The organism is Chloracidobacterium sp. (assembly GCA_025057975.1).
GTDB lineage: Bacteria > Acidobacteriota > Blastocatellia > Chloracidobacteriales > Chloracidobacteriaceae > Chloracidobacterium.
On sequence record JANWUV010000004.1, the window covers coordinates 57,205 to 114,875 of the forward strand.

50 protein-coding genes and 1 tRNA gene (2 of these 51 only partly in view) are annotated in these 57,671 nt (G+C 61.6%); 26 read left to right on the forward strand and 25 right to left on the reverse strand.

Annotated elements, in window-relative coordinates:
• The 8 genes from plsY to NZ585_04535 form a co-directional block, all read left to right on the forward strand.
• Positions 1 to 490, forward strand: partial view of a glycerol-3-phosphate 1-O-acyltransferase PlsY gene (gene plsY, locus NZ585_04500; GenBank protein MCS7079297.1) — the 3' portion only. 164 nt of this gene lie to the left of the window's left edge; only the last 490 of its 654 coding nucleotides appear in the window; the start codon falls outside the window, past its left edge; it ends in the stop codon at positions 488 to 490.
• A 4-nt stretch (positions 491 to 494) separates the two neighbouring features.
• Positions 495 to 1,706: a response regulator gene (locus tag NZ585_04505; protein ID MCS7079298.1), complete on the forward strand. Its 1,212-nt coding sequence runs from the start codon at positions 495 to 497 to the stop codon at positions 1,704 to 1,706.
• Between the two features lie 205 nt (positions 1,707 to 1,911).
• Positions 1,912 to 3,231 carry an O-acetylhomoserine aminocarboxypropyltransferase/cysteine synthase gene (locus tag NZ585_04510; GenBank protein MCS7079299.1) on the forward strand — a complete coding sequence of 440 codons (1,320 nt, stop codon included), beginning with the start codon at positions 1,912 to 1,914 and terminating at the stop codon, positions 3,229 to 3,231.
• 153 nt (positions 3,232 to 3,384) lie between these two features.
• Positions 3,385 to 4,449, forward strand: a complete 1,065-nt coding sequence (locus NZ585_04515) for a homoserine O-acetyltransferase (GenBank protein MCS7079300.1) — start codon at positions 3,385 to 3,387, stop codon at positions 4,447 to 4,449.
• Positions 4,446 to 5,858 (forward strand): aspartate kinase, encoded by a 1,413-nt coding sequence (locus NZ585_04520; GenBank protein MCS7079301.1) that lies wholly within the window; start codon positions 4,446 to 4,448, stop codon positions 5,856 to 5,858. The genes NZ585_04515 and NZ585_04520 overlap by 4 nt, the downstream gene beginning before the upstream one ends.
• 109 nt (positions 5,859 to 5,967) lie before the next feature.
• The gene (locus tag NZ585_04525) at positions 5,968 to 6,444 is read left to right on the forward strand and encodes a hypothetical protein (GenBank protein ID MCS7079302.1); all 477 of its coding nucleotides are present in this window, start codon (positions 5,968 to 5,970) and stop codon (positions 6,442 to 6,444) included.
• Between the two features lie 3 nt (positions 6,445 to 6,447).
• On the forward strand, positions 6,448 to 6,699 hold the full coding sequence (locus NZ585_04530; protein MCS7079303.1) for a hypothetical protein: 252 nt from the start codon (positions 6,448 to 6,450) through the stop codon (positions 6,697 to 6,699).
• Positions 6,696 to 7,499 carry a carotenoid biosynthesis protein gene (locus NZ585_04535; GenBank protein MCS7079304.1) on the forward strand — a complete coding sequence of 268 codons (804 nt, stop codon included), beginning with the start codon at positions 6,696 to 6,698 and terminating at the stop codon, positions 7,497 to 7,499. The genes NZ585_04530 and NZ585_04535 overlap by 4 nt, the downstream gene beginning before the upstream one ends.
• 99 nt (positions 7,500 to 7,598) lie before the next feature.
• On the opposite strand, the gene NZ585_04540 is transcribed toward NZ585_04535, so the two are convergent.
• Positions 7,599 to 7,671 (reverse strand) — tRNA-Phe (locus NZ585_04540).
• A 46-nt stretch (positions 7,672 to 7,717) separates the two neighbouring features.
• Positions 7,718 to 8,896, reverse strand: coding sequence for a branched-chain amino acid ABC transporter permease (locus NZ585_04545; GenBank protein MCS7079305.1), 1,179 nt, complete (start codon positions 8,894 to 8,896; stop codon positions 7,718 to 7,720).
• Between the two features lie 175 nt (positions 8,897 to 9,071).
• Between NZ585_04545 and NZ585_04550 the strand changes: the two genes are divergently transcribed.
• Positions 9,072 to 10,529, forward strand: coding sequence for an amino acid permease (locus NZ585_04550; GenBank protein ID MCS7079306.1), 1,458 nt, complete (start codon positions 9,072 to 9,074; stop codon positions 10,527 to 10,529).
• A gap of 170 nt (positions 10,530 to 10,699) precedes the next feature.
• On the opposite strand, the gene NZ585_04555 is transcribed toward NZ585_04550, so the two are convergent.
• Positions 10,700 to 12,013: a nucleotide sugar dehydrogenase gene (locus tag NZ585_04555; GenBank protein ID MCS7079307.1), complete on the reverse strand. Its 1,314-nt coding sequence runs from the start codon at positions 12,011 to 12,013 to the stop codon at positions 10,700 to 10,702.
• Between NZ585_04555 and NZ585_04560 the strand changes: the two genes are divergently transcribed.
• The 17 genes from NZ585_04560 (at position 11,989) to NZ585_04640 (ending at position 30,286) form a co-directional block, all read left to right on the forward strand.
• Positions 11,989 to 13,677, forward strand: coding sequence for a HAMP domain-containing histidine kinase (locus tag NZ585_04560; GenBank protein ID MCS7079308.1), 1,689 nt, complete (start codon positions 11,989 to 11,991; stop codon positions 13,675 to 13,677). The genes NZ585_04555 and NZ585_04560 overlap by 25 nt on opposite strands.
• On the forward strand, positions 13,674 to 15,038 hold the full coding sequence (locus NZ585_04565) for a sigma-54 dependent transcriptional regulator (GenBank protein MCS7079309.1): 1,365 nt from the start codon (positions 13,674 to 13,676) through the stop codon (positions 15,036 to 15,038). Before NZ585_04560 ends, NZ585_04565 begins: the two co-directional genes overlap by 4 nt.
• Positions 15,039 to 15,592: 554 nt before the next feature.
• Positions 15,593 to 16,099 (forward strand): arginine repressor, encoded by a 507-nt coding sequence (locus tag NZ585_04570; GenBank protein MCS7079310.1) that lies wholly within the window; start codon positions 15,593 to 15,595, stop codon positions 16,097 to 16,099.
• Entirely contained in the window at positions 16,096 to 17,292 is a 1,197-nt protein-coding gene (locus NZ585_04575) for an argininosuccinate synthase (protein MCS7079311.1), read from the forward strand. Before NZ585_04570 ends, NZ585_04575 begins: the two co-directional genes overlap by 4 nt.
• A 121-nt stretch (positions 17,293 to 17,413) precedes the next feature.
• Positions 17,414 to 17,680 (forward strand): hypothetical protein, encoded by a 267-nt coding sequence (locus NZ585_04580; protein ID MCS7079312.1) that lies wholly within the window; start codon positions 17,414 to 17,416, stop codon positions 17,678 to 17,680.
• The gene (argH, locus tag NZ585_04585) at positions 17,677 to 19,062 is read left to right on the forward strand and encodes an argininosuccinate lyase (protein ID MCS7079313.1); all 1,386 of its coding nucleotides are present in this window, start codon (positions 17,677 to 17,679) and stop codon (positions 19,060 to 19,062) included. Before NZ585_04580 ends, argH begins: the two co-directional genes overlap by 4 nt.
• The gene (locus tag NZ585_04590; protein ID MCS7079314.1) at positions 19,059 to 20,105 is read left to right on the forward strand and encodes a hypothetical protein; all 1,047 of its coding nucleotides are present in this window, start codon (positions 19,059 to 19,061) and stop codon (positions 20,103 to 20,105) included. The genes argH and NZ585_04590 overlap by 4 nt, the downstream gene beginning before the upstream one ends.
• A 7-nt stretch (positions 20,106 to 20,112) precedes the next feature.
• On the forward strand, positions 20,113 to 21,150 hold the full coding sequence (gene argC, locus NZ585_04595) for an N-acetyl-gamma-glutamyl-phosphate reductase (protein MCS7079315.1): 1,038 nt from the start codon (positions 20,113 to 20,115) through the stop codon (positions 21,148 to 21,150).
• Positions 21,147 to 22,094 (forward strand): N-acetylornithine carbamoyltransferase, encoded by a 948-nt coding sequence (locus tag NZ585_04600; GenBank protein ID MCS7079316.1) that lies wholly within the window; start codon positions 21,147 to 21,149, stop codon positions 22,092 to 22,094. Before argC ends, NZ585_04600 begins: the two co-directional genes overlap by 4 nt.
• A 6-nt stretch (positions 22,095 to 22,100) precedes the next feature.
• On the forward strand, positions 22,101 to 23,009 hold the full coding sequence (gene argB / locus NZ585_04605; GenBank protein MCS7079317.1) for an acetylglutamate kinase: 909 nt from the start codon (positions 22,101 to 22,103) through the stop codon (positions 23,007 to 23,009).
• Positions 23,006 to 23,701: an FkbM family methyltransferase gene (locus NZ585_04610; GenBank protein ID MCS7079318.1), complete on the forward strand. Its 696-nt coding sequence runs from the start codon at positions 23,006 to 23,008 to the stop codon at positions 23,699 to 23,701. The genes argB and NZ585_04610 overlap by 4 nt, the downstream gene beginning before the upstream one ends.
• 22 nt (positions 23,702 to 23,723) lie before the next feature.
• Positions 23,724 to 24,941, forward strand: a complete 1,218-nt coding sequence (locus NZ585_04615) for a glycosyltransferase family 4 protein (GenBank protein MCS7079319.1) — start codon at positions 23,724 to 23,726, stop codon at positions 24,939 to 24,941.
• 12 nt (positions 24,942 to 24,953) lie between these two features.
• Positions 24,954 to 26,264, forward strand: a complete 1,311-nt coding sequence (locus tag NZ585_04620) for a hypothetical protein (protein ID MCS7079320.1) — start codon at positions 24,954 to 24,956, stop codon at positions 26,262 to 26,264.
• Positions 26,265 to 26,291: 27 nt separating this feature from the next.
• A complete protein-coding gene (locus NZ585_04625; protein MCS7079321.1) occupies positions 26,292 to 27,227 on the forward strand; it encodes an NAD-dependent epimerase/dehydratase family protein in 936 nt (311 codons plus the stop codon).
• A 13-nt stretch (positions 27,228 to 27,240) separates the two neighbouring features.
• Positions 27,241 to 28,404, forward strand: coding sequence for a glycosyltransferase (locus NZ585_04630; protein ID MCS7079322.1), 1,164 nt, complete (start codon positions 27,241 to 27,243; stop codon positions 28,402 to 28,404).
• Positions 28,401 to 28,988, forward strand: coding sequence for a WcaF family extracellular polysaccharide biosynthesis acetyltransferase (locus NZ585_04635; protein MCS7079323.1), 588 nt, complete (start codon positions 28,401 to 28,403; stop codon positions 28,986 to 28,988). The genes NZ585_04630 and NZ585_04635 overlap by 4 nt, the downstream gene beginning before the upstream one ends.
• Complete coding sequence (locus tag NZ585_04640; protein MCS7079324.1) at positions 28,985 to 30,286, forward strand: glycosyltransferase family 4 protein; 1,302 nt, start codon at positions 28,985 to 28,987, stop codon at positions 30,284 to 30,286. Before NZ585_04635 ends, NZ585_04640 begins: the two co-directional genes overlap by 4 nt.
• Before the next feature lie 70 nt (positions 30,287 to 30,356).
• Here NZ585_04640 and NZ585_04645 read toward each other — a convergent pair whose 3' ends face one another.
• From NZ585_04645 to NZ585_04750, 22 genes are all read right to left on the reverse strand, one after another.
• Complete coding sequence (locus tag NZ585_04645; protein MCS7079325.1) at positions 30,357 to 33,755, reverse strand: TonB-dependent receptor; 3,399 nt, start codon at positions 33,753 to 33,755, stop codon at positions 30,357 to 30,359.
• Between the two features lie 275 nt (positions 33,756 to 34,030).
• Positions 34,031 to 34,843, reverse strand: coding sequence for a PhzF family phenazine biosynthesis protein (locus NZ585_04650; GenBank protein MCS7079326.1), 813 nt, complete (start codon positions 34,841 to 34,843; stop codon positions 34,031 to 34,033).
• Between the two features lie 53 nt (positions 34,844 to 34,896).
• Positions 34,897 to 35,805: a heme o synthase gene (gene cyoE, locus NZ585_04655; protein MCS7079327.1), complete on the reverse strand. Its 909-nt coding sequence runs from the start codon at positions 35,803 to 35,805 to the stop codon at positions 34,897 to 34,899.
• 26 nt (positions 35,806 to 35,831) lie between these two features.
• Positions 35,832 to 36,215, reverse strand: coding sequence for a cytochrome C oxidase subunit IV family protein (locus NZ585_04660; GenBank protein ID MCS7079328.1), 384 nt, complete (start codon positions 36,213 to 36,215; stop codon positions 35,832 to 35,834).
• A gap of 14 nt (positions 36,216 to 36,229) precedes the next feature.
• Complete coding sequence (locus tag NZ585_04665; GenBank protein ID MCS7079329.1) at positions 36,230 to 36,907, reverse strand: cytochrome c oxidase subunit 3 family protein; 678 nt, start codon at positions 36,905 to 36,907, stop codon at positions 36,230 to 36,232.
• Complete coding sequence (locus tag NZ585_04670) at positions 36,900 to 38,594, reverse strand: cbb3-type cytochrome c oxidase subunit I (GenBank protein MCS7079330.1); 1,695 nt, start codon at positions 38,592 to 38,594, stop codon at positions 36,900 to 36,902. Before NZ585_04670 ends, NZ585_04665 begins: the two co-directional genes overlap by 8 nt.
• A gap of 41 nt (positions 38,595 to 38,635) precedes the next feature.
• Complete coding sequence (gene coxB / locus NZ585_04675) at positions 38,636 to 39,790, reverse strand: cytochrome c oxidase subunit II (protein MCS7079331.1); 1,155 nt, start codon at positions 39,788 to 39,790, stop codon at positions 38,636 to 38,638.
• Positions 39,791 to 39,800: 10 nt separating this feature from the next.
• Positions 39,801 to 40,691, reverse strand: coding sequence for an SCO family protein (locus NZ585_04680; GenBank protein ID MCS7079332.1), 891 nt, complete (start codon positions 40,689 to 40,691; stop codon positions 39,801 to 39,803).
• Positions 40,692 to 40,707: 16 nt separating this feature from the next.
• Positions 40,708 to 41,331 (reverse strand): hypothetical protein, encoded by a 624-nt coding sequence (locus NZ585_04685; GenBank protein MCS7079333.1) that lies wholly within the window; start codon positions 41,329 to 41,331, stop codon positions 40,708 to 40,710.
• The gene (locus tag NZ585_04690) at positions 41,318 to 42,553 is read right to left on the reverse strand and encodes a hypothetical protein (protein MCS7079334.1); all 1,236 of its coding nucleotides are present in this window, start codon (positions 42,551 to 42,553) and stop codon (positions 41,318 to 41,320) included. The genes NZ585_04685 and NZ585_04690 overlap by 14 nt, the downstream gene beginning before the upstream one ends.
• Complete coding sequence (locus tag NZ585_04695; protein MCS7079335.1) at positions 42,553 to 43,218, reverse strand: cytochrome c; 666 nt, start codon at positions 43,216 to 43,218, stop codon at positions 42,553 to 42,555. The genes NZ585_04690 and NZ585_04695 overlap by 1 nt, the downstream gene beginning before the upstream one ends.
• Positions 43,202 to 43,750: a DUF3341 domain-containing protein gene (locus NZ585_04700; protein ID MCS7079336.1), complete on the reverse strand. Its 549-nt coding sequence runs from the start codon at positions 43,748 to 43,750 to the stop codon at positions 43,202 to 43,204. Before NZ585_04700 ends, NZ585_04695 begins: the two co-directional genes overlap by 17 nt.
• On the reverse strand, positions 43,747 to 45,153 hold the full coding sequence (gene nrfD / locus NZ585_04705; GenBank protein ID MCS7079337.1) for a polysulfide reductase NrfD: 1,407 nt from the start codon (positions 45,151 to 45,153) through the stop codon (positions 43,747 to 43,749). Before nrfD ends, NZ585_04700 begins: the two co-directional genes overlap by 4 nt.
• 24 nt (positions 45,154 to 45,177) lie before the next feature.
• The gene (locus tag NZ585_04710; GenBank protein MCS7079338.1) at positions 45,178 to 48,378 is read right to left on the reverse strand and encodes a TAT-variant-translocated molybdopterin oxidoreductase; all 3,201 of its coding nucleotides are present in this window, start codon (positions 48,376 to 48,378) and stop codon (positions 45,178 to 45,180) included.
• A gap of 11 nt (positions 48,379 to 48,389) precedes the next feature.
• Positions 48,390 to 49,058: a cytochrome c family protein gene (locus NZ585_04715; protein MCS7079339.1), complete on the reverse strand. Its 669-nt coding sequence runs from the start codon at positions 49,056 to 49,058 to the stop codon at positions 48,390 to 48,392.
• A gap of 535 nt (positions 49,059 to 49,593) precedes the next feature.
• Positions 49,594 to 50,739, reverse strand: coding sequence for an N-acetyl-alpha-D-glucosaminyl L-malate synthase BshA (bshA, locus tag NZ585_04720; protein ID MCS7079340.1), 1,146 nt, complete (start codon positions 50,737 to 50,739; stop codon positions 49,594 to 49,596).
• A 28-nt stretch (positions 50,740 to 50,767) separates the two neighbouring features.
• Positions 50,768 to 52,345: a hypothetical protein gene (locus NZ585_04725; GenBank protein ID MCS7079341.1), complete on the reverse strand. Its 1,578-nt coding sequence runs from the start codon at positions 52,343 to 52,345 to the stop codon at positions 50,768 to 50,770.
• A 22-nt stretch (positions 52,346 to 52,367) separates the two neighbouring features.
• A complete protein-coding gene (locus NZ585_04730; protein ID MCS7079342.1) occupies positions 52,368 to 53,753 on the reverse strand; it encodes a hypothetical protein in 1,386 nt (461 codons plus the stop codon).
• A 53-nt stretch (positions 53,754 to 53,806) separates the two neighbouring features.
• The gene (locus NZ585_04735) at positions 53,807 to 55,603 is read right to left on the reverse strand and encodes a heme-binding protein (protein MCS7079343.1); all 1,797 of its coding nucleotides are present in this window, start codon (positions 55,601 to 55,603) and stop codon (positions 53,807 to 53,809) included.
• Between the two features lie 189 nt (positions 55,604 to 55,792).
• Positions 55,793 to 56,968 carry a bacteriohopanetetrol glucosamine biosynthesis glycosyltransferase HpnI gene (hpnI, locus tag NZ585_04740; GenBank protein ID MCS7079344.1) on the reverse strand — a complete coding sequence of 392 codons (1,176 nt, stop codon included), beginning with the start codon at positions 56,966 to 56,968 and terminating at the stop codon, positions 55,793 to 55,795.
• Positions 56,969 to 57,044: 76 nt separating this feature from the next.
• Entirely contained in the window at positions 57,045 to 57,425 is a 381-nt protein-coding gene (locus NZ585_04745) for an EamA family transporter (GenBank protein MCS7079345.1), read from the reverse strand.
• On the reverse strand, positions 57,422 to 57,671 hold the 3' portion of the coding sequence (locus NZ585_04750; protein MCS7079346.1) for a DMT family transporter. It continues 167 nt past the right edge of the window; 250 of the gene's 417 nt are visible here — the last part of the coding sequence; its start codon lies beyond the right edge, outside the window; its stop codon occupies positions 57,422 to 57,424. Before NZ585_04750 ends, NZ585_04745 begins: the two co-directional genes overlap by 4 nt.

Genomic DNA, 57,671 nt, shown 5'->3' on the forward strand with positions numbered 1-57,671 from the left:
GGCGACCTACGCGCTGGATGTCGCTAAGGGCAGTGCGGCGTTGTGGACGGCTGCCCACCTGCTGGAACCGGCGTCGCGCCAGGCGCTGGGCGCAGCGGGCTTAGCCGCCGTCGTCGGTCATATATTCCCTGTGTACCTTGGGTTTCGCGGCGGCAAGGGCGTCGCCGTCGGCGTCGGGGTCTTTCTTGTGCTATCGCCGCTCGCCACGCTGACAGCGCTGGTTGTCTGGGGCGTAACGTTTGTCCTGACGCGCACCGTGTCGCTCGGTTCGTTGCTCGGTGTGCTAACGTTGCCGCTTGGCGTTTGGGTGTGGGACGGCCAGTGGCTGGGTTATCCCCGTCAAGTTTGGCTGCCGACGCTTGTCTGGGCCGTTGTCATCGGTCTGGTCATTATTGCGCGCCACAGCGGCAACTTGCGGCGGTTATACCACGGAACGGAAGCTGCTTTTGGCCGGCCGCGTTTGCACCTGACGCCGCCGCGCGATTCGTGAGCCTATGTCAAATACCGTACTCATCGTGGACGACGAAGCGACGTTTCGTCTGGTGTTCAAGAAAATCTTGGCCAAAGCCGGTTACAACGTTCTGGAAGCCGCCGACGGCGAGGCCGGGCTGTGTCAAGCCGACGCGGTCTTGCCGGGCGTGATTTTGCTCGACTGGATCATGCCCGGCCTTGACGGCCCGGAAGTCTGTCGCCGCATTCGTGCCAACGCCAAGCTCAGCGAAAGCCAGATCATTATGCTGTCGTCGCGCAGCGAACTTGACGATCGCGTCCAAGGGCTGGAAGCCGGCGCGGATGATTATCTGGTCAAACCCTGTGAAACGAAGGAACTGCTGGCGCGGGTCCGCAGTGCGATGCGCATCCACGAACTCAAGCATCAACTTCGTGAGAAGGCGATGCAGCTTCAGGAGACCGTCGCCAAGCTCGAAGAACTGGCGCACCAGCGCGAGGAGTTTACGGCCGTCCTTGTCCACGACATCCGCTCGCCGCTGGCAACTGTCTATGGCGCGTTGGAACTGACCGAACTGCGCGCTGAAGAAGCTGGGATTCTAGACGACAATCTGCGTTCCATTTTTCAGCACGGCTACCGCACTCTTGACCACATCACAAAACTCGTCAACGAAGTTCTAGACTTTTCCAAAGTGGAAGCTGGCGGCGCGACGCTCGACCTTGACTGGGTTCCTATCGCCGAGCTTGTTCAGGACGCCGCCGCGCAAATTTCACTCAGCGCTGAACGCAAGGGTCTTAAGCTGCGCGTGGACTGTCCGCCGGATTTACCCAAACTGTTGCTAGACCGGGACAAGATGCTGCGCGCCGTCGGCAATCTGCTCTCCAACGCCGTTAAGTTCACTCCCGAAGGCGGCACGGTGACCTTGCGCGCTGAGCGCTTTGAAGGCACGGGTCTCAATGCCGGCAAGGCCTTTGTCGCCATTCACGTTGAAGACACCGGCCCCGGCATTCCCGCAAAGGATTTACCGTACATTTTCAATCCCTACTACCAAGCCCGGCGACGCACGCGCCAGTTGGGGACGGGACTGGGCCTCGCCATTGTGCAGCGCATCACCGCCGCGCACGGCGGTCAAGCGACTGTGCAGAGCACGGAAGGCGTCGGTACGGCGTTCACCCTCACGCTGCCGGTAACACTGGCTTGCGCGTTAGAGGAGCGTCCTCAGCCGCCTGTGCGTGGCGACGACACGGCGGCCGATTGACAACATCCTCCGTTATCGTCAATGATTCGTCCGTCATAACGGATGCTTTGACAACCTGACGTGGCGATTTAGGCGACTTGCTCCACGCTAAAAACTGCTAAAGCGCCGGTGGATTCCGACCGTGAACGCCCCGTACGCTTTGGGCAAAGCGTACGGGGCGAACGACTTTGACGCTACGTCAGGCCACTTCACGGAGGACGCCCCGATGTCGAACTATCACTTCGATACGCTGGCTATTCACGGCGGCTACGCGCCGGAAGCGACGACCAAGGCCCGCGCGCTGCCCATCTACCAGACGACTTCCTACCAGTTTGACGACGCCGACCACGCTGCGCGTCTGTTCGCCCTCAAAGAGTTTGGGAACATCTACACGCGGCTGATGAACCCGACAACCGATGTGTTTGAGAAGCGGATTGCGGCGCTGGAAGGCGGTGTAGGGGCGCTGGCGACGGCATCGGGTCAGGCGGCGGAGACGCTGACAATTACGACCATTGCCAGCGCCGGCGACAACATCATTTCGACGAATTCACTCTACGGCGGCACCTACAACCTTTTTCGCTACACGCTGCCCAAGCTGGGCATTACTGTAAAGTTTGTGGACGCCGACGACTTCACCGGCCTTGAGGGGCTAATAGACGAACGCACCAAAGCCATCTACTCCGAAACGCTGGGCAATCCGAACCTGCTTGTAACTGACATTGAGCGGTTGGCTGAGATTGCCCATCGGCACGGAATACCACTCATCATTGACAACACGGCCGCGTCGCCGGCGCTATGCCGCCCAATTGCGCACGGCGCGAACATTGTCATTGAAAGCGCCACGAAGTTCATCGGCGGCCATGGCACAAGCATCGGCGGCGTTATTGTTGACGGCGGTAACTTCGACTGGAAGGCGTCCGGTCGCTTTCCCGACTTCACGACGCCTGATCCGTCTTACCACGGTATTGTTTATACGGAAGCCTTCGGCAATCTGGCGTTCATCATCAAGGCGCGGGTACAGGGCTTGCGCGATATGGGCGCAGCCATGTCGCCGTTTAACGCTTTTCTGCTCGCGCAGGGCACGGAGACGCTCTCGCTGCGGATGGCGCGGCATTCCGAAAACGCCCTCGCCGTAGCAAAGTTCCTCAAGGACCATCCGCAGGTGGCCTGGGTCAACTATCCGGGGCTGGCGGAAGGCGAGCAGAAGGCGCGGGTTGAAAAGTACCTCCCGAAGGGCGCCGGCGCCCTTGTGACCTTCGGCATCCGTGGCGGCTACGAAGCCGGCAAGCGGTTCATCAACTCGGTCAAGCTGTTCAGCCTACTGGCCAACATCGGTGACGCTAAATCACTGGTCATCCATCCGGCTTCGACCACGCACTCACAGCTTTCAGAAGAGGAACAGCGGGCGACGGGTGTTACGCCGGAGATGATTCGGCTTTCCATTGGCATTGAAGACATCCGCGACATCATTGCCGATCTCGAAAACGGCCTGCGTAGTGCAGTAGTTGCGGAAACGGCGTCCACGGCGCAGGCGGCTACGGCATGAGTCTCTCCAAGCTTCGTCGGCGGAGGCGCTCCACATGACGGTTCGGGCTGAGAGATATCCGTCCCAGCGCCTCACGTCGGCGATTGTTTTTCGGTGTCCGGCCGGCGCAGATGTTTTGCCTCAGCGTCCGGCTAGATGAAACCGGCGCTTGCCATGGCGGCCCTAGAACCCACCATCGAACGGGATGTGACGCTTGAAGAACGTCCGTTCCGACTGGAAACAGGCGGCGAACTGCCGGAAGCCACCCTGCGGTGCGCCGTGTACGGCCGCCTGGAAGCTGCGCCGGGCGGCGTCATTCTAGTCTGTCACGCCTTGACCGGTTCAGCGCGGATCGCCGATTGGTGGCCAGCCCTTGTTGGGCCGGGGCGGCCGTTAGACCCGACGCGCTATGCGATTGTCGGCGTCAACGTACTGGGTTCGTGCTACGGCTCGACTGGCCCGCGCACTGTCAATCCGGTGACAGGGCGACCCTATGGCGCGCGCTTTCCGCTGGTCACGATGGGCGACATGGTGCGCGCCCAACGGCTGGCTTTGCGGGCGTTGGGCGTCACGCGGTTGACGGCCGTGATTGGCGGCTCGATCGGCGGCATGCAGGCGTTGCGTTGGGCGACGGACTTTCCCGACGATCTTGACCTGTGCCTTGCCATCGGCGCGACCCCCTTACCCGCGATGGGCCTGGCGCTCAATCACCTTCAGCGCCAAGCCATCATGCAGGACCCGGCTTGGCGGGACGGGGACGGCTGCGCCCAACCGACGGCCGGCCTCGCGCTGGCGCGCGCCATCGCTATGTGCAGTTACAAGTCGGCGGCGCTGTTTGATGAGCGATTCGGTCGGCGTCCAAATCGGTCGGGCGAGGACCCACGGGCGACGTTGCATGGGCGCTACGATGTGGCGGGCTACCTAGATCACCAAGGCGAAAAGTTTGTCCGTCGCTTTGACGCCAACAGCTACTTGGTTTTGAGCAAAGCGATGGATACGTTTGACCTAACCGACGCTGAGTTAGCGCGCATTCGGGCGCACGTATGGCTTGTCGGCTTGTCATCCGACTGGCTGTTTCCGGCGGCGGACGTGCGCGCCCTCGCGGCGCGCATGCGGGCGGTCAATGTCGCTGTCGAGTATGCTGAAATCATCACTAGCCACGGCCATGACGGTTTTTTGGCTGAACCCGATGCCGTCGCCCCCCTCTTACAGGCATCGCTTGAGAAGCTGCACGCATGAATCCCAACCATCATCCAGTTTCCACAGCGCCGTCGGACGCCGACCTGCGTCCGACAGTGATGAAGTTTGGCGGTACGTCGGTGCAGGACGCGGACGCCTTTGCGCGCGTCGCCGCCATTGTGCGCCGCGAACAAGCCCGACGGCCGGTCGTCGTTGTATCGGCGCCGGCCGGCGTAACGGACGCCTTGCTGAAGGCGGTCAAACTGGCGCTCGAACAAGATACGACGACGGCGCTGGACTCCCTTGAGCCGCAGTTTGCGCGGTACAGCGACATCGCGGAGCGGCTGACCAGCGGCGCACCGTATGGTGATTTCGTTGAGGTTCTCTACGCCGCCCGCGAGCGTATGGCGCAGGCGTTTGAGATTATGCGCGCTTATCCGGGCGTTGTCCCGCCGTTACGCGATGAAGTCGTGTCGTACGGTGAACGGTTGTCGGCGACGTTGTTGGCCGCTGTCATCGCCGCCGCCGGCGCGGCATGTCAGGCGGTGGACGCCCGGACGTGCATCGTGACGGATGATGTCTATGGGCGCGCGCGACCGCGTTGGGAGGATACCATTGCACGGACGCGCGCGACGCTCCGGCCGGTGTTGGCGGAAGGCGTTATTCCGGTGTTGGGCGGTTTTATCGGCGCGACGCTCGACGGCGCAACAACGACCCTGGGACGGGGCGGCTCGGACTACTCGGCGACCTTGATCGGCGCGGCGCTTGAGGCGCGTGAGGTTCAAATCTGGACCGACGTGGCCGGCATTTACTCGGCCGACCCGCGCCTTGCGCCCGACGCGCGCCGGTTGGACCATTTGGCTTACGGGGAAGCGACGGATTTGGCGCTGTACGGCGCGAAGGTGCTCCATCCGCGGACGATTGAGCCAGTGGAGCGGCTTCGGATTCCGGTGAGCATCCGCAACTCGTACGACCCGGAGGCGGGCTATTCAATGATTACGCCGGATTCCGGCGCGCCGGCTGGAGCGATTCTGGCGGTGACGCATCGCACCGGTATGGCGGCCGTCCATGTTCGTTTGGCGGGCGCACAACTGGCGGCGGGAGCGCTGGAAGAACTGGCTCGGACGCTCAACGCTCATGGCGTGTTGGTGGAGCATTTGGCCGCGTCGCGGATGGGGCTGACGGCGACGGTGGAAGACGGCGACGCCTTGGACGCCGCCTGCCGTGACTTACGCGGTATGGGCGAAGTTCAGGTCAGACCGCAGCGAGCCTTGCTCTGCGTGGTGGGAAACTTCGGAGATGACGCCACGGAACTGCATCCGACGCTAAGTGAAATCCTTGCCGATTTTCGGGTGACGCCGCTACTGCCGCATCCGTCGGCGCACTCGCGGTTGTTTCTAATGGCCGAAGCCGACGCCCCGACGGCGGTACGGCGGCTGCACGCACGGCTTATTGAAAATTCCCCCTAAGCGTGTAGAGTTCGCCGCATGGTTATTTTGGTCGAAGCGACGCGCCGGCAAAGCTGAACCTTGCCGAACGGCGATAAAGCCGCCGCCTATGTGAGGAGAACTATGACCGATGGCTGAACTTTCTGACGCCAGTCTCCTTGTCCGGTCGTTTATGCGAGCGTATCGCTACACGGTGTCGAGTTGGCGGCCGGCACATCTAAGCAAGCCGCTGACCGCGTGCAAGGTCGGTCTGGTGACGACGGCGGCCTTTCACCTGCCGACGCAGCCTACCTTTGATCTCAGATTGGCGGGCGATCCGTCGTTTCGGGTGATTCCAACGGATGTCGATTTGGCGACGCTTAGGGTGGGGCATGTGAGTCCGTCGTTTGACCATACGGGCATTGAACGCGATCCGAACTTGGCGCTGCCGATCACGCGCTTTCAGGAGCTCGTCGCCGAGGGGGTAGTGGGGCGGTTGAATGAGCGGGCGTGGTCGTTCTGCGGCTCGATTCCCAAGCCCGGCGAACTCATCAATCGAACCGCCCCGGAAGCGGCGCGTCAGGCGCGGGCGGACGGGGTGGAGGTCGCCCTGCTGACGCCTGTCTGACCGATGTGCAATCAGTCGGTCGGACTGATTCAAGCTGCCTTTGAGAATGAAGGGATCGTGACGGTTTCGATTTCGCTGTACCGTTTTGTGACGGAGAAAGTGCGCCCGCCGCGTGCGCTCTGGGTACCGTTTCCCCTGGGGTATCCCTTGGGTGAGCCGCATAACGCGGCGCTTCAGCGGCGGGTGATTCTGGCGGCGCTGGATTTGTTGACGACGGAGGAGCCGTTGCCGGTCATCCGTGATTTTCAGCCATGACCGACGTGCCGCGCCTGCTGGTGGGGACGGTGGCGATGCGTCCCTACGTGTTTGTGTTTTTGCTGGCCTATCTGTTTTTGGCGGTGTCGCGGATGGGCTGGGTGCGGGCGCTGGTCTGGACGGTGCTAGCGTATTTGCTGGCTTTTGCCTGTGAGTGGAGTTCCATCCACAACGGATTCCCCTTCGGGTTGTATCGCTACTTTGATGACACGCGCGACCGTGAATTGTGGGTCGCCGGCGTGCCGTTTTTCGATTCGCTGTCCTTTGCGTTTCTGTCGTTTGTGAGTTTTGAAGCGGCGGTCATTCTGCGGACGCCGTGGGTTTCATGGCACACGACGGTTGGGGACGCAGCCGCGCGGCGCTCATGGTTGACGGTGGTTTACGCCGGTCTGCTGATGATGTTTCTGGACGTGGTGATTGACCCAGTGACGTTGCAGGGGGAGCGGTGGTTTCTGGGCAAGCTGTACGACTACCCGCACGGCGGCTCCCACTTTGGCGTAACGATTGAGAACTACCTAGGGTGGTTTGTGGTGGCAGTGTTGATTACGACGAGCTTCCGGTTGTTGGAGGAGACGGTGTTGCGGACGGTTTCGCAGCGTGGGGCGTTCGATTTTCCGTTGAAGCACGCCGCGCCGCTAGGGGTGTATTTTGGGATTTTGGGCTTCAACATCGCCGTGACATTTTGGATTGGCGAAACGACGATGGGGTGGGCGAGTACGTTCATCGCCCTGCTGCTTGGCTGGATGTTTGTCCAGCACGTGGCGTCACCCTATCGGCGCGGGGAAGGGGAACGAGGTTGAACCGTCTTGTGGGGCGGGGAGGCGAGTCGAATTACACCGGATTGACCCACAACCAAGCAAAGCGTTGTTCGGTGCGCCCGTAAGTACTTAGTGGTGAAGTGGCTAGGGAGGGAATCGAACCCCCGACACACGGATTTTCAGTCCGTTGCTCTACCAACTGAGCTACCTAGCCCCAAGCGAGAGTGGGCAAGCCTAAGCTTTTCGCGTCGTGTTGTCAATTAGCGCTGGGTTGATTCAACGGGTGTATGTCGGCCTTCATTCGTCGCCCTCAGCTCACGGCCGTCCGCGCCTCCGCTGAAAAGCCGCATTAGCCACGGCCACTCACGCCGTCCGTAGAGACCCTGCGGCCGCGCAATCATTAGCCCTACCAGCAGGAGCGAATAAAACACCATCCGGTAATCGGGCAAATTCGCTAGAAACGGCGCAGCAGCCGTCACCGACGGCGGCAACAGGCGAGTCAGGTCGCGCAACGCCTCCGGTAAAATGGTCAAAACGCTCGCCCCGACAATGGCGCCCGAAATGCTCCCCAAGCCGCCTAGCACGATCATCGTTACGATTTCCACCGACCGCAAAAACGTAAATGAACTTGGGTTGAGATAATTGTCATAGTGCGCGTACAGCCCGCCGGCTACGCCGGTCAACGCCGCACTCACGACGAACGCCGTTGTTTTGGCGCGCGTCGTGTCAATCCCCATCGCCGCCGCCGCGATTTCATTTTCGCGCACGGCCGCCAGACTGCGCCCAAAGCTTGAATAGGCTAGGCGTCCTACCACCAGCACCGTCCCTGTCGCCGCCAGCGCAACCCAGAAAAACATCGTGTCTTCCAAAAACAGCGCGAACCGCTGGTCGGGGAGTCGCCCTGGTACGTCCGGCCCCTGCGCAATGTTGGTGAAGCCCAGTGCGCCGCCGGTCGGCTCAATGTTGAGCAGCACGACGCGAATGATCTCACCGAACCCCAGCGTGACAATCGCCAAGTAGTCACCCCGCAGCCGCAGCGTCGGCAAACCGACCAGCCATCCTGCGACGCCACTGACGGCCGCTCCGACTACAAGCGAGACCAGCAGCCGCACGGCGTGTACCGGCCAGGCGGGCAAGGTGTCCAGTAAAGCGACAAAGGGTGCGCCTCCGAAGTGCGTCACGGCTCCAGCCGCATACGCCCCAAGAGCCATAAATCCGGCATGCCCAATCGAAAACTGGCCGGCGCACCCATTGACCAGCGTCAAACTCACCGCCAACACGATGGAAATGCCCACCAACGTGACAACGCGTAGGTAATAAGCCGACAGCCCATAGCCCAACAGGCCGTGGACGAAAACATGGTTGAGCAGAAACCAGCCCATCGTGACGACAACGACGCCAAGCCATGAACGAGCAGGATGTGGTCGTTGGTCATTCACAGCGAATCTCCTTCGGCATCCCAACCAACGTTTTGCAAGCCAGTGCGCATTCGCGCTATGTTTGACGCCACCGGCAAGGCAAGCGATCTAGGGGGTACGCCCAAACGCAACCTGCAGGCGTGTGCGCCGGTGCGCCAAGGCCTGAATCTCACCCAGAGTAACCGAGGAACGCAGCGTGGCAAATCAACTCTTCGTGGTCAAATCCATTGACGAACTCCAAGCTGAGTCGTCCGTTGAGGAAGGCTCGCTCAAACGAACCCTCGGCCCCGTCAACCTAACGACTCTCGGCATCGGGGCTATTATCGGCGCCGGCCTGTTTTCCATTACTGGCCTCGCCGCCGCTAACAACGCCGGCCCTGCTGTCACGATTTCCTTCGTCATCGCCGCCGTCGGCTGTCTTTTCGCCGGACTCTGCTACGCCGAATTCGCCGCGATGATCCCTGTCGCCGGCAGCGCCTACACCTACTCCTATGCCACTATGGGCGAACTTGTCGCATGGACCATCGGCTGGGACCTTGTCCTAGAGTATGCCGTCGGCGCGGCGACCGTCTCGATTAGCTGGTCGCGGTACTTGGTTAAGTTTCTGGAGTACTACAACATTGTCCTGCCGCCGCATTTGACCATGTCACCGTTTGATTCCATCACCACCGCCAGTGGCGCGACCATCTACGGCGTCATCAACTTGCCGGCAGTGTTCATCGTGGTGACGATGTCGCTGATTTTGATGAAGGGCACGCGGGAATCGGCGCTGGTCAACAACCTCATCGTCGCGCTCAAGGTCGGCATCGTCCTGGCGTTTATCGCCTTGGGGTGGGCGTTTATCAACCCGAAGAACTACGAACCCTACATTCCACCCAACACTGGCACGTTCGGCGAGTTCGGCTGGAGCGGGATTGTTCGCGCCGCTGGCATCATCTTCTTCGCCTACATTGGTTTTGACGCGGTTTCCACCGCCGCGCAGGAGGCGCGCAACCCGCAGCGGGATATGCCGATTGGCATCCTTGGTTCGCTGGGAATTTGCACGGTGCTATACATCCTCTTTGCGCATGTGATGACCGGCTTGGCGCACTACACCGAGTTTCGGGGCGTCGAGGGTATCGCGCCGGTCGCCACCGCCATTGCGCATACGCCCTACAAGTGGCTCAACCAAGGCATCATACTGGCGATTTTAGCCGGCTACGCTTCGGTGATTCTTGTCATGCTGCTGGGGCAGTCGCGCGTTTTCTTCTCCATGTCGCATGATGGTCTGCTGCCAAAGATTTTCTCTGAAGTACACCCGCGCTTCCGTACGCCGTGGAAGTCCAACGCCCTATTCGCCGTCTTCGTGAGCTTGTTCGCCGCGTTTGTGCCAGCACGCGTCGTAGGTGAAATGACCAGCATCGGGACGCTGTTTGCGTTCATTTTGGTGTGCGTCGGCGTCATCGTGCTGCGCTACACGCAGCCGGAGCGGAAGCGGCCGTTCAAGACGCCGTTTGTCCCACTGGTGCCGGTGTTGGGGATTCTAGTCTGCTTTGCAATGATGGCCGCCCTCCCGTTGGACACGTGGTTGCGGCTGGTTATCTGGATGGCCACTGGCTATGCCATTTATTTCACGTACGGCGTCCGGCACAGCAAGCTGAAGTTGGTCACCTAGTTGTGGGCGGGGGCTTTTCGGCAAGCCAGACTCGTGCGCTGCCGAATGGAGGAAATGCCTGCTGAGGCATTAGGGAGGCTTCCGAGAGAATGTGTGGCGAGTAGCACAGTAGCACGTCAAACCACTGGTGCCGTTCGCGTAGGACATCGTTTGCTAACATGGAGACGGCCCTAAGCCTTGACGACCTTGCCACGCCGAAGCTCAATCGGGACCGCTGCACAGGCGTTGCGGGTGTCAATCACCAGCGGTGCATGCTCAACGACAAAGGCGTAGTCAATCACGTCGTGCGCTGTACAGATCACCACGGCGTCGCTCTGCGCCAGGACATCAGCGGTCAGCGGGACGGAAGGCGTTCCGGCGTAGGTGGGGTACTCGCGCATTGGCGGGGCAGTGGGGATGTACGGGTCGTGAAAGCGAACCTTCGCTTGCCGCGCGCGCAACAAGTCCCAAATTGCGAACGTCGGCGACTCGCGCGGGTCATCCACGTTTTTCTTGTAGGCCAACCCTAAGAGCAGAATATTCGCCCCGCGCAACGGTTTGCCAGCGTCTGAAAGGGCTTCAAGGAGGCGTGTGACGACGTAGCGCGGCATGCTGGTGTTGATGTCGCCGGCCAGCTCAATGAACTTGGTCTGAACGCCGAACTCGCGCGCCTTCCACGTCAGGTAGAAGGGGTCAATCGGGATGCAGTGTCCGCCGAGGCCCGGCCCTGGCTCAAACTTCATAAAGCCAAACGGCTTGGTTTTGGCGGCCTCAAGCACTTCCCACACGTCAATCCCCATGGCGTCAAAGACGATTTTGAGTTCGTTGACCATGGCAATGTTGACGCACCGAAAGATGTTCTCAACTAGCTTAGTCGCTTCGGCGATGCGCAGCGAAGACACCGGGACGAGCGTGTGGACGGCATGCCGGTAAAGCGCTATGCCGGCCGCCAGGCAGTCGGCGGTTAGCCCGCCAATGACTTTTGGAATGTCGCGCGTGCTGAAATGGGGGTTGCCGGGGTCTTCACGTTCCGGTGAATAGACGACGTGGAAATCCAGACCGGCGCGCAGACCCGAACCGCGTTCCAGACGGGGGACAAGCTCTTCTTCCGTTGTACCGGGATAGGTAGTGGATTCCAGACTAATAAGTTGCCCACGTTGGATGTGCGGCGCGACAGCCTCGGCCGTGCGCGTGATGAATGACAAATCCGGTTCCCGATGCGGGGTGAGCGGCGTTGGGACGCAAATCAGAACGGCCGTCGTCTCGGCCAAATGCGTGAAATCGGTCGTCGCCCTCAGGCGTCCAGCGGCGACGGCTTCGGCGATCACTGCCGTCGGGACGCTTTTGATATAACTGTGTCCGGCGTTGACGGCCGCCGTTTTGCGCTCATCAATGTCGAACCCGATAACGCGACAGCCGCCGCGAATAAACTGTACAGCGAGCGGAAGCCCCACATAGCCCAGTCCAATAACGCCGACTGTTGGATGATCCGTACCGTGAGACATCAAGTTCTCCTGCCGTTGCCGCCGGCGCGGCCTACTGGTTACCCAACCCATACCGTGCGCTGGAAACCAGCGTCAAGCTCGGCGTCGGCGTCCGACCTGCCATGGCTTTGAAACTGCATACCCGTACGACGCTTCTGGCGTCGGTCATCACGATTGGCGTCTTGGGCGCGTTTGTCTGGCTGTCGAGCCGCGAACTGGGCCGGCTGCTGGGTGAGGAGCAACGGGCGCGCGTCAAGCTCCACGCCGTCACGCTTGCCGAGCAGATTGCGCGCCTACCAAATGAACAAACGGCGTTGAACCGTCTCGTCACGGTGGCGAAAAATGCGCGGCCGGGCGCGGTCGGCGTCCGCGTATGGGAGCGCGTCGGGAAAACCTACCAGGTGACGGCGGCCGTGGTGGACGACGACCTGCCGCCGCCCGACTCCGAAGCCGTCGCTATGTCGCTCCGTACGCCGTCCGTCGCCAACTTGCCGACTAAACGCCGGCTGATGGGCGTTGGCGGAGAAGCCTACTGGGTGTGCGTGCCCATCAAGCGGACGGGGCGGGCGGAAGGCGCGGTGGAATACGTTGAGCGATGCGACGCTGCCGGCGACGTTGTTGCGCGCTACCGCACGCTGGCGCTGTGGCTCGCGCTGGGCTGTGTAGCGGCGATTACCTTGGCGATGAACTGGTTTTTCCGCAGCACCATCTACCGGCCGATTGAACGTCTGCTGACGGCGATGCACCGAGTCCAGCAGGGCGATTTGTCGGCGACCGTGGAAACGCGCTCGACCGATGAACTGGGACGCTTAGCGGACGGCTACAACCAAATGCTGGCGCAGGTGCGTTCGATGACGGAAGAACGGGAGCGTCAGCGCCAACTGTTGGAAGAGCGCGTCGCCGAAGCGACGCTAGCCCTTTCAGAGCGCAACGCGCAGCTTGAGGCGCTCAACCGCGAACTGTGGGAGACTACTCGCCGCTTGACCGATATGGAGCGTCTGGCGGCCGCGGGACAGACGGCGGCGCAGTTGGCGCATGAAGTCGGGACGCCGCTCAATCTGATCAGTGGCCACGTCCAGCTTTTGAGCGCCGAAGTCGCCGGCAACGCCAAGGCGCAGCGGCGGCTGGAAACCATTGGGGCGCAGATTGAGCGGATTGAACGCATTGTACGCGCCATGCTGGATCGGACACGCCCGGATGTCAGCGAACACCAGTTGCTCGATTTGAACGCGGTGTTGCGCCGGACGTTTGAAGTCATCCAACCGGCGCTGGAGGCGAGGAACATTCATCTGATAACGCAAGTGGACGGTGTGCCGCTGCTCTTGCGTGGCGTGGCGGATCAACTACAACAGGTGTTTATCAACCTGTTCAACAATGCGCTGGACGCTATGCCGGAAGGCGGTCAACTTATTGTGACCAGCGCCCGCTGGGAAAGCGGAACGGGTGTTGAACGGTTTGTCGTCGAGGTGCGTGACACAGGGCAGGGCATGCCGGAAAAGGTGCGGGCGCGTATCTTTGAACCGTTTTTCACGACGAAACCGCGCGGTAGCGGTACGGGTTTGGGTTTGGTGGTGGCGCGGCAAATCATCCGCGACCACGGCGGCGACCTGACGGTGACAAGCCAACCCGGTCGCGGAACAACCGTTCGGATTGAGTTACCTCCAGCGACGGAGCAAGCCGTATGACCAAGCGAATCCTGGTTGTGGACGACGACGCGGCTTCGTGCGAGCTGTTACGTGAAATCTTTGCCGCGCGCGGCTGGGAAACAACGACGGCGACGACCCCAGCCGCTGCACGCTCGTCCTTTGCGAAGCAAAGCTTTGATCTGGTGGTCAGCGACATCAACCTTGAAGCCGACGCTACGGGTCTCGACCTTCTCAAGGATTTTCGGGCCCGTTGTCCAGTTGTTCTGGTGACGGGTTTTGGAACGCTTGATGCAGCGGTGGCAGCGACGCGCGACGGCGCTTGGGATTTCATTTCCAAGCCGTTCAAGGTGGAGGAGGTCATCGCCGCCGCGCAAGCGGCGTTCACGCGCACAACGGAGACGCCGCCGCCGACGCCAGCGGCTGTAATGGACACTTCCGGCATGGTGGGGCGTTCGGCGCTGATGGTTGCGCTGTACAAGGAAATCGCCCGCGTCGCACCGACGCGCTCAACGGTGCTCATCATTGGTGAATCGGGGTCAGGGAAGGAACTTGTTGCGCGCGCGATCCATCGGCACAGCCGACGCGCCGAAGGCCCCTTTGTGCCGGTCAACTGCGGCGCGCTGCCCGAACATCTGCTTGAAGCCGAGTTGTTTGGTCACGTACGCGGCGCGTTCACCGGGGCTGTCGCCGACCGGAAGGGGTTGTGGGAGGAAGCCGACGGGGGCACGCTTTTTCTCGATGAAATTGGCGATATTCCATTGTCCATGCAGGTCAAGCTGCTGCGCGCGCTACAGGAAGGCGAGGTGCGGCGGGTCGGCGCGGCACGCTCTCGGCAGGTGGATGTGCGCGTCGTCGCCGCTACGAACCGGAATCTTGAAGCTGACGTGGCTGCTGGACGGTTTCGGGAAGACCTCTACTACCGGCTCAGCGCAGTCACGCTGCGCGTACCGCCGTTGCGCCAGCGGCGGGAAGATGTGCCGTTGTTGGCGGAGGCGTTTCTTCAGAGCGCCGCTCAGAGCCTTGGTCGGGGCTTGCGGCTAGCTCCAGAGACGTTGGCAGCGCTAGCGGCCTATGACTTTCCCGGCAACGTGCGTGAGTTGCAGGCGGCGGTCGAGTACGCCGCGCTCCATGCGCGCGGCGGCGTCATTCGTCCCGAAGACCTGCCGCTCAAGCTGCAAACAGCGGAGGTGCGGTCTGAAGCGTTGCCGGCGCCAACCCGTTCGGCGTCAGATTTCGCCGATTTACCAACCCTTGATGAGCTTGAACGGCGGTATCTGCTTTATGTGCTGGAGACGGTCAAGGGCAACCGGACACGGGCGGCGGAAATTCTGGGGATTGACCGCCGGACGCTCTACCGCATGGCGGAACGTTTTGGCATTAAGCTTACCGACGACGTTTGAGGACGTGCGCCTTGTGGATTCAGCGTGGGCGGCGTTCCACGCTGAAGACCTCCGCTGACCGACCGTGAGGCGGGATCGCCGAAAGCCACGCCTGTACGGCCTAGCTACGGTCAGGCGTCGTGCAGACTTCACCTATGAAGCAGACGGCGGCTGATCGCCTGGGAGACAGCTTCCGGTAAGCATGTCCCCGCGCGGACCGCGCCAACGGTTTGGCGCGCCGCGTTAGCCGCCGAACTCCAAAAGCGGTCCTATTCGCTACTTTGGCTCGGAAAATGCGCGAACCCGCCTTTGCTGGCTAAGCGTCGCGGCCCCTTTCCGGCGGCTACGCAAGCTTATGAGGCGACGTGAATGGTCGTCGCCTTTGCGTCAACCACTTGCTGGCCCATGCGCGCCCCAGCCCATTACAACGTTAGATCCCGTTCAAGCTGCCGGACAAGCGGACGGCGCTGACTTTGCATATCTATGCTTGACAGATGCATAAATATGCGTAACATCCGCCGCCTGCGCGCTTGGGCGCGAACGACAGCCGTGGGAAGGAGTCACGCCTGGGCCGGATGGACAAGGCCGAACGCCACCGAGCGTTGCTGGAACTCGTCAGTGTTGAGCGGTTGCGTACGCAGGCCGAACTCCGCGCCGCTCTCGCCAACCGGTACGGTATTGTCTGTGACCAAGGTACGATCTCGCGCGACATCAAGGAGCTTGGTTTGGTCAGGCTTGTGGACGCTAACGGAGCCTACTACGGGCGGACGGCGGCCGTGCCACCCAGCTCCAACGAGGCGTTCCTCCTGTCGCGTTTGGTGCGCCGGGTGCAGGCGGCGGAAAATCTGGTTGTGGTGCATACCGACGCTGCTAACGCCCATCCGGTCGCCGAAGCGATTGACCGGTTGGCGTTCCCGGAAGTCGTCGGTACGGTGGCCGGCGACAATACGGTGTTGGTCGTCGCCAAAACCGCCGCGAAGGCGCAGCAGGTGGCGAAGCGAATCCTGCGCGTCGCCGGATTGAACGAACCGGCCGACGTACGGCGCAAACAAAACGGTAAGAAAGGCGGGCGAAAGCCATGAAGAAAATTGCGCTGGCCTACAGCGGCGGTCTCGATACGAGCGTCATCCTGACGTGGCTCAAGGAGACCTACGGCGTTCCCGTCGTGGCCTTTGTCGCCGATGTCGGCCAAGACGAAGACTTGGCGGCCGTCCACGAAAAGGCGCTGGCGACCGGCGCGAGCGAAGTCGTCATTGCTGATGTCCGAGAGGAATTTGTCCGCGACTACGTGTTTCCGGCGCTCGCGGCTAACGCCGTGTACGAAGGCGCGTACCTGCTCGGTACAGCGCTGGCGCGGCCCGTCATCGCCAAGGCGCTGGTCGCCGCCGCGCGCGCGACCGGCTGCGACGCCGTCGCTCACGGCGCCACTGCCAAAGGCAACGACCAAGTGCGCTTTGAGCTGACGATCGCCGCCCTCGCGCCGGATTTGAAGGTCATTGCGCCATGGCGCGAGTGGCCGTTCGTCGGTCGGCGGGATTTGCTGGCCTACGCCGAACGGCACGGCATTCCCGTCCCCATCACGGCGGAAAAACCGTACTCAATGGACGCCAACGCCATGCACATCAGCTATGAGGGCGGCATTCTTGAAGACCCGTGGCAGCCGCCGCCGGACGGTATGTTCCGCTGGACGACCGATCCCGAAAAGGCTCCCGATGAACCGGCCTTGGTGGACGTGACCTTTGAAGCGGGCGTCCCGACGGCGCTCGACGGCGAGCCGCTGTCCCCGTTTCGGTTGCTTGAACGCGCCAACGCGCTCGGCGCGCGGCACGGCGTCGGGCGCGTGGACATTGTTGAAAACCGTTTCATCGGGCTGAAGTCGCGCGGCGTCTATGAGACGCCGGGCGTGACTATCCTAATGCAGGCGCATCGGGCGGTGGAGTCACTGACGCTCGACCGCGAAGTGGCGCACTTCAAGGAAACGCTGACGCCGAAGTTCGCCGAGTTGGTGTACAACGGCTTCTGGTTCTCGCCTGAAATGGAACTGTTGCGCGCAACGATCGCCCATACTCAACGGAACGTCACCGGAACGGCGCGGTTAAAGCTCTACAAGGGGGCGGTACAGGTCGTTGGTCGCAAGTCGCCCGTTGGGCTGTACGACGCCGAAGCCGTGAGCTTCGAGACGCGCACGCGCGTTTCACCCGCCGACGCCGGCGGCTTCATTGCCGTTCACGGGCTGCGCCTGCGACGGCAGGCGCAAACGTCCACCGGGACATAACCGGCGCAGTCTTTATTTCCTCGACGTGTTTCTGAAAGACCGAGTTTACACGTCGCCCCCATCGTATCGCGCACGCTTTGCGCGGGCGCGTCCAAACCCATCTCTGGTGGAGGTTTCTGTCATGCCGATGTTCCCCTTCGATGTCTCCGCGCGCGCCGCCGTCGGCGACGCCCGTCACCGGCGGTTGTTTTGGGAGGAAACGCTGGCGACGTTGGGTTTTATGACCGCCATTACGACGGCTTTGGTCGTTGTGTTTGGAACCTTGCAGCCGGAGCGCGTCAACCTTTTGACGCATGTCTCCTTTGCGCTGTTGACCGTGGCGCTCTTCGGCTTTGAGGTGACAGTGTATCGGCATTGGCATCCCGAACCTCCATCGAGTCACGAATGACCCACGCCGCCGGTTTTCCAACATCGTCGTCCGAATCGTCGCCGGCGCAGAGCCTGCGCGCCGCCTTCAGCGCGCCGATGGACGCCGACATCGCCGCCTTTGTCGCTTCGGTGGAAACCGACCGCCGCCTGCTGGACGCCGACCTGCGCGGCTCGCTGGCGCACGTCGCCATGCTGGAAGCCTGCGGCGTGCTGACGTCCGACCAAGCGGCGCGTTTGCGGACGGGTCTCGAACGAATTCGCGCCGAAGGTCTGACGCTGGACCCGGCCTATGAAGACGTTCACATGAACGTCGAACGGCGGCTGGAAGAACTCATCGGTGAGGACGCCCACCTGCTGCATACGGCGCGCAGCCGCAACGACCAGGTAGCGCTGGACTTGCGGCTCTACGTGCGCGATTGCGAAACGAAGTTGCGCGCCGCTCTTGGGGAGCTGACTGTCGCGCTAGTGGACAAGGCCGAAGCCTGCGCCGATGTGGTCATGCCGGGCTATACTCATCTGCAACGAGCGCAGCCGGTGTCGTTCGCTCATGTTTTGCTAGCCTATCACGCCGCGCTGATGCGCGACGCGCAGCGCTTGCGTCAACCGTTGATCTCACCGTTGGGCGCTGGCGCATTGGCTGGGACGGCCGTCCCGATTGACCCCTTCCTGACGGCGCGACTGCTTAACGCCGACGGCCTGTTCAGCAACGCGCTGGACGCCGTAATGGATCGCGATTTTGCCGTGGCGTTTGTCTTCGCCTGCACGCTGCTGGCTGTTCACCTGTCGCAGTTGGCTGAGACCCTCATTCTTTGGTGCTCGCAGGAGTTCAACTTCATTCGTTTGCCGGATGAATTGACGACCGGTTCGAGCCTCATGCCGCAAAAGAAGAACCCTGATTGTCTGGAGTTGGTGCGCGGTCGCGCTGGCCAGTGCATTGGGGAATTGGTCAACCTGCTGACGACGCTCAAGGGTTTGCCGGTCGGCTACAACCGCGATTTGCAGGAGACAAAGCCGCCGGTGGCGCGCGTCGCGGAAACTGTGGCGGCGTCGGTCAAGGTATGTACGTTGGCTGTGCAACGCCTGACGGTGAACCGTGAGATTATGCGTCAAGCGGCGTCAGACGAAAGGCTTTATGCGACCGACCTAGTTGAAAAACTGGTTGCGCAGGGCGTGCCGTTCCGAACGGCATACACAATGATTGGCAATGTGGTGCGTCATGGCGTACCTTTTTCTCAGGTCTCTGCCGATGAGTGGGCGGCGCTCGGTCTGAGCGTGACGCCTGAAACCTTCACGCCTGAACAATCCATCGCCGGACGCGCCTCGCATGGGGGCACGTCGCCGGCGCGAATCGCCGACCAGATTGCCGCTGCGCGCGCAGCACACCGGGAGGATGCGCCATGAAACGAGGTTCTTCGACGCTCCGGGCCGTTATCGGCAAGAACATTTCCATTCAACCCCGTTCGACCGCGCAGCTTGGCGATGTCGTGGCCGTCGAAGTGCTGCGGGTCAACGAAAACTACCCGCATCTGGAACTGTTGGACGGAGCTACGACGCCGCTGGTCGCCGGTGAACGCATCATCGGCGTGCTTGGCTCACGGCAGGCGCTACGCGGCTTTGTCGGCTGCGTTCCCGACATGCTGGCTGAAAACGACCAACTCGCCCTGCTCAACGTTGGCGGGGTCATCGGGAAGTTTCTGGACGCGACGACGGCGCTCGGTGAGGCGACGCAGGTGCGCTACCTTGGCACGCTCCACGACGAGCGCGGCGTCGTCACCCTGCAGCGCGATGCACTCCCGATGGCGACTCACTTGCTGCGGCGGCGTCCAATCGTGCTGGTCGTCGGGACATGTATGAACGTTGGCAAAACGGTCACAGCGTCGGAACTTATCCGCGTAGCGACGGCGCACGGCTTCCGCGTCGGCGCAGCCAAGCTTTCTGGCGTCGGTGCCATCCGCGATCTCAAGAAGTTTGAAGCCGCCGGGGCTGTGGATGTCAAAAGCTTCCTTGATTGCGGTCTTCCTTCGACAGTGGATGCCCGCGATCTCGCTCCTATCGTTAAGACGATCGCCAACGCGCTAGACGGTGACTTGCTCATCTTCGAGCTGGGCGACGGAATTTTCGGGCACTACCGCGTAGATTCGGTTATTACAGACGCCGACATTATGGCGTCTGTGGCGGCGGTCGTGGTGTGCGCCGGCGACCTCATGGGCGCATACGGCGCGCGCATTTACCTTGACCAACTCGGCGTGCGCATTGCCGCCTTTAGCGGGCTGGCGACGGAAAACATCTCCGGCTCGGACTACCTTGAAGCCCATTTGGGGATTCCGGCCGTCAACGCCCTGAAGTACCCAGAAAGGCTGTTCGCCACCTTGAACTTGACGGGCAACATTTTGCATTTGGCGCAGCCGGCCGTCTGCTACGCGCCGGATGTCGCCGTGGCATGAACAACGAATGACTGAGTCTCCATCCGCCCCAGCGACGCCGTTGCACGTCGCTGTGGTCGGGGCTTCCGGCTACATCGGCGGCGAAATTGTTCGCCTGTTGCTCGATCACCCGCACGTTGAGCTTATTGCTGTGACCGGACGGGAATCGTCCGGCAAAACGGTGGCAGATGTTCACCCGAATCTGGCGGATGTTAATCTGACCATCGCCCCGCTGACCGAAGTCGGCGCAGCTGAGGTTGTGTTTCTCGCGCTTCCGAACGGCGAGGCCATGACGCACATTGACGCTTTTACTGCCGCTCGTCGCGTCATTGATGCCTCGGCCGACTTCAGATTGTGCGACCCAAAAGTTTACGAAGCCACCTACGGCCGTCCGCACCAAGCGGCGGCGTGGCTTGGTCGCTTCGTTTATGGCCTACCGGAGCTTTTCAGGGATGACATTCGTCAAGCGCGCTATGTCGCCGCCCCGGGGTGTTTCGCCACGGCGGTGACATTGGCGCTGTATCCGCTCGCCGCCGCCGGCTTGCTCGACGAGGCGTTTGTCAACGGCGTCACGGGTTCTTCTGGGGCGGGCGTCGCGCCGCGTGCAACGACGCACCATCCTTTCCGCACCGACGCGCTCTTTGCCTACGAGCCGTTTACGCACCGGCATGTGCCTGAGATTGCCCAAGCTCTCCGCCGTGCCGCAGGCTGTGACGTGGCGTTTGTCTTCCAGCCGCATTCGGGTCCCTTTGTGCGCGGCATCCTCATCACCGCCTATGTACGGCTGCGACAAACGATGACGGATAACGCGCTGCGTCATCTCTACGCGGAGAGCTATGCCGCCGCACCGTTTGTCCGTTTGCGCGGCGAGCCGCCCAATATCAAGTGGGTTGTTGGGACAAACCGCTGCGATCTTGGGTTGGCCGTGCGAGGGCGAACGGCCGTCGTCTGGGCGGCGCTCGACAACCTGCTCAAGGGCGGCGCAGGCCAGGCTGTTCAGTGTCTTAACCTGATGTACGGCCTCCCGGAGACCGCCGGCTTGACGCTGCGTTCACGCAACCCATGAGGCATTTCATAGACACGAGCGAATACGACCGTTCAACCCTTGAAGCCATTTTGACGTACGCCATAACACATCGCGGGGAACGCTCCACGGCGTTGGCTGGGCGGGCTGTGGCGTTGATTTTCTTTGACAGTTCGCTTCGGACGCGCACGAGCTTCGCCGTCGGAATTGCGCAACTGGGCGGCATGTCGGTCACGCTTGAAGTCGGGCGCGGCGCGTGGAACTTGGAATACCTTGACGGCACCGTGATGGACGGCGACAAACCCGAACACGTCGCCGACGCCGCGCGCGTCCTGTCGCGGTACTTCGACGTGCTCGCCGTCCGGTGTTTTCCATCGCTCAAACAGGCGGCGGAGGATCAGGCTGATCCGGTGATTGAGGCTTTTCGCCGGCATGCCACTGTGCCAGTCGTCAATTTAGAGTCGGCGCTTTATCACCCATGTCAGGCGATGGCCGATATGATGACCATTCGTGAGCGTTTTGGACGGACGGACGGCCTGCGGGTGGCGTTGGCGTGGACGCCGCACGTCAAGGCGCTGCCGACTGCTGTTCCGAATTCGTTCGCTCTCGCCGCCGTGCAACTCGGCTGTCAGTTGACAATTGTCGCGCCGCCGGGTTTTTCGCTTCCTGAAACGGTCATGGCGCGGCTGCCGGGCGTCGAAGTCGTCCATGACCAGTCCGTACTGGCCACGCAAGATGTGGTGTATGCGAAGTCGTGGACTTCGCTAGAGAACTACGGCGCGCCGCCGCCGGCGCATTATCGAAGCTGGATGCTGACCCCGGAAAAGCTTGGACGGGCGCGTTTTCTCCACTGCATGCCGTTGCGCCGCAATGTCGAGGTCACGGACGCGGTGCTCGAATCGGCGCAAAATGATTGCTATGACGAAGCTGAAAATCGGCTACACGTCCAGAAGGCAATTCTGCTGTATTGTTTGAACCTAATCTGAAAGGCTATGGGATTTGATGTCAATGTGTTGCGGGAGGCGCTCCCGTACATCAACCGTTTCAAAGGCAAGACATTTGTCGTGAAGTTCGGCGGCAAGGTCGCCGCCGACGAGGCTACGCTGGATTCCTTCTGTGAAGAACTGGCGCTGTGCGCGCAAATTGGCATTCGCGTCGTGGTGGTTCATGGCGGGGGAATACAAGCCAATGAACTCAGCCGGCAACTCGGCATCAAGCCGAAGACCATCAACGGCCGGCGCGTAACGGACGAGCGGACGTTGGATGTGGTCAAGATGGTGTTCGGCGGTAAGGTCAATGTTGAGATTCTGGGGGCGCTGCGGCAGGCAGGCGTGCCAGCGGTAGGCCTAAGCGGCGTGGACGGCAACATTCTGACGGCGCGCAAGCGTCCGCCGCAAGTCATCGTCAATCTAGAGACCGGCAAGCCGCAGACAGTGGACTACGGCTACGTCGGTGAAATTCTTGATGTAAATACGCGCCTGCTGGACACGCTGATCGAGAAGGATTTTGTGCCGGTGATGGCGTCGCTGGCGGCGGATGAGGACGGTGACATCTACAATGTCAACGCCGACACGGTGGCGGCGGCGATCGCGGCCGAAATGCGGGCTGAGAAGCTGGTGTTGGCGACGAATGTGGACGGTGTTCTGGACGAGCGGGGCGAACGCATCAGCCGGATGACATTGCACCAAGCGGCGGCGTTGATGGCGGCAGGGCGGGTCGCCGGAGGGATGCTGCCGAAACTGGAAGCGGCGGCGCGGGCGTTGCGGTCGGGCGTCCGGTCGGTGCATATCATCAACGGCATGAAGGCCGGCGCATTGCTGCGGGAGATTTTCACTGAAGAAGGGGATGGGACAATGCTCACCGTCAATGGCTACCACGGTTCGGCGAAACACAGGCCATGAGTTGGGCGGCGCTTCTGACACGGCGGACGCCAACCCCCGTCACAATCCTAGCGGGACCGTTTCGCGGCGCGCGTCTCATTCTCAATCCGGCTCATGCCAAGCGGAAGATGCTGGGGGCGTACGAGCACGTCCTCAACCCGTGGCTGAAGGCGGCGCTCAAGCAGGTTGAGGTTGTCTGGGATGTTGGGGCCAACGACGGCTATTTCACCTATGGTTGTGCAACGGCCATCCTGAAGCAGGGCCGGCGGCCGCATGTTGTCGCGTTTGAGCCGGGACTGGGTGAGGACGCCGTCCTGAGCGAGCAGTTGACTCGCCCGGCGCGTGTCTGGGCGGAAGCCTATGCGGACGCGACCTTTGAGTTTGTCACGGCGTACGTCGGCGCGACCAACAACGCGACAACCGTCACGCTGGACGCCGCCTTGGAGGCGCGTCCGGCGCTGGTCGGTCGTCCGGCGTTGGTCAAAGTGGATGTTGAAGGCGCGGAAGTGGATGTACTGGACGGCGCGGCGCGGCTGTTGGCGGCGCCGACGCAGTGGGTGGTGGAAGTGCATGGCGAGCACCTACTGGAACCCGTCGTTGGCCGCCTGCGCGCAATGAATCGGGCGGTTGAGGTGCGCCGATTGAAACCGCACTGGCTGTTCGGCCCGGAAGCGCGCACGATTCCCACTTGCTGGGTGACAACCCGCTTGTAGCCGGCCGCCCCGGCGCGACGCCATGAACGTTTTGCTCGTCCATCCCGGTACGCAGCATGCCTTCCAGCTTGCCCGGCAGTTGGCGCGGCAGGGTCTGTTGGGCGGATTCTGGACTGGGCTGGCGCTCCGCGAAGAAGCGTGGTGGGTGCGGTGGTTATCTCAATCGGCTGGCGTCCGCGAACGACTGGGCAATCGGCTGCTGGCGGGTGTGCCGCGCAACCGGCTTCACTTGCAGCCGTGGCGTGAACTGGCGGCGTTGTGGGCGGTTCGGCGCGGAAAACCGGCGCTCGACGTGTTCCTGACGCGCAACGCGCGCTTTCAAAGGGCTGTGCCGCTCGCGGCATTGCGCGCGGCTGGAGCAGTGATTGGCTTTGATACGTCGTCTTGGATTCTGGCCGAACGCTGCCGCGAGTTGGGCAAGCCGTTCATCTTGGATCAGAGCATCGCCCATCCGCTGTGGAAAAAGCAGGTACTTGAGGCGGTTGCCGCCCGCTACCCGGACTGGCGCGAAACCGTCGTTCCGCCGCCACCGGAAATGTTGGCCCATGAGCAAAAAGAACACGAACTGGCGACGGCGATTGTCGTTGCGGGGAGTTTCACAAAGCGGTCGCTGCTGGCGCATGGCGTTCCTGAAGGCAAGGTGATGGTGAATCCCTACGGCGTAGACTTGGACGCCTTCACGCCGCGTTCAGCGCGGGAAGAGGGGCGTCCGTTTCGGTTTTTGTTTTTGGGATCGCTGACGGCGCGCAAGGGGCTTCCGCTCTTGCTGGAGGTGTGGCGCAAGCTGGCGGCGCGGCAGGCCGAACTGTGGCTGGTCGGGCCGGTCGCCCCGGCCGTTCGGCGGCTGATACCGGATTTGCCGGGGCTGAGCGTCTTGGGGAAGCGCCCGCACCGCGATCTGCCCGACCTCATTCGGCGCTGCGACGTATTGGTGTTTCCGAGTTATTTTGAAGGCTTCGGACTGGTTGTGCTGGAGGCGATGGCGTGCGGCGTACCGGTCATTGCCTCGGACGCCACGGCGGGGCCGGATGTGATTGAGGACGGCGTGGACGGCTGGCTGATGGCGGCCGGCGACGCGGAGCGGTTGCAAGCTGTCATGGAAGCGGCGCTCACCCGACCTGACCAAACTTTTGCCATGGGACGACTGGCGCGGCGAAAGGCGGAGGCGTACACTTGGGAAACTTACGGCCTGCGCTGGAAAACACTTTTGGAGCGGGTTTTAGACAGCCCAAACCATTGATGAGGGCGTGGTATGGACGGACTGTTTCCGCTGGTTGTTCTGGTTCAGACGGCGCTGTTGGCGTTCGCTGTCGTCTGGTTTTTCCGCCGCAACGACGAAACGCCGCTCATTATCGCCGGGCTGACGATGTTCTTCAGCTCCTACCGGTACTTTGCTGTGACACAAGGGTGGGGCGAGTGGATGGAGACGGTGCACACGTTCGGCCTGCCGCCCATTACCGACGAGGACGCGCTGGAGACGCTGCCCTATATCGCCTTCGGCGAGTTTGTGCTAATGGCGTCCTACTGCGCCGCCATGCGGCAGAAGCTCCCGGTCGTTGTCCCGGAAGGTTTGCGCCGGCTGCCACCGCGTACGGTGTCGTCGCTGCTAACGTTGGGAATTGTGTTTTTCTTCTTGAGCGAGTACGCCCGCAGCATAGCCTTCGTCGTCAGCAACAGTAGTTATTTGTTCCTCGCTCCCCTGATACTGATCGGCGTGGCGACGTTGTTGGTTGCCGCTTGGCGCTTCGGCGCACTGGAAACGTCGTTTCAGAAGGCGGTGTGCTTGATCATCGTGGCGGCGGCGGCGTACAACAACTTTAGCGCCTTCCTCCGGTTTCAGTTCGTTGGGTTGGTGATCGGCATTGCCGTGGCGCTTTCCGTGTTCTATGCGCCGCGTAAGCGTGCCGTGGCGCTGTTGCTTGGCGCGGTGTTCACTGTCTTTGCTTTCAGTGTGGGTGGGGCGGCACGGCAGACTAATGTAAACGACAAGTTATTCATTTTCCAGCAGACTGATAGCTCTTGGGATCGACTGGTGGCGGGTGAAGACGCCAACATGCTGGACGGCTTCGTGATGGTTCGGTTTGTGTATCCTGAACTGATGGACTTCACGCTCGGTATGGAACACCTTGAAGTTTTGACACGCCCGATTCCACGCGATCTCTGGCCTGACAAGCCGGTTGGCGGATATGTTAACAAACTCCGCCTGCGGGATGAGTCTTTAGGTCCACTAGGTATTTCCCAGTCCCTCTATGGGTCGTTTTACGGCGAAGGCGGCGCGGTCGGTATTGCCGTATTTGCCGTCATCTACGGCGTAGCTTTGGCCGCCCTGACGCAATGGATGGCTGGCTTGCATCCATTTATTTACACCGTCTTCCGTGGGTTGTTCGTCGCTTGGCTCGTCCCACTCCTACGTGGCGGCGACTTGCCGGGCGTTTACGCTTGGTTAGGGATGTCGTCACTAACCGTGCTGACCTTTGCTTGGTTCAACCGCCATCTGTTGAAGAAAGCCGACGACCAGCCCACACCTTGGACGCCGCCGAGGCCGATTCCGGCCCGGATTTGAAGCGCGTTTCCATCCGATTAGGTAAGCATGACGAATGTGCTCGTCACCGGCGGCAACGGCTTCATCGGCTCACATCTTGTTGATCGGTTGGCGCAGCAAGCTTCCGTGATTGTTTTTGACCGCCGCGAGCGGCGCTATGACCCACTGCCGCCCAGCGTGCGATTGGTGTTGGGCAGCCTCGCCGACCACGATCTTGTCCGCAATGTGCTGACCGAATTCGGCGTCGAGACGGTGTATCACCTTGCTTGGAGTTCAATCCATGAAAGCGCTACTCGTCATCCGATGGCGGACGTTGAGTCAAACCTGATGCCAACCGTTGGCCTCCTCGAAGCCTGCCGTGAAGCCGGCGTCCGGCGTGTGGTGTATGTCTCTTCCGGCGGAACGGTTTACGGCCTGCCCCAAACGGACGCCATCGCCGAAGACCATCCGACCCGACCCATTAATGCGTATGGGGTGACGAAACTGGCTGTTGAAAAGTACCTTGGGGTCTATCACCACCTCTACGGCCTTGAGTATGTCGTCTTCCGTCCGTCAGTGCCGTATGGCCCACGCCAGAATCCGCTGGGTCGGCAGGGAGCAGTGGCGGTTTTTTTGTACCGCGCCCTGCGGGGCGAACCTATCGTGATCTTCGGCGATGGGCAAACAAGCCGTGATTTCTTTTTTGTGACAGACATGGTGGAGCCACTGGTGCAAGCTGGGGTGAGTCACCGGGGTGTCAACCAAGTGTTCAACCTCGGCGGCGGACGCAGCTACAGTTTGAACGAGCTAGTCGCCGTGATTGAGGAAGCCATCGGTCGGTCGCTCACGGTGCGCTACGAGCCGGCGCGGCCGATTGACGCGCCGCATATCCGCCTTGATTGCCGGGCGGCGGCGGATGTTTTCGGCTGGCGTCCCGTCACGACATTGGCGGAAGGCGTTCGCCGAACGGCCGAGTGGCTGCAGTCGGCGCGGCTCCTGTCCTGAGCGTGGAAGCGCCATGCGGGTTTTGTTTGTCGTTCCTTACTTAGGCGCGAAATACGGGGGGATTGCAAAGGTGGTCACGGAGCTTGCCCAGGCGGTTGGTCAGGCAGGAGCGACCGCCGACATCGTCACCACCGACGCCGACGGCGACCGCCGCCGCCCGGTGACGCACCACACTTGGCTTCTGGAAGACGGCTACCGGGTGATGTATTTCCCCTGCCGGCATCGCAAGGATTTCATCCTTAGTCCCTCACTGGCGCGATGGTGTTGGCGTTATGGTCGCGGCTACGATGTGGTGCATACGCACTCCATCTTTGCGCCGCTGATCGCCGCCGTACAGTGGGGGTGCCGCCGACAACGCATCCCGTACGTCACGACACCGCATGGGATGCTTGAACCGTGGGCGCTCGCCTACAAAGCGTGGAAGAAGCGTTTGTATTTCAACTGGATTGAACGTCCGGCGTTGTGTGGAGCGCGCTTGATTCAGGCGACCGCTTCGCAGGAAGCCGAACACATCGGCCGGCTCAACCTCGGCACACCTATTGAACTGATTCCCAACGGCCTGCACCGAGCGGAGTTTGAGACGTTGCCCGACGGCGAGCCTTTTTACGCGAACCACCCGACCCTGCGCGGCAAGCGTTTGGTGTTGTTTTTCGGGCGGATTGATCCCAAAAAGGGACTTGACCTGCTTGCGCCGGCCTTTGCGCGCGTGCACGCCAAGCATCCGGAGACGCATTTGCTCGTGGTTGGACAGGACAACGTCGGCTTTCTGCCGCGCGCCAAACAGTTCTTTATTGACGCCGGTTGTATGGAGGCGGTGACGTTCGTCGGCTGGATGAGCGGGCCGCCGCTCTACGCGATGCTGCGCAGCGTCGCGGTGCATGTTGCGCCTTCCTATTCCGAAGGCTTTAGTATGGGCATTCTGATGTGCTTGGCGGCGGGCGCGCCGACCGTGATGACGACCGGCTGCAACTTCCCGGAGGCCGGCGCGGCCGGCGCGGCGCGCATTGTGGAGGCTTCAGTGGAGGCCATCGCGGACGCACTGGACGGGCTGTTGTCTGACCCGGTTGCGGCGCAGGCGATGGGCGCGCGGGCGCGGGACTTTATTCTCAACAATTACACTTGGGATCGGGTGGCGCAGAAGTTGCTGGCGACGTACGAACGCATCCTTGCCGCATGACGACGGTTGACCTATCGCGCTTTGACAACGCTTGGTATCGTCCGGGGCCGATGTTCAAACGGGCGCTGTGGATGTTGGTCAACGCCTGGGTGTTCAAATCCGACCTGCCGTACCCCTCGGCGTTCAAGGCGGCGCTCTTGCGGGCGTTCGGGGCGCGGATTGGGCGCGGCGTCGTCATCAAACCGAACGTCAACATCAAGTACCCGTGGTTTCTCTCCGTCGGCGACTTTACGTGGATTGGCGAAGGCGCGTGGATTGACAACCTCGCCCAAGTGACGATTGGTGCGCATGCCTGCATTTCACAGGGGGCGTACCTGCTGACAGGCAACCACGATTACACGTCGCCGTGCTTTGACCTGATAACGGCGCCGATTGAGATCGCCGACGGCGCGTGGGTGGGAGCAAAAAGCATTGTTTTGCCCGGTACGCGCCTGGAAAGCCACGTTGTCGTCGCCGCCGGGAGCGTCATTGGCGGAAAAACCGAGCCGTACGGGATTTATCGTGGTTGCCCGGCGCAGTGGGTGCGCCGGCGGATCATTCGCCAAGCCGACGCCGCCGACCCAGTGGCTGAAACCGTCCCATGAACGACGCCGCTTCCGCTGTGACACCGCCACAGCTGGTACAATCCCCCGTCGCGCCGCCCAAAATCCTGATTTTGACGCACTACTTCCACCCGGAAACGGCCGCCGTCGCGCAGTTCACGACGGAAATCGCCCAAGACCTCGCCCGACGCGGCTGTGAAGTCACCGTCGTCACTAGCCGTGCGCCGTACCAGCGCAATGCGCCGCGCTTGCCGGCCAATGACCGCCTCGGCCCAGTACGCATCCGCCGCGCGCTGGGGACGCGCTTCGACAAACGCCGCCTCTGGGGGCGGATGTGCAACTTGGCGACCTTTATCGCCGGAGCCGCTGTTGAACTGACCTTGGGATTTCGCGGCTACGACGTTCTGCTGGTATGCAACGCGCCGTTGCTGGGAGCGGTCGGCTGGCTGGGGCGGCTGCTTCGGCGACGCCCCTATGTGTGCGTCGTGGAAGATATTTACCCCGACCTCGCCGTGCGCTTCGGCGTGATTGGGGAGCATTCGCTTATCCGCCGTCTCTGGGACGCCGTCAACGCGCGCGTCTACGCCAAGGCCGCCGTCGTCGTGACGCTCGGCGAGCGAATGCGCGCCACGCTCGCCGCCAACCATGCGCGTACGGGCCGGCCGCCGCTGACCATTCGCGTCATCCCAAGCTGGGCCGACGGCGACGCCATTCGTCCGCTGCCGAAAACCGACAATCCCTTCGCCCGCGAACACGGAACGCACGACAAACTGACCATTCTCTATTCGGGCAACATGGGGCTGGCGCACGATCTGGAGACGGTCATCGCCGCCGCCGCCATGCTGCGCGACGATCCTCGTTTTTTCTTTCTTTTCATCGGCGACGGCGGCAAACGCGCGCGTCTGGTTCAAATGGCGACCGAAGCACGGTTGACCAATGTGAAATTCCTGCCCTACCAGCCGCTTGAGCGTCTGCCGCTGTCGCTGACGTGCGGGGATGTCTCCGTGGTGACGATGGAGCCGGCCGCCGAGGGTTTAATCATTCCCAGCAAGATTTACGGTTCGCTGGCGGCGGGGCAAGCGATTCTGGGTTTGGTAGGCGAGGCGACCGAAGTCGCCGACATTATTGAGCGGCATCAGTGCGGCGTTCGGGTGTCACCGGGCGATGTGACGGCGCTTGCGGCGGCGCTGCGTCGGCTGGCGGATGACCCAACGACGTTGGCCGCGATGCAGCAACGCGCGCGGGCGTGTTTCGAAGCCCACTTCCGCCGTGAGATGGCGCTGGATGCCTACTGGGAAACCATCTTGACGGCGACAGGACGAGTCAAGGCCAGCGTGTAAAAAAGCAGAAAAAGAAAAGCGGGAGATGCGCTTGGCGCATCTCCCGTGGAGTTTGCTGTGCGGCGTCGGACTAGAACTGATACCGCACGCCGACCTGGAACTGAAACACCGAATTGCCCAGCGTGTTGTTGAGCAAGAGCTGACCTAAGCGGGGGCTGGCTGGGTTGCGCTCACGCAGTGAGAGGAAGTTCGGGTTGAGTGGGACGTTCGCCTGCGGAATGCCGCAGTTGCGCTGCGCCGCAATCAGGGCGTTGCCCGTCAGACCGGCGAAGTTGCACATGCTCGTCACCGCCGCGCCGCTGTACTGCAAGCCCATCAGGTTGAAGATGTTGAAAAACTCGCCCGAAATCGTGACATTCTGCGATTCAGTAATCTTGAACCGCTTCTGCAAACGCAGGTCAACGTTGTAGATCGGACGATTGCGGAAGGCGTTGCGCGGAAATGGCTCGCCTGGCGCACGGTACGGCCGGTCAAGTAGGCCACCCGCGCCCGCGCCCAGTGTGCCGTCGCGGTTGACATCAGCTAAGCCGCCGCCAATGTTGCCCACAATTGCATCAACCGGGAAAGCGGATTGCAACCGAACGATACTCGACACTTCAAAGCCGTACGGCAGGAAGATAACCGGATTGACGACAAACAGATGCCGCCGGTCAATGTTCGAGAAACCGCGCTCGGCGCGCAGGTCAAAAGAGTTCACCGGGAACGAGCCGCCCGCTTCGCGCTCGTTGTCATCGTCGGAGCGGTTGTCCGACAGCGTGTAAAAGGCCGAAAACTGCCCCCACTTGCGCTCAAACTTCGTCCGCAGCACCATCGCGCGATACACCGACCGCGCCGTAGATTCGCGTACCGTAAGTTGCCCGACACCTAGGTTCGGCCGCGTCGCAAACGGTGCCACTGTCGGGTTGAAAATCGGCCGCAGCGAGATGTCACCCGGAATGTTGTCCGGGTTGATGCGCGGCGCAGGCAGATTCAACTGCCGGTTGCGCTGGAGGTACACCGTGTTGATATACGAGAAGTCCACTCCCACCGTTAGGCCGCGCGCCAGTTGATACTCGTAACCAAAGTTGGCCTGCACCGAACGCGGGTTGCGGAAGTCTTCAGCAATAAACAACGGCGACGCCGCCACCGCCAGTGAGAACGGCGTTGCGCCCGCCGGCAGAAACTGGTTCAGAATGTTCGCAATCTGCGTCAGCTGCGCTGGCGTTACCGTCGGCAGGGCGCTCAACTGGAAGTTGTTGAGGTTGATGCCCGCCAGCAGGAGTTGACGAAACACCGTGTTTGGCGCAGCACCCGTTCCCATGACCGCCCGATAACCAGCCGTCGCCGGCGAAGCGTCAAACGCCGCTTGGTTGAAGCCAGCCGGCAACGCAAACGGAATTTGCGCCGACAGGTTGCCCGGTGGAATACGGAAGTTGTTTGTAGCGTCGGCGAAGAGCAACAGCGGCGTCGTCGCATAATAGATGCCGCCGTTAGCACGGAAAACCGACTTGCCGTTGTTGAGCGGGTCCCACGCGATGCCCACGCGCGGCGCAAATTGGTCAGTGGCATCGGGAATCGTCGTCGGGTTGCGCCGGAAGCCGGGGGCGTCAATCGGGTACTGCACGCTGCGCACAATGTTCACCAAGTCGGTGTTATTCGTCGCCGGGGTTGGGTTGTATTGCCCTTCCCAGCGCAGCCCGTAGTTCAAGGTGAAGTTCGGGCGAATGCGCCACGAATCCTGACCAAAGAAAGCCAGTTGGTGAACCGTGTACTCGGTGAAGCGGTTGCCGATCTGCACGGTGTAGTTGGCCGGTACGTCAAACCGCCCACGCTGCGCTGTCGGAGGCGCGCCCGGCGGTACAACCGGCACCTGCACGGCGTTAATGACCGCCAGCGTCGTGTTGGCGCCGATAAGCGAATAGGCCCCAAACTGGTTGAAACCGAACAACTGAGTGGCGAAGACCCGGCTGTACTCAAAGCCGAACTTCATTGTGTGGTTGCCGGCCAGGAACGTCAGGTTGTTGACGAACTGCGTCCGCGTGTCGTACTGCGTCGTCGGCAGAAAGTTGACCGCGCCCACGTTGCCGATGAAGCTGTTAAAGGTCGGACGGCTGGAGTTCGAGCCGCGCGGACGATCCTCCCGCGCGAACTGAAAGCGAAACTCGTTGAACAGGCTCGGCGTGAGCGTCGTGTAAAGCGACACGACGCCGATGTTGTTCCGGTTGCGCTCTGCGCCGTTGTTCGCCAGCGAGCTGCTAGTGATCGGAAAGATTTGCGGCCCGGTGGAGTTCGCGTTGAGCGCACGGTTGTAGCTAAAGTTGTAGCGAACCGTCAGCAGGTTTTTGCTGTTGATTTGCCAATCAAGGCGCAGAAGCGGCGCCCAAGCGTCGTTGGTCTGCTCAAAATTGCCTTGCTCGCTGACGTAAAAATCATAGACCGCTCGCTGGGATGGTGTCAGCGTCGCCGGATCAACCAGCGCCAAGTTGGAGAAAACCGTGCTGCGCGTCTGACGCAGGATCTGCTGCTCGTACGCGAAGAAGAAAAACAGCTTGTTCTTGAAGATTGGCCCACCGATGGAGCCGCCGAACTGATGCTGCGTCGGCGCAGCATTGATGCGCCCAGTGATGCCCTGATTACGAAACTCAGCTTCCTGAGCGCGGAAGAAATCGTTAGTGCGCGACGCTTCCTGCGGACGGATCAGATAAAAGGCTGTGCCGTGGAACTCGTTTGTGCCGCTCTTTGTGACGGCGTTGACCGTCCCGCCGGTAGAGCGGCCGAACTCGGCCGAATAACCCGCTGATACCACTTGGAACTCGCGGATGGCCTCCTGCGGAATCGTAAACGCCGAGTTGGAGCGTTCGCCGCCGCGAATACCGCCGAAAAACGGCTGGTTGTAGTCCATCCCGTCCACGTTCACGTTCGCGCCGTAGACGCCGCGCTGACCAGACAGTGAGATCTGCTGCCGGCGCGGTTCCACCTGGGCGTTAGGTGCCAGCGTCACAAAGTCTTGGAAACGCCGACCGTTGATGGGTAGGTTTTGGATGGCGGTGGCGTTCTGAATGGCGTCGGCTTCGCTGCGGGTCGTCTGGATACTGACGCCACTGGCCGTCACCTCAATGACTTCGCCGGCGACGGTCCCGACGCCCAGTGTCAGGTTGAGATTAAATGTCCGACCGACAATGACCGTGACGTCCTCCACCGTGGTAGCAGAGAAGTTGGTCGCCTCGGCCGTTACGGTGTAGTTGCCGACCGGCAACTGGACAAGGACATACTCGCCGTTGGCTTTTGAGGTCGTGGTTTGCTTGAAGCCGGTTTTTTTGTTTTCAGCCGTTACGGTGGCGTTGGCGATGGCCGCGCCGGTTTGGTCAACGACCACGCCGGCGATCTGGCCGGTCGTCGCCTGCGCTTGCGCCCACGTTTGCGCCGGGAAGGCCAAGCCAAGCGCCGCCGCAAGCAGCCAGAGCCACTTCAGTCGCAGAACATCTCGCATGATGATTCTCCCTGTAAGACAAAGGACAAAATTCCGACGGAGAGAACGCACCTTGCGCGGAACGACAATCTCTTGCCGACCACCGTTTACTCAGAACGCCTTCTCCGCCGCCTGGAACCTTTTTGCAAAGTTCAGTTGGCGTCAACAGCCAGTCGGTTCGCCATTATTCGCACTCATGTGAACACAATGTGAACGGACAGGTAAAGTCCTTCCTGTCGTTTCGCGCAAACAGGCTGCAAAAAGACCGAATTCCTATTGGTTTGAAAATGATGACTTTAGACCTGAAGCATTCCGTGCATGACCGTCACGGCGCGGCCGCCGAGTGTGACGCGCGCGCCGCGATCTTCAACTCGCACAACGCCGCCGCGTTTTGACGCCTGAAAACCGACAAGTTTCGTCCTGCCGAGCTTGGCGCTCCAGTACGGTGCTAGCGAACAATGCGCCGAGCCGGTGACAGGGTCTTCGCCGACGCCCTTCGCCGGCGCAAAGAAGCGCGAAACGAAGTCGTAGTCAGGTTCGCCTTCGTGGGCGGCGGCGCGACAGGTCACGATGACGCCCCACTTAGGCAACGTCGCCAACAGTCGCAAATCGGGTCGAATGCCGCGTAAGGTCGCTTCATCCTCGACCTCAACCAGATAGTTGGATTCGCTTGCGCCGACATAAGCCAACGGTACGCCCAGCGCCGCAAACAACTCCATCGGCGCAACCGTCGGCGTCACCGGAATGGCAGGGAAGTCCATCTCAATGTCACCGTCCGCATGCCGGACGCACGTCAACGGCCCGCTTGCCGTGTGAAACACGACTACGCCGTCGGCGGAGACAAGCCCCTGTTCATAGAGCACATGCGCCGCCGCCAGCGTCCCGTGACCACACAACTGCACTTCGGCCTCCGGCGTAAACCACCGCAACCGCCACCCGCCTTCCGCTTCCTCCGGCAGGACGAAGGCCGTTTCCGACAGATTCATCTCCAACGCGACGGCCTGCATCAAGCGCGGGTCAATCGCTGCTTCCAGCAGGCACACGGCCGCCGGATTACCTTGAAAAGGCTTGTCCGTGAAGGCGTCCACGGTGATGACTTGAATCGGCATGATGGCGACTCCTCAGAGTGAAGCGTATGAGTACGCTGGCGGTGCGCCGCCGTTTAGACGCGGTTCAGCGTCATGACCAGAAACAACAGGGGAAGATAAACCACCGACGCTCGTAGGACACGCTTGGCCGCCAAATTCGTGCGCGTCCGCGCTAGCGTTAGGCAGGATTGCAGAAACAACCCGCCTAACAGCAGCGCCCCGACCAAATACACCCAACCAGACAGCCCAAACCAGAACGGCAACAGACTCAAGCCGACCGTTGCCACGGCGGTGACAAGCGTTTGCCGAATGGTGCGCCGGCCGTCGGCTTCAATCACCGGCAACATGCCAATGCCCGCCCGCCGGTAGTCTTCGCGGTACATCCACGCGATGGCGTAGAAGTGCGGAAACTGCCAGAAGAACATGATGGCGAAGAGCGTCCACGCCTCCAGTGAGAGCGTCCCGGCGGCGGCGGCCCACCCGACCAACGGCGGCATCGCGCCGGGAAACGACCCAATGGCCGTGGAAAGCCACGTTCGCGTTTTGAGCGGCGTGTAAATCCAAACATAGCCAATCGCCGTCGCCAACCCCAGCAGCGCCGTCAGCGGATTCACCGTCGGGCACAGGTACGCCTCGGCGGCCGTCGTCAGCGTGACGCCAAATAAGAGCGCCTGCCATGGTGTGACCTGTCCGCTGGGGATTGGGCGTGTCGCCGTCCGGCGCATTTTGCCGTCAGCGTCATGCTCCATCCACTGGTTGAGTGCCGCAATCCCGCCCGAAAGCAGCCCAATCCCCACCATGGCGTGGAAAAAGCGTCGCCAATCGAAGTCGCCCGGTGTGCCAAGGATGAAACCGAAGGCGGCAATCAGGATGACCTCGAAGGTAATGCGCGGTTTGGTCAGCGCCCAGTACGCTGTCAAGCGCTCGCGGAGCGCAGGCGTCAACAGCGGCGTTGGAAAAGCGGCGGCAAAAGACTTTGGCATAGCGAATCAAGAACGGCGGCGCAGGGCTACTGCTGTTTCAAAATCGGATCGGAAGAGTACAGCGACGGTATCTCGTGCGTCTTCTCGCGGGTGAGGTAGTCGGAAAACGTCAGCCCGAACAAAACCAGCAGAAAGAAAAACGAGCCGATGACGACCGTCCGCGTCAGCCATTTGCTGTAAAGGACGTGCATGAAATACAAGATGATGAGCGTGGCTTTCGCCACGGCGATGGCCAGCGCTACCGGTGTATTGAACGGACCCAAATCCATGCTCGCCGTCCAGACCGTGGCGACCGTGCCGATCACCAGCGCCGCAAACACCCTCAGGCATGTCGCGGCTGAAATGCTGTGGTGGGCATGGTCACCCCCATGCGTTTGATGTCCGGTGTGATGGTTCGTTTCGTGCGCCATAAAACACCACCTCGTCAGTGATGACCGCCGCCGCCCGGCGGCAGGTGCGCGCCCAGCAGGTACAGCAGCGGGAAAAGGAAAATCCAAACCAAGTCCACGAAGTGCCAATACAGCCCGAACATCTCCACCGGGTTGTAGTATTCGGGCGAGTACTTGCCCCAGTAGGCCGTGAGGAAAATCCAAATCAGCAGACCTAAGCCGACGACCATGTGCAGGGCGTGCAGGCCTGTCATGAAGAAGTAGAGGAAGAAGAACATCTGCGCACCGTTGGCCAGTTCAGGCGCGCCCGTCCACCGGAAGTTCAGACCCGGAATGTCGTGGTCGAGGTAGTGGTGCTTGTACTCAAAGTACTTCACGACCAAAAACAGCGTCCCAAAAAAACCGGTCGCGGCGAGAAAGCCCAGCAAGCCGCCACGCTGCCCCTTTTCGGCGGACGACACGGCGAATACCATCGTCACGCTGCTGATGATGAGGAACAGCGTATTGAGGCCGCCCAGTTTCCAATCCATGCGGGAACTGGCGACCATGAAGGCGTCGGGAAACTTGTGCCGATAGACGGCGTAGGCCGTAAACAACGCGCCGAAGAGCAGAATTTCCGTCGCCAGAAAGAGCCACATGCCGATGGTGGCCGACTCTTTCTGCTGCTCAATGGTGTAGAAGTGATGGGCGACAGGGCTGTGTGCGTTAGACAACTTCGGCCTCCCTTCCTTTGCCGGTCGTCCCTACGGGTTGCGCGAGGCCGCCGGTCAGCTTACCAGTGTGCCGGGTCGGCTGCGCTGGGCGCACCGGATAGTTGTAGGCTTCTTCAGTGACAATCGGCTGCTCGAAGAAGTTTTCGGGCGGCGGCGGTGAGGTGGTCGTCCACTCCAGACCCTTGGCGCGCCACGGATTGGCGGCGACCTTACCGTAGCGCAACGACCAGATGAAATAGATGAGCGGGAGCACGTAGCCCACGCCCAGAATGGACGACCCAGCCGTGGACATCACGTTGAGCACCTGAAACTCCGGCGCATAGACGTGGTAGCGGCGCGGCATCCCTAGGTAGCCGATGATGAACTGCGGGAAAAACGACAGGTTGAAGCCCACAAACACAATCAGCGCGCTCAACCGGCCCCACCATTCGGGATACATCCGACCAAACATCTTCGGCCACCAGTAGTGCAGCCCGCCGAAGTAGCCCATGACCGCGCCGCCCACCATGATGAGGTGGAAGTGAGCGATGACGAAGTAAGTGTCGTGCAGGTGACGGTCAAGCCCCATCGAGGCCAAAAACAGCCCCGTTAGCCCGCCAATCGTGAACAAGCCGATGAACCCCAGTGCGTAGAGCATCGGCGTGTCATATGACACCGAGCCTTTGTAGAGCGTCGCCGTCCAGTTGAAGACCTTGACCGCCGACGGGACGGCTACCAAGTAGCTTAGAATCGAAAACAGCATGCCGGCGTAGATGGACATGCTGGAGACGTACATGTGGTGGCCCCACACGATGAAGCTGAAGATGGCGATCATCAGCGAGGAAACGGCGACGAACTTGTAGCCGAAGACGCGCTTCCACGTGAACGCCGAAATCAGTTCGCTCACCACGCCCAAGCTCGGCAAAATCATGATGTACACGGCCGGGTGGGAGTAAAACCAAAACATGTGCTGGAAAAGCACCGGATCGCCGCCCAGCGCCGGGTCAAAAATGCCAACGCGCGCAAACCGCTCGACGGCGACCAGCACCATCGTGATGCCCAGCACTGGCGTGGCTAGGACCTGAATAATGCTTGTCGCGTAAAGCGACCAGATAAAAAGCGGCAGGCGAAACCAAGTCAGCCCCGGCGCACGCATCTTGTGGATGGTGACAATAAAGTTCAGCCCCGTCAGAATCGAGGAAAAGCCGGTGAAAAACACGCCCAGCGTCGCCGCGATGACGTGCGTGTTGGCAAAGGTTGTGCTGTAGGGCGTGTAGAACGTCCAACCCGTGTCAATCCCGCCGACAGCCACCACCCACAGGGTGAACAGCGAGCCGATGACGAAGATGTACCAGCTCAATAGGTTCAGCTTAGGAAAGGCGACATCCTTCGCCCCAATCATTAGCGGGATCAAAAAGTTGCCCAGCGTCGCCGGAATCGAGGGCACGAGAAAGAAGAAAATCAGGATGACCCCGTGCAGCGTGAAGAACTTGTTATAGGTGTCCGCATTGAACAAGTCCGCCTGCGGCGTCAGCAGCTCAAGCCGAATGAGCAGCGCAAAAAAGCCGCCGAGGAAAAACATCAACGTGATGGAAACCATGTAGAGCAGACCGATCCGCTTGTGGTCGGTCGTGAACAGCCACGATTTCCAGCCATAGTGCGAGTTCAGGTAATGAATGCGCGGTAGGGAGACGTTTTCTTCAATCATGGCGTCACTCAGGGCGGGTTGCGTCCCGCCGACGGGCGAAGTCAGTTAGATTTCAGGCGCGCGCCTTCCGGTGTCGGGCGCGACGACGGTGCAGCAGGTGTCGACGCCGAAGGCGTCGGCACGCTGGGTTTGACATTGCCGGTCGGCAGGGTCTGATCGGGGTTCTGTCCGGCTGGACGCGGCGCCGGCGCGGTCGGCGGCGCGACCGGCTCAAACTGGTCGTACTTCTTGCCCAAATGCTTGATGTAAGCCACCAACTCAATGATTTGCTCCTCGGTCAGTTGTCCATCGTAACCGGGCATAATGTTGTCGTATCCGGCGGCGATCTTCGCGCCCGGCTTGAGGATGGACTCCCGAAGGTAGTTCTCGTCCGCCGTGATGACTTCGCCAGTCGTGAGCTGGACGTTGCGCCCGTATAAGCCCGGTAGGTACGGCGCTCGCGCTTCAGCGTCGCCCGTATGGCAACCGTTGCACGCCAGCTTGTTGAAGAGCGCCTCGCCGCGTAACGCCAACGAGCCGGTCGCCGCGCCGTTGAGCCAGGTCTGATACTCGTGCGGCTCAAGCGCCACCACCGAGCCAATCATGTTGGCGTGTTCCGTCCCGCAGTACTGCGAGCAGAACAAGTGGTACTTCCCCGGTTTTGTCGCCTGAAACCACACTTCGGTGTACCGCTTGGGGATGACATCCATGTGGATGCGGAACGCCGGAATAAACACGCTGTGGATGACATCTTCCGACACCATCACCAGTTTGACCGGTCGCCCAACCGGAATATGCAGCGTGTTGATTTCGCGCTGGCCGTCAGGATGCTGAAACTTCCACATCCACTGCCGACCCGTGCAGGCAATCTCCAACGCGTCCTTCGGCGCTTTGGCGTCTTGGAAATACAGCCACGCGCCCCAGCCGAAAAACGACATGAAAAACAGCGACGGAATGATGATCCACGCCCATTCCAGCGCGATCGGTACGTGGGATTCTTCGGCAAGTTGGTCTGGCGTGCGGCGGCGGTACTTGACGGCGAAGTAAAAGATAAGCAGCACAATGGCGATGGAGACGCCGCCGCACACCGCGAGCATGAAGAAATACAGCCGATCCACATTGGGCGCGTTGGTCGAGGCCTGCTCTGGGAATAGCGGCAGGCGGAACACTGTGGCCGCCCAGCCGAAAAACGTAGTCAACAAGGTCAATAGCATCATGACAGAACCCCTACTCAGCGTTGGCCGTTTTAGCGGTCGCCGCCAACGTTTGCCGTTCTTTCCGTTCCTGCCACAGGAAGTAACCGATCAGGCTGCCCAGCGCGAGCACCGTCAAAACAGCGGCAATCTTGACAACCGTCAGAATGATGGGGGTGTAGCGACCCGTCACCGGATCGTAGTGGAAGCAGTAGAGCAGAACCTGTTCAACTGGGCTGCCGATCTTGCCCTGCGATGACTGAACGAGCGCAAAGCGCAGGTCATTGGGACGGTACTCAACGCCGTAGAAATAGTGCGACAGCTTGCCCTGCGGCGTGGCGACCATAATCGCGCTGGCATGGGCGTACTGCTGGGTGGCTTCATCCCAGGCGTAGCGAAAGCCCAGCGCCGCCGCCAGCCGCGACACTTCCTCCTCGCGCCCAGTCAGAAAGTGCCAGCCGTGTTCCGTGCCGGGGCGTCCATAACGCTTGAGGTAGCTCTGTTTCTTGCCGGCGGCGAGTTCGGCGGTCTCACGCGGGTCAATGCTGACAATGACGACTTCAAAATCCTGTCCCGGCATGTAGTGGACATCCCGCAGACCTTTGATGACGCCGTTGATGATCTGTGTGCAGAGCATCGGGCAGGTGAAGTACACCGGCGCGAGAATGACCGGCTTATCCGTAAAGTACGTGCGCAGCGGGCGCTCAACGCCAGTCTCATCCCGCAGTTGGACATCCAGCGGCAGCTGCGCGCCAAGATTTTGCGTGACGCCGATTTGCTTGAGCAGTTCCGGGGAACCCGACGGCCTCCCGTTCCGCTGTGGGATTTCAACCTGTTGCCCGACGCCGTACTGGGCCAGCGCGACGGAAACGCTCAACCAGCAGCCAACCACTGTCAGCAGCACGACTTTGAGGACGTGTTTCATAACCTTACCCTGTCTTTCAGTGCGCTCCGTGCAACGCTCCGGGACTGTCTTTGGTCGGATTGGGCGCGGACGGTGACTGGACGGATTGATTGACGGCCGCCGGACGCGGCAGCGGACGACCCGAATTTGAGTCGCCGGAGTGCCGCAGCACTTCTTCCTTGTCAAACAGCGGCGCGCCCGTCCCACCAGGACGCTGGACGCCGGTCGGCGCATTGAACGCCGTCACCCGGTTGCTGCTCGGCAGTCCGCGCTCCAGCGTGAGCTGCATCGCGCGCTCAATCGGAATGTGGACGATGCCTTTTTCCTTCGAGACCCAGCCGTAGCTCCGCAAATGGGCGTCTTCCTTCGCCCGCCAAGCGCGCATATCGGCTTCCGGCGACTCCTGCAGCGGCGGTTCATGGTCGTTGACGACGCGCGGTTCATCTTTGGCGCGCTCCGTCTTCGGCTGGGCCACGCGCCGGCTGCCGCGTTCATCCAGATAGCCGTACAGCATATTGATGACCACGGCGCAGCAAATCGTGAAAATGAGTACTGCGATTCCAACGCCGAATACGGCTTTGATGTTGGCGTCGCTTTGCTCGAAGCCGACGCCGTTGGGTGGTTCGTGGTGATTGGACTTGTCGTGCTTAGTGTCCGCCATGCGCAAACGCCTCCGTCAGGCGGGGATCATGCCGGGGGAGCAGCGGTCGTTGCTGAAGATTCCGCAGGTAGAACCACACCCAAACGCCGCCGATGGCCAGCGGAGCGGCGACATCCATCCACGACAGGCTGAAATGCGACAAGTGTTCAACCGCGTGGAAGCCGTGTCCCGCGTCATAAGCCGGCTTGATCCACCAGAACAGGTCCACCATCCGCATAAAGATGATGAACGCGCCGACGTAAATGAGTGGCTTGCCGGGGTCCTTGACCTGCCGCTGGAGCAAGACGGCAAACGGCAGCATGAAATGCCCCACCAGCAGGCTCGCCGCCACATAGCCCCAACCGCCGTTGAGCCGGTTCAAGTACCACGGCGTTTCCTCCGGTAGGTTGCCGGAATAGGTGATTAGGAACTGCGACAGCGAGGTGTAAGTCCACAGCATCGTGAACGCCAGCATTAAGTTCCCGAAGTCGCGGAAGTGCTTAGAGCTGATCAGCCCCTTGAACGGCGCGTTGTCCGCCATCAGCGTCACGACGGCGACCGTGAAGCACACCGCCGACAGCAGATTGCCCACCATGTTGATGAGCGGATACATCGAGGAAAACCAGTACGGCTCCAGCGACATCAGCCAGTCAATGTTGGAAAACGTCATCGTGATGGCCATGACGAGCAATCCCGGACCGCTCAGGTTGCGCAGCTTTTGCGCCAGCTTCTTGTCGCCGCTCTGGTCCTGCTGGAGCGACCAGCGGCTTAGAAAATGCGCCCACACGATCCAGACCGTGAAATAAAACGCCAGCCGCCCAAGGAAAAATGGTACGTTGAGGTAGGTGGCTTTGTGGTGCAGGTGGTGATCCGCTTCGACCCGCGCCGTGTCCGTCCAGATGTACAGCTTGTTGAGCAGCACGCCCGCGAGAATCGGTAGGAAAAACAGCGCCATCAGCCACATGTTGCGGACGGCGGCTTCCATAGTGCGGCGTCCAAGAATGCCCCAGCCGCCGCCGGTGAGGTACTGAATCATCAGCAGCGCCATCGCGCCGAGCGTCACGCCGTTCCAGAACGTGAAGGCAAACAGGTAGGCATGCAGGAACTGCCGGAAATCCAAAACGGCGGCGACCACAGCGGCTACCACGCCCAGCACGCCGACAATGAGCGCCGGCGTTTGAAACCGCATCACGGCCGACGGTACGGGGGCGTCCCACTGCACTTGCGTCGCATCGTAGCTCATCAGTGCACTCCTCCCGAATGTGGGGCTGCGGGTGCGGCGGTCGGTTTCGCCGTCGCGGGGGGCGGGGCGTCAAGGTCTTTTCGATGTTCGGCCGGTACGTCCTCAAGGCGCGCGTTCTGACTTAGTTGCAGCGCTCGGACATACGCCACAATTGCCCACCGGTCAGAGACCGGAATCTGATGCGCGTGGCCAGGCATCGCACCGTAGCCGTTCGTAATGACCGAAAAGTAGTAGCCGACCGGCTTCTCGCGGGTTTCCGGGTCGTGGAACGACGGTGGAGCGGAAAAGCCGCGCTGCACGACCATCCCGTTGCCGTACCCGGAAAACCCGTGGCACATTGTGCAGTAAATCGTGAATCGCTCCTGCCCGCGCTTCAGCACTTCTTCGGTAATGGGGAAGGGAAACTCAGTCACGTAGTCGCCGTTTTCCTTACGCCCCAGAAACACCTCCGGGTCGTCGCGCAGAAAGCCGCGCGCGACCGTCCCGGCCGGCAGCGGGCGCGCCGATGACCGGTCGTTGAAGATTTCGCTTCGCTCCAGCGGATCGTAGCGAGGTTGGTAGCTCATTTTCTGCTTGCAGCCCGCGCCGCCGGCCAACAGCGCCGCCACGACGCCCGCCCGGAGCGCCTGTCGCCATCGGCCCGGCCGTTTACTCGTCCTCGACATCGTGAATCTCCATCGGCTTCAGCCCTTCAAGAAACTTGTGAACCGCTTCGAGATCAAACTTCGGGTCGGCCGATTCAATACACAGGAAGAACCGACTCTGACTCGCCTGGGAAAAGCTCGGCACGTTGAACAGCGGGTGGTGTGGACGCGGCAACCCGTTGAGCGCCAGCATCGCCAGCACACCCGTAAACGCCGCGAACGCCACCGTGCACTCGAAGGTGATGGGAATGAACATCGGCCACGCATAGAGCGGCCGTCCGGCGATGTTCATCGGGTAGTGAATCAGGTTGGCGTAGGTCTGCATGCCGAACCCAACGCACGCACCGATTAACCCGGCGAAGAACACAATCTTGGAAATCGGGTTTTTGTGGTCGTGCATGGCGTCGGCCAGCTCTTCGATGGGGAAGGGCGAATAGGCGTCATACTTGCGATAGCCAGCCTCATGCGTGGCGCGGGCCGCCGCGACCAACGCTGCCGGCGACTCAAACTCGGCCAACACGCCGTAGTAACGCGGTCGGGTGCTTGGCTTCATAACTTCGCCTCTCCTTTCTGGAGCGCGCCGCTCGCGCCCGGCAGGAGCATCTGCATCTCGGACATCGAAATCATCGGCAGCAGCCGAATGAATAAGAACAGCAACGTCAGGAAGAAGCCCATCGTGCCGATGTAGAGCGTCCAGTCCCAGAACGTCCCGGCGTAGGTGCCCCAGCCCGACGGCAGGAAGGTGCGGTGCAGGCTGACGACAATGATGACGTACCGCTCTAGCCACATGCCGACGCTAACGAACATCGAAATCCCGAACAGCCACCAAGCGTTGCGCCGGATGCGCCTCGACCACAGAAACTGCGGCACGATAATGTTGCACACGATAAGCGCCACGTAGAGCGTCCAGTACGGCCCCAGCACGCGGTTGTGCACCATAAACTGCTCGTACTCGTTGGCGCTGTACCAGCCGTAGAACAGCTCCATAATGTAGGCGTAGCCGACCATGTTCCCAGTCACGAGCGTAATCAGCCCCATGTTTTCGAGGTGCTTATCGGTGATGAAATCCTCCAGCCCGTAGACCCAGCGCACCGGAATCGCCAGCGTCAACACCATGGCGAACCCGGCGTAAATCGCCCCGGCGACGAAGTAGGGCGGGAAAAACGTCGCGTGCCAGCCCGGAATGATGGATACCGCAAAGTCGAAGCTGACGATGGTATGCACCGACAGCACGAGCGGCGTCGAAAGTCCCGCCAGCAGCAGGTAAATGGATTCATACCGATGCCAGTGCCGCGCCGAGCCGCGCCAGCCAAGGGAGAAAAACCCGTAAACGGTCTTCGTAAACCAGTTGCGCGCCCGGTCGCGCATCGTCGCCAGGTCGGGAATCAGGCCGACGTACCAGAACACCAGCGAGACGCTCGCATAGGTCGAGACGGCGAACACATCCCACTCCAGCGGGCTGCGGAACTGGGGAAAATACATCCCCATCGTGTTCGGGTAGGGAAAGAGGAAGTAGGCGTACCATGGCCGCCCAAGGTGCAGCACCGGAAACAGCGCCGCGCAGGCGACGGCGAAGAGCGTCATCGCTTCCGCAAAACGGTTAATCGAGGTGCGCCACTTCTGGTGGAGCAGAAGCAGAATCGCCGAGATGAGCGTCCCGGCGTGGCCGATGCCAATCCACCAGACGAAGTTGATGATGTCGAACCCCCAGCCGACCCGGTTGTTGATGCCCCAGACGCCGACGCCCTTGTAGAGCAGGTAGCTGATCGAGCCAAGCATCATCATGAAAATCATGAACGAGATGCCAAACCCGACTAGCCAGCCAAGGGTCGTCCCGCGCAGGAGGACTATGGCGCTGATCTTTTCGTTAATGCTGGCGTAGGTGTGTCCGGGGGCGATGACCGGCAGCCGACTGGTCGGCGACACGGATGGTTCAAATTCGTTCGACGCTGCCATGCGATTCCTCGCTCCTATGCTTCATCAGTGACCTGACGAATGGCCGTCTGTGGACGCGCCGTGCGCGTCGCCGCCGTGATGTCCGCCGTGGCCGGCCGCGCTCTTGCGCGCCGGAGCCAAGTCGGGATGGACGTTGCGCACTTTCGCCAGATACGAGGTGCGCGGGCGGACGTTGAGTTCCGCCAGCAGACCGTAGTTGGTCGGCTCCTTGCGCAACCGGGCGACCTGACTGTTGGGGTCGTTGATGTCGCCGAAGATGATGGCCTGCGTTGGGCAAACCGCCTGACAGGCCGTGATCACTTCGCCGTCCAGAATGCGCCGGTCTTCCTTTTCGGCCTCGATGCGCGCCGCGTTGATGCGCTGGACGCAGTAGGTACACTTTTCCATCACGCCGCGCGTCCGCACCGTCACGTCGGGGTTGCGGCCGAGCTTCAGCACCGGCGTGTCATAGTCCGAATAGTGTAGGAAGTTGAACCGGCGCACTTTGTAGGGGCAGTTGTTGGCGCAGTACTTCGTGCCGACGCACCGGTTGTAGGTCATCTCGTTGACGCCTTCCGGGCTGTGCGTCGTCGCGGCGACCGGGCAAACCAGTTCGCACGGCGCCATCTCACAGTGCTGACACATAACCGGCTGGAGGTGCAGCGCAAGGTTCGGATCGTTCGGGTCGCCAGCGTAGTACTGGTCAATGCGAATCCAGTGCATTTCGCGTTCGCGCAGCACCTCGGCTTTGCCGACAATTGGAATGTTGTTTTCCGCCGTACAGGCGACGACGCAGGCCTGGCAGCCGATGCAGACGTTCATATCCACGACCATGCCCCAGGCGTAGCCCTGCGAATAGTCGTCGGGCGGCTCAAACAGCGTCAGTTTGCGCGCCTTTGGGTCGTCAAATTCCGTGCGGGCGAACGTCGGGTCAGAGAGGTACTCAGCCAGCGTCGCTTCCCGGACGAGTCGGCGGCGCTCAAAGGCTCCGGCGGCTTCAATTTCCCAGTGCATCTGGGTGCAGGCGAGCCGCATGGTCTCGTCGGTCTTGACGACGCTGGCGCCGGCGGCATGCCACAGCGTCTCGGCGGCGCGCAGCGCGTTGGCGTTGAAGCCCGCGCCGTTGCCGACGCTCCCGGCGCGCTCGCGGCCGTAGCCAAGGTGAATCGTCAGCGTGTCGTCGGGATGACCCGGCAGCACCAGTGCTGCACCGCGTACCTTACGTCCGCCGACAGTGACCTCGACCACAGGGTAGGGGTCGGTATCATGCGTCCGCACGACGCCCAGTTTGGCGCCGGTGCGCGGCGACACAATCACGGCGTTGTCCCACGTGAGTTTCGTCCGGGGCTTGGGCGTCTCTTGAAGCCAGCCGTTGTTGGCGAAACGCCCATCGTAAATCGTCGGATCGGGCCGGAAGACGACCTCCATCCCGCCGGTGGACGCCGGCGGAAGCGTCTTCATCGCGTCGGCGACGTTGCCGGTAAACGCAACTTCCACCGGCTTGAAGGCGGAGTCCGCCAACAGGCCGTCGTGCAGCGTGCGCCGCCACTGCTTGTCAAAGTCGCTTTGCAGGCCGACAGCATTGCGCCCGACTTGGAGCGTCCCGGTCAGTGTCGGCTCAAATGCTCGGCCGGATTTCAATAGCGCTAGGTTGCGCTGCCAGAAGTTGCGGACAATTTCATCCGCATTTTGGTTGAACTCGCCTAGAAACGCCGCCAGCAGTTCGAGCGGCGACTTGGTTTCCTTGTAAAGCGGCGCAATGAGCGGCTGCTGAACAGAAACCGTCCCGTCGTGTGCGCGGGCGTCGCCCCACGTTTCAAGGAAGTGCGAGGCCGGAATGTGCCAGTGGCAACGCGCCGAGGTTTCGTCGAAATACAGGCTCAGATGAACCGAGAGCTTGACCTTCTGCAGGCCGCCGGCGAAGTCCACGTCGGCGGCCGCCGTGTAAGCCGGGTTGCCGTCCAGAATGACGAGCGTTTCAACCTGCCCGGCGTGCATCTCGGCGACCAGTTGACGAAAATCAGCTTCCTGCTCGGTCGGGGCGATTTCAGGCGGGTCGGTGTAAACGAGGGTTTTCCCAACGTTGCCGAGCTTGGCGTTGACAGCGTGCGCCAGCGCGTGCAGCGCCGCTGGCTGGTAGTCGCCGACCAAAAACACGCTCCTGCCCGCATGAGCCTGAAGGTCTTTGATAAGCGTTTCAACAAATTTGACGTGCGCGGCGGGCGGCTGCGCAGGGCGTCCGGTTTCGACACCCAGCCCGACGGCGACGGCGTTGGCGATTTCAATGAGTTCGCTAGGGCGGACAGCGATGCGGTGGTCAGCCACCGTGCCGGTCGCAGTCGGCGTACATTCCACCATGTAAAGCCGTGACATCCGCTTGGTTGCTTCCTCTCCGAAGCGGGCGCGTCGGCGGCGACTGAAGTCGTGGGCGTAGCGGACGTTGCCGGGGCCGGCGGCAAGAAAGTCGGCGTCAAAGGCGGCGACGACATCGGCGGCTTCAAACCGGTACTGTGTGGCGACAACGCGCCCAAAAGCAAGTTTGGCTCCGGCGCGAACGGCGTCGCGGTGACATGGCTCGTATTGAATCCACTTGGCTTTTGGAAACTCGGTCAGCACGCGCCGAATTTGCGCCCCCAGCGTCGGCGAGACGACGGTTTCGGTCAGAATCCGCAGACCCGCGCCTTGGTTGGCGCGATGTTGATCAAGCGACTTGCGCAGGTCGCGCAGGAACATGTCGTAGGGGCGGGCGTCGCCGTAGTAGCGCGTCGTCTGGGAGCGATCCGGGTCGTAGAGCGTCAGGATGGCGGCCTGCGCGAACAAATCTGTCGCGCCAAGGCTGGCCGGGTGGTCGGGGTTGCCTTCAATCTTGGTCGGGCGGCCCATGTGGCTTTCGACAAGCACGCCCGTTGTGAGCGGCCCCATACTGAAGGTGGAGGCGTAGAAAAGCGGCTTGCCCGGAACAATCTCCTCCGGCGCTTTGACGTACGGCACGATTTTGCCGTCGTCGGGGTAGGCGCTACAGGCGGTCAATCCAGCTAGACCGAACGACGCGCCCATGATCTTGAGGAAGTGGCGTCGGTCGAGGGCGTCGCCCAGCAGAGCCGCTTGGCGTGGGAACCGCTCAACGAGCGCGGCCTGCGCCTCCGGGTCGGCCAGCAGGCGTTCAATGCCGCGCCAGTGTGCGGGTTCGGGCAGTTTGGCGACGGGCGAGGTGGGGACAGACGAACGGACAAGATGATCGGTCATGGCGTCGCGCTTCAATGGTGACAGGTTGAGCAGCTGGTCAGCTTGCGGGGCGACTCGATGTTGTATTCCTTGACGAGCCGTGCGCCGAGGGTCGCCTGCGTTTCGCCAATGTCTTCCGGTTTCCACGTCATGTTGAAGACTTGGTCACGCGGCCGGATGTGCTGCGCCGGGTTGCGGTGGCAGCTCAGGCACCACTCCATCGTGTGGGGCTGGTCTTTGTAGACGAGCTGCATTTGATCCACTCGTCCATGGCAGGAAACGCACCCGATGCCCTTCTGGACGTGGACGCCGTGGTTGAAATAGACGTAGTCGCCAAGGTTGTGGACGCGATTCCATTCCAACGCCTGCCCGGATTTCCAACTGGCGCGCACCGGCTCCAGCATCGGCGCGCCGAACCAGATTTGCTGATGGCAGTTCATGCAGGTCGAAATTGGGGGCACGTTGGCGAAGGCTGAATGTTCAACCGACGTATGGCAGTAACGACACTCAATGCCCAGACCAGCAACGTGGTGTTGGTGACTAAACTGCACCGGCTGGGGCAGGGCAATGCCGACGTTGGTCACATTCGATGAGCGGTTGATTTCAAGCAGCAACCACGCGCCGAACCCAATGATGAACACGGCGCCAAAGATCGAAACCTTGGCGACAGTGTTCATGCTGCGGTGGAAGTGTTGAGCCATAGCAAATCCCTTTCTCGTGCGCCGCCGCCGTCACAACCGCAGCCAAAGCGCCCTCAGCCCGTCGGACTGAAGACGGACGCAATGAGCGCTGGGGCACGGTTTTCCAATCTGGGACGGGGTCACTTTGATTCAGGGCGGTCATCAAGCGTTCCAGTCCTGTTGTCGCCGGCGGCGACGGCTGTTCCGGGGGGAAAAGCAAACAGGACAAACGCTTGAAGCGTCGGTCATACGGATTCAATGTACCATTTCGTACGTTCAGCCGTCACGACAGAACCACATTGGGGGTACTGTCCTGCCGACGAAGCCGAGGCTTCGTGCGCTGCCGTACGAAGCGGGCGTAATCTAGCGTGTTCTTTCGAACATTCCAAGCCCTTTTCGTACGTTTTTTCCCAAAAGCGTCGGGGCCAAACGCCGGCTTCGGGCGGTTCGGGGTTCAGTCAGGGTGGTCGTAGGGAAGCGTGGTAGGGGAAAAAGCCGCCATCTGCGCCTTTGTGTCGCCGCGCAGGGGAACCTCCGCCGTGCTTGGCATAAGCGCTCACCGGCGTTCGGCGAACCGTTGGGTAACGCGCGTGTAATAGGCTTCGTAGCGGGCGACAATATCATCGGCGTTGAACATCTCGACGGCGACGCGCCGACACGCCCGGCGCATTCGCGCGCGGAGATCAGGGTCGGTCAGAATCCGCAGTGTCCCGTCGGCCATCGCCTGAATGTCGCCGACTTCCGCCAGAAAGCCCGTTTCGCCGGGGATGACAACTTCCGGCAGCCCTCCTGTACAACTGGCAATGACCGGCACTTCACACGCCATCGCCTCCAGCGCCGCCAGTCCGAAGGATTCAGACTCGCTCGGCAGCAGCAGGACGTCGGCGATTGAGAGGTAGGCGGCGATGTCCGGCTGCTTGCCGACAAAGTGTACGCGGTCGGCGATCCCCTTCTGCCGCGCTAGCCATTGCGCCTGCGCGCGTTCTGGGCCGTCGCCCACCATGACTAGTTGCACCGGCAGGTGGCGGTTGAGCCGCGCCGCGATGCGGACGCAATCGGTGGTGCGCTTGACGGCGCGAAAGTTTGAGACGTGAACCAGCACCGACTCATCAGGTCGAGCGAACGTCGCGCGCAGTGCCGGGTTCTCCACCCGCCGGTATACCTCGCTGTTGACGAAATTGGGGATGACCTCAATCGGCGTGTCCGCACAAATGTCAAACTCACGGCAGGTTTCGGCTCGCAGGTACTCCGAAACAGCCGTCACCCCATCGCTTTGGCGAATGGCGAAGCGTGTGATGGGCAGGTACGAGCGATCCGTGCCGACCAGCGTGATGTCCGTTCCGTGCAGCGTCGTGATAAACGGGACGGGGCGGGTGTCTTTGAGCATCTCGCGCGCCAGGAAGGCGCTCACTGAATGGGGGATCGCGTAGTGGACGTGCAGCAGGTCAAGTTCGTATTCGAGCGCGACTTCCGCCATCCTAACGGCGAGCGCCAAGGCGTACGGCGCGGTATCAAAGAGCGCGTAGTTGGTAGCTTCGACCTCATGGAAGTGCATGTTGGCCGGCATGCGCGACAGGCGCAGCGGCAGGGTCGCGCAAATGAAATGCACGTCGTGGCCGCGCGCGGCTAGTTCCAGCCCCAGTTCGGAAGCGACGATGCCGCTGCCACCATAGGACGAGTAGCAGGTGATGCCGATTTTCACGGTAAGTTGTTCCTCCCCGAAGGCTTACTCAGTCGCGGCGGCGGAGGCGGGCGGCGAAAAAGCCATCTGTCCCGTCTTGGTCGGGCCACAAGCGTAGGAAGCCTTCGCTGGTTAGGGCGTCGCCGGCGTCGGGCGGGGGGGCAATCTCAAAGTGCCGGTGGTGCTTGAGAAAGGTGCGCAACACTTCCTCGCCTTCGCGGGCTTCCAGGGAACACACGGCGTACAGCAGCACACCGCCTGGCTTAACGACGCGCGCAGCGTTCCACAGGAGTTTGGTCTGAAGCCCGGCGAATTCGGCGAGTTTGCGTAGAGTCAGCCGCCATTTGATCTCCGGGTGGCGGCGCAGTGTCCCTGTTCCCGAACAGGGCGCGTCAACCAGTACGGCGTCGAACGAGTCGGGGAACAACGAGAAGGGAAGTTTTTTGCGTGACCGCCGGTGGTCGGCCAGCGAAACCAACGTCGCCGCCGTCGCGTCCGCCGTGTAGCACCGGGCGATCCGCACGCCTAGGCGGGCAAGATTGCTTTCCATCGCCGCGACGCGGTGCGCGTGCTGGTCAAGCGCCGTGATTGTTCCTTCATTGTGCATCATCGCGGCGAGTTGGGCGGTTTTGCCGCCGGGCGCGGCGCACATATCCAGCACCCGCTGACCGGGTTGGACGCCCAACCAGCGGGCGACGCGCTGCGAGCCGGCGTCCTGAACGTACACCGTGCCGTCAGCGATGAACGGCCCGAGCGCCGACAGGTTGCCGTCCGTCACTTCCCAAGCTTCTTCGTTGAGACCAGCGACGGGTTTGAGCGTCAGTCCAGCGGTTTCCAGCGCGGCGCGGGTGAGCTGTGGGTCCTGGCGCAGGGGATTGAGCCACACAAAGGTCGGCGCCGGTAGGTTGTTTGCGGCGGCGATGCAGGTGGCGCGAGCTTCGCCAAGCGCGCGCGCCCAATGACTAAGCAGCCACGCCGGATGCGACAGTTCGGCCTCACGGTCAAGGATGGTGGACGCCGTGGTGCGAGCCGGCGGCGGCGTGATGATGGTTTTTTGTCGGATGCGCTTGGTTGGAACAGGCGGCGGCGCAGGTTTTTTGAGAATGCGCCGAACCGGAGCCAGTTGACTGTCGTCTATTCCGCGTCGCCGCAGGATTTCGCGCAGGATGGCGTTGACGAATCCGGCGGCATGAGTGGTTTCAGAGGTCTGCTTGACGAGTTCGACTGCGTCGTGGACGACGGCAAACGGGGGCGTCCGCGTTAGGAAGAGGATTTGGTACAGCCCCATGCGCAACGCCGTCCGTACGGCCGGGTCAAGGCCGGCAAGATCGCGCCCGATGTGCTCCCGCAACTGGGCGTCCAGCTTCCCGCGCCAGCGCAGCACGCCCATGACGATTTCCGTCGCCAGCCGGCGGTCGGCGTCCAGTTGTTCGGCCGACCCAGTGTGCGCGGTGCGCGCAAACGCCGCGTCAAGGGCTTCATCCGACCAAGCGTCGGCGGTTTCCACGCGCATGAGGGCCAAGAAAGCCGCCCGCCGCGCGCGACTCACCTCTCGTATTGGCTCACCACGAACCGCCGTCGGCAAAGAGGCATCCGATGCTTCCGGCGCAGGGGCGCGAACGCTCATAAGCAAACCCGTAGTGGACGTGTCATTTGCCTTCCGCCGTCGCCGCCGGGCGGCGCAGCTTATGACTTTCCGGTTTGGTTTTGCTGATGGTCGGCGGATGGCAACGGTCGCAACTCCCGATGTTGAACACTGCGATGAAATTATGCTGCGCCGGCGCGAAGCCGGGCAAGGGCGCAAGTCGCTGGACGCGCTCCTTGGCGTCTTTTTCGTTAACTTTCTCAATGCGTTCAAACCCATGGCAGCCGGCGCAGGCTAGATTGGCTGGATAGGTTGGGTTGCGCCGAAAGGTGGTTTGCACCAGCCAGTCCCATTCCAGTTTCTCTCTGGCGAATTCTTCCTGACTTTTTTTACCGCGTTTGGGACGGGCGTCGCGCAGTTCCTTGGTGAGCGTTAGCAGATTGCCATGACAACTCTTGCAGGAGAGCGCGGTTTGGCGACTTACTGCATCGGGATGCGTCATGGCGGCGAGCGGCGTCGCTGCGCCCAATCCCTTGAGAAACTCAATGGTTTCAAACGGCTTGCTGGGGTTCCACTGGCGATTGAAAACGGCATGTGGGCCGTCGTGCTGAAACTCCGAGGTCAGCGTCGTATAGCGCGGCGCGCGCAAAAGTCGCCGCTCAGGCCGGCGTTCCAGCGGGTGGCAACCGGCGCAGTTTGTCGCGTAGGGTTCGGCGGCGTCCCTGCCCGTCAGCGCCTTGGCGTTTTCGATATGGCACACGAAGCATTCACGGTGTTCGGGTCGTGACGCATACACATTGCGGATGGGCGCTTCCTTTGTCCCCGCCAAGGTCGGCAACGCTTGCACCTGATGGCAGCTTTCACAACTTTCCTTCGCATGCGCCGCGACGGCGTGTGAGTAAAGCGCACCGAACTGCGTTTGGCGGGTCGGATTGGGGAAGGGATGAATGTCTTTGGCGGTTTGTCCGATAGGCGGGCCGTTGTGACAGACGGCGCACAGCGTCTGAAGCTTGGCCATGCGCGCGCGATCACCGGGCGTCACCATAAAGCTGTGGCAGGCCGTACAGGCCGAGTGAGCGGTCGGCGCTTTTCGCCCGGCGTACCGCTTCAGATATTCAGGCGTTTCCAGCGGATACTTGCCGAAGCCGTCGGCGCGCACCTCATCCGGTTCGACGAGGTGGCAGTAGTTGCAGTCAAGCTTGATGGTCGGCTTGCCGCCGTTGAAGCGGATGAGTTCTTTGTCCACGATGGTGACCTCGCCGGTCGGGTGTTGGTCGTGCCGGAACGCCCCCTCCGGCAGGTTGTCTTCCGGCGTTGGCGGGTAGATCGGCTCGGCGGTCACCGCCGCTGCGCCCCGCGGCTCCGGCTTTTGCTGCGCCAAGCTCAGCCAGCCGGCCCCGACGAGGGCGAGCAAAACCAGCGCCGGTTTGAGTTGCGCCGCCTTGGACATCTTGCACCGTACCTCACCTGAACGTACGTCGTGCGTTGGGAAGCCTGCCGTCTTCACAGGTTTGGGTTGGCCGGGAATTTGACGAACGCCAGTCGAACGCCGCGCACGATGAGTTGGTCACTGCGGATGTTGGCCGGCGATTCAAAACCGGCTGAACCGAATGACGCGATGATATCGTCTTGGTCAATGCCGTCGCCGCTGATGCCGATGGCCCCGACAAGGACGCCGTTTTTGTACAGCGGCACGGCGCCGGCGAAGATTTGCAGCCCGTTACGGATGTTGTTCGGCGGTCGCCGAATGACCGGCACGCTGCCGGGGTTGACGTAGTTGGCGAGGATGTCCAGCAGCGACCCGGCGATCAGGTCAAGTTGTAAGCCTGTGTTGAACGGACTCCAGACATTTGTTGTAGTGAACAGACGGCTGGCGGTGGAAAACGGCCCTGGTGCGTTGGGGACGCAAGGGTTTGAGCCAGTGCAGTCAATGCCGTCCGGGAAAAACGGCCGGTGCAGGTCGCCCAATCCGCGAGAACTGAAAGCGACAGAGCCGTTGAGCTGCACGCCGTCGGCCGCCGCCCGGCTGACGTAGTTGCCCATTCCGGCAGCGTTGAGGATCGCTCTGGCGTTTGGGTTGCTCATAAAGGCCGCCGACCGCGCTTTCTGCACGCAGACATCCACGCCAAAGAGGGGGGCGTCGGGTGTTGCGCGCAGACCCAGCAGGTTGCCGTCGGCGTCCACGACGGCCACGTTGACTTCAGCGAAGTTGTTGAGCGGGAGGCGGATGCCGGCGCGCGTCACGTACGCCTGCTGGATGGCTTGGCTCAGGATGCGTTCAACTTCCGCGACCGACAGTTGCGCGCTTGGGACGATGTTGGCGTGTGGCGTAAAAATCCGCACCGGACGGCCGCCCAGCGTGCCGCAGGTAAACTGGCTGCCTGGGCCGAGGAAGGGAACACCGGCCTTGGGCGTCGCCTGCGTCCCGAAGGCTGGAATGACCATAAAGCTTCCCTGCGTCGCCAGATTGACCAGCGGCTCCGGTGTAGGCGGCGGGGCGTTGACGAAGCGCAGCGCGACGCCGTCCACGAGGATTTGGTTGCCGCGAATACCAGCTGGCGCTTCAAAGCCCCGCGAACCGGCGACGGCGATGAGTTCTTCAGGCGACTGGTCATTGTCGGTTGGGTCGAGGTCAAGTGAGTAGACGCCATCGAGTTCGACGCCGATGCCACCGACGGGTGAATCGCCGATGTAGAGCGGGACGCCGCCGGCGTCGGCCGACAGCCCCAGCGGCAGGCGGGGGTTGATGTCGCTGAAAAGCAGGCTGGAAAACTGGACGCCGAACAGCGGCCCGCCACGGGTGAACGCCACGCCCGGCGGGAAGTGCTCTTGGATGATGAAACTTGCCGTACGCGGTGTGAAGGCGTTGCCCGTCGTGCCGAAAAACGAACAGGTTCCCGCTTTGGAAATCGCCGCCAGTTCGCTGGGGATGGGTCGCCCGCCGAGCGGCCCGCCGGAGATGAACGTGTTGGGATTGGCGCCCGTCATCCGAAACACAGCTAAGACGTTGGCTTCACGGTCGGTTACGGCGATGGTGGCGCGTAGGTTGAGCGCAACGGCTCGCGTCACAGCTTGGGTGATGATTTGCGTCACATCGCTGGCCGAGAGGGCGCGCTCATTTGGCGTCGGACACAGAGGCTTGTTGAGCGCCTGGGTTTGGGGCGGCGGAATGATGACAGCGTTGCTTCCAGCGATGTTGCGCGAGCCGCAGGCGGAGAGGATGGGGAGGCTAGCGATGAGCAAGGCGACGACCAGGCTTGGCAAAGCAGGCAGGTGGTCACAAAGCGACAAACGACGCATAGAAGTCTCCTCCCAAAGGGCGCGCGACGGAAGGCTGAATCACATCAGGCTAATGTCCGTCGGAGCGGCGGATGGCGCGCGGGTACAGCGCGGGCAAGGCGAACCAGAACTGTCTGAAAACATACCAAAAAGCTTTTAGATGACAATCTGAAAAGCGATGTTGCTCTGAAGCTTTGCCTGCCGTTTTGCCTACTGGTGTTCCGGGAGTGGGGGCGGGGAAAGTTTGCCGTCGTCCGCCAGCCGGTAGATTTGCCCATGCCAAGTGACTGTACGTCCCCAAAGGCCGCCAATCCAAACAGCGAGGTGAAGCAGGTCGCGCAGCGGCAGCCAACCAAGGTTGCGGATGGTCGCTTGGTCGCCAAGGAGGCGCGCTGTTTGCCACGCGGTGAGGAAGCGCAGCGCCAACCCAATGAGCGCCAGCGCCCAGGCGAGGGTGATGGTGGGAAACGCAGCGACCAGCAGCATCCCCAGCGCAAACGTGTGCGTGACCGCCAGCCCGACGTAGCCGCCGAAGCGGGCTGTCCGAATGGTGCGCGCCCACCGGAGTTGATGGCTTAGGAACTCACGCCACGTCATCCGTGGGACAACAGTTTCCACGACGCACGAGGAAAGCCGCACCTCATATCCCGCCCGGTGGGCGAGGTTACCGAGGAGGTAGTCGTCGCCCAAGTGGTCGGCTAATCGCGCCAAACCGCCGAAGGCGGCGATGACCGACTTACGGGTGGCGATGGTGGCACCGAAGGCGAAACTCAAGCCTTCCGTGATCCGCGCCGCTAGTACGCCGCCGATGAAGTCCGTGCTGACGCCCAAACATTCGAGACGGGACGGTAGTCCGCCGGCGTTGACGCCACGGTACAGGCAGGTGACGACGCCGACCTGTGGATTCTGCAAGGGGCGCACGACGGTGCGCATGTAGTCGCGTGGGACGCGGATGTCGGCGTCGCTCAGGATCAAGGTGTCGTGCCGTGCCGCTTCTAGTGCATTGGCCAGATTGACGACTTTGGGGTTGACGCCAAGCGGCGGTGGACGAAACACGCAGGTGACTGGCGTCGTCGGGTGAGTTTGCTTCAGCCGCTCGATGATGGGGACGGCGGGATCGCTTGGGTCGTGCAGCGCGAAGACAATTTCGTAGTGTGGGTAGTCCTGCCGGAAAAAGCTTTCGAGGCAAGCTTCGGTGTCGGCGTCCGCGCCCCGGATGGGTTTGAGCAGGCTGACCGGCGGCGTGAAGACGATTCCCGAGGCGCGGCGTTCCCGGCAGGTGAGCCGCCGAAACCAGATTGTTCCGGCAAGAACAACAAGTTGATACGCGCACGAGGCGACCACCAGCAGGGCGAGAAGCGTAAAAAGCCAAGGCGCGAGACGCACGGTTTAGCCTCCGGTGTTTGTGTGATGCGGGGTGATCGAAGAGCCGCCGGTCGTCATGCGCGGTCGTGGTTTGTGTTCAGAAGAACAAGAGATACGCGCCGCCGGTGACCAGCAGGGTGCCGATCCAGCGCGTTCGGTTGACCCGTTCTTTGAGAATGAACTGTGCGCCGAGCGTGTTGAGGACAAAACTCAGCGAGGTGGCCGGCTCGACCAGACTGACCGGCGCAACGGAAAGCGCCGCCAGAAGCGAAAAGAACGCGCCGGCCATGCAGGCGACGCCGATGTAGAACCCCGGCGCGCGGAGCGTCCGCCATACGAGGCTGAGGGTGTCGCGCCAGGTGCGCAGTTTACCTTCGCCGACGCGCTTCATCGTCCGGCTGAGCGTGAGGTCGCCCAGTGTCCCGAAGAGGACGATGCCGCCGATGAGCGCCACGACGACCGGGAGTGAAGCCGTCATGACGCGCTCTCCATCGGTAGGGTGCGCCGCTCCGCCTCGGCGCTGCGTGTAACGAGATAGACGCCGACGGCAATCGCCACAATGCCCAGCCAACGCAGCGCCGACACTTCTTCGCCAAGCAGAACCGCGCCCAGCAGTGCGGTGACGACATAACCCAGCGAAGTCACGGGCAGCACATAGCTGAGGTCGAGCTTTGACAGCAGTGTGAGAAAGAGCATGAAAAACGCGATGAGCAGCGTTAGGCCG

Bases quoted from the DNA above. Each gene is read 5' to 3' on its own strand.
- NZ585_04505 (MCS7079298.1), top strand. From the start codon at position 495: ATGTCAAATACCGTACTCATCGTGGACGACGAAGCGACGTTTCGTCTG.
- NZ585_04510 (MCS7079299.1), top strand. From the start codon at position 1,912: ATGTCGAACTATCACTTCGATACGCTGGCTATTCACGGCGGCTACGCG.
- NZ585_04515 (MCS7079300.1), top strand. From the start codon at position 3,385: ATGGCGGCCCTAGAACCCACCATCGAACGGGATGTGACGCTTGAAGAA.
- NZ585_04520 (MCS7079301.1), top strand. From the start codon at position 4,446: ATGAATCCCAACCATCATCCAGTTTCCACAGCGCCGTCGGACGCCGAC.
- NZ585_04525 (MCS7079302.1), top strand. From the start codon at position 5,968: ATGGCTGAACTTTCTGACGCCAGTCTCCTTGTCCGGTCGTTTATGCGA.
- NZ585_04530 (MCS7079303.1), top strand. From the start codon at position 6,448: ATGTGCAATCAGTCGGTCGGACTGATTCAAGCTGCCTTTGAGAATGAA.
- NZ585_04535 (MCS7079304.1), top strand. From the start codon at position 6,696: ATGACCGACGTGCCGCGCCTGCTGGTGGGGACGGTGGCGATGCGTCCC.
- NZ585_04555 (MCS7079307.1), bottom strand. From the start codon at position 12,013: ATGTCTCACGGTACGGATCATCCAACAGTCGGCGTTATTGGACTGGGC.
- NZ585_04565 (MCS7079309.1), top strand. From the start codon at position 13,674: ATGACCAAGCGAATCCTGGTTGTGGACGACGACGCGGCTTCGTGCGAG.
- NZ585_04570 (MCS7079310.1), top strand. From the start codon at position 15,593: ATGGACAAGGCCGAACGCCACCGAGCGTTGCTGGAACTCGTCAGTGTT.
- NZ585_04575 (MCS7079311.1), top strand. From the start codon at position 16,096: ATGAAGAAAATTGCGCTGGCCTACAGCGGCGGTCTCGATACGAGCGTC.
- NZ585_04580 (MCS7079312.1), top strand. From the start codon at position 17,414: ATGCCGATGTTCCCCTTCGATGTCTCCGCGCGCGCCGCCGTCGGCGAC.
- argH (MCS7079313.1), top strand. From the start codon at position 17,677: ATGACCCACGCCGCCGGTTTTCCAACATCGTCGTCCGAATCGTCGCCG.
- NZ585_04590 (MCS7079314.1), top strand. From the start codon at position 19,059: ATGAAACGAGGTTCTTCGACGCTCCGGGCCGTTATCGGCAAGAACATT.
- argC (MCS7079315.1), top strand. From the start codon at position 20,113: ATGACTGAGTCTCCATCCGCCCCAGCGACGCCGTTGCACGTCGCTGTG.
- NZ585_04600 (MCS7079316.1), top strand. From the start codon at position 21,147: ATGAGGCATTTCATAGACACGAGCGAATACGACCGTTCAACCCTTGAA.
- argB (MCS7079317.1), top strand. From the start codon at position 22,101: ATGGGATTTGATGTCAATGTGTTGCGGGAGGCGCTCCCGTACATCAAC.
- NZ585_04610 (MCS7079318.1), top strand. From the start codon at position 23,006: ATGAGTTGGGCGGCGCTTCTGACACGGCGGACGCCAACCCCCGTCACA.
- NZ585_04615 (MCS7079319.1), top strand. From the start codon at position 23,724: ATGAACGTTTTGCTCGTCCATCCCGGTACGCAGCATGCCTTCCAGCTT.
- NZ585_04620 (MCS7079320.1), top strand. From the start codon at position 24,954: ATGGACGGACTGTTTCCGCTGGTTGTTCTGGTTCAGACGGCGCTGTTG.
- NZ585_04625 (MCS7079321.1), top strand. From the start codon at position 26,292: ATGACGAATGTGCTCGTCACCGGCGGCAACGGCTTCATCGGCTCACAT.
- NZ585_04630 (MCS7079322.1), top strand. From the start codon at position 27,241: ATGCGGGTTTTGTTTGTCGTTCCTTACTTAGGCGCGAAATACGGGGGG.
- NZ585_04635 (MCS7079323.1), top strand. From the start codon at position 28,401: ATGACGACGGTTGACCTATCGCGCTTTGACAACGCTTGGTATCGTCCG.
- NZ585_04640 (MCS7079324.1), top strand. From the start codon at position 28,985: ATGAACGACGCCGCTTCCGCTGTGACACCGCCACAGCTGGTACAATCC.
- NZ585_04645 (MCS7079325.1), bottom strand. From the start codon at position 33,755: ATGCGAGATGTTCTGCGACTGAAGTGGCTCTGGCTGCTTGCGGCGGCG.
- NZ585_04650 (MCS7079326.1), bottom strand. From the start codon at position 34,843: ATGCCGATTCAAGTCATCACCGTGGACGCCTTCACGGACAAGCCTTTT.
- cyoE (MCS7079327.1), bottom strand. From the start codon at position 35,805: ATGCCAAAGTCTTTTGCCGCCGCTTTTCCAACGCCGCTGTTGACGCCT.
- NZ585_04660 (MCS7079328.1), bottom strand. From the start codon at position 36,215: ATGGCGCACGAAACGAACCATCACACCGGACATCAAACGCATGGGGGT.
- NZ585_04670 (MCS7079330.1), bottom strand. From the start codon at position 38,594: ATGATTGAAGAAAACGTCTCCCTACCGCGCATTCATTACCTGAACTCG.
- coxB (MCS7079331.1), bottom strand. From the start codon at position 39,790: ATGATGCTATTGACCTTGTTGACTACGTTTTTCGGCTGGGCGGCCACA.
- NZ585_04680 (MCS7079332.1), bottom strand. From the start codon at position 40,691: ATGAAACACGTCCTCAAAGTCGTGCTGCTGACAGTGGTTGGCTGCTGG.
- NZ585_04685 (MCS7079333.1), bottom strand. From the start codon at position 41,331: ATGGCGGACACTAAGCACGACAAGTCCAATCACCACGAACCACCCAAC.
- NZ585_04690 (MCS7079334.1), bottom strand. From the start codon at position 42,553: ATGAGCTACGATGCGACGCAAGTGCAGTGGGACGCCCCCGTACCGTCG.
- NZ585_04695 (MCS7079335.1), bottom strand. From the start codon at position 43,218: ATGTCGAGGACGAGTAAACGGCCGGGCCGATGGCGACAGGCGCTCCGG.
- NZ585_04700 (MCS7079336.1), bottom strand. From the start codon at position 43,750: ATGAAGCCAAGCACCCGACCGCGTTACTACGGCGTGTTGGCCGAGTTT.
- nrfD (MCS7079337.1), bottom strand. From the start codon at position 45,153: ATGGCAGCGTCGAACGAATTTGAACCATCCGTGTCGCCGACCAGTCGG.
- NZ585_04710 (MCS7079338.1), bottom strand. From the start codon at position 48,378: ATGACCGATCATCTTGTCCGTTCGTCTGTCCCCACCTCGCCCGTCGCC.
- NZ585_04715 (MCS7079339.1), bottom strand. From the start codon at position 49,058: ATGGCTCAACACTTCCACCGCAGCATGAACACTGTCGCCAAGGTTTCG.
- NZ585_04725 (MCS7079341.1), bottom strand. From the start codon at position 52,345: ATGAGCGTTCGCGCCCCTGCGCCGGAAGCATCGGATGCCTCTTTGCCG.
- NZ585_04730 (MCS7079342.1), bottom strand. From the start codon at position 53,753: ATGTCCAAGGCGGCGCAACTCAAACCGGCGCTGGTTTTGCTCGCCCTC.
- NZ585_04735 (MCS7079343.1), bottom strand. From the start codon at position 55,603: ATGCGTCGTTTGTCGCTTTGTGACCACCTGCCTGCTTTGCCAAGCCTG.
- NZ585_04745 (MCS7079345.1), bottom strand. From the start codon at position 57,425: ATGACGGCTTCACTCCCGGTCGTCGTGGCGCTCATCGGCGGCATCGTC.